At 61.1% G+C, this 55,596-nt stretch carries 59 protein-coding genes (1 of these 59 cut by a window edge); 48 read left to right on the forward strand and 11 right to left on the reverse strand.

The window, feature by feature from the left end; all coding sequences use genetic code 11:
• Window positions 1–112 precede the first annotated feature (112 nt).
• The 7 genes from R2E40_RS03175 to R2E40_RS03205 all read left to right on the forward strand — a co-directional run bounded on the left by R2E40_RS03175 (window position 113) and on the right by R2E40_RS03205 (window position 7,526).
• Window positions 113–1,228, forward strand: coding sequence for a sugar diacid recognition domain-containing protein (locus tag R2E40_RS03175; protein WP_011704606.1), 1,116 nt, complete (start codon window positions 113–115; stop codon window positions 1,226–1,228).
• Between the two features lie 119 nt (window positions 1,229–1,347).
• On the forward strand, window positions 1,348–2,610 hold the full coding sequence (locus tag R2E40_RS03180) for a GntP family permease (RefSeq protein ID WP_011704607.1): 1,263 nt from the start codon (window positions 1,348–1,350) through the stop codon (window positions 2,608–2,610).
• Window positions 2,611–2,619: 9 nt separating this feature from the next.
• Window positions 2,620–3,759, forward strand: a complete 1,140-nt coding sequence (locus R2E40_RS03185; RefSeq protein WP_318164753.1) for a glycerate kinase — start codon at window positions 2,620–2,622, stop codon at window positions 3,757–3,759.
• A 210-nt stretch (window positions 3,760–3,969) separates the two neighbouring features.
• On the forward strand, window positions 3,970–4,533 hold the full coding sequence (locus R2E40_RS03190) for an NnrU family protein (RefSeq protein WP_318164754.1): 564 nt from the start codon (window positions 3,970–3,972) through the stop codon (window positions 4,531–4,533).
• A gap of 62 nt (window positions 4,534–4,595) precedes the next feature.
• On the forward strand, window positions 4,596–5,129 hold the full coding sequence (locus R2E40_RS03195; protein WP_244089028.1) for a glutathione peroxidase: 534 nt from the start codon (window positions 4,596–4,598) through the stop codon (window positions 5,127–5,129).
• A gap of 82 nt (window positions 5,130–5,211) precedes the next feature.
• A complete protein-coding gene (locus R2E40_RS03200) occupies window positions 5,212–6,147 on the forward strand; it encodes a LysR family transcriptional regulator (RefSeq protein WP_016349403.1) in 936 nt (311 codons plus the stop codon).
• 182 nt (window positions 6,148–6,329) lie between these two features.
• Window positions 6,330–7,526, forward strand: coding sequence for a NupC/NupG family nucleoside CNT transporter (locus tag R2E40_RS03205; protein ID WP_011704612.1), 1,197 nt, complete (start codon window positions 6,330–6,332; stop codon window positions 7,524–7,526).
• Between the two features lie 427 nt (window positions 7,527–7,953).
• Here R2E40_RS03205 and R2E40_RS03210 read toward each other — a convergent pair whose 3' ends face one another.
• Together R2E40_RS03210 and arfB are read right to left on the reverse strand one after the other, a co-directional pair.
• The gene (locus R2E40_RS03210) at window positions 7,954–8,448 is read right to left on the reverse strand and encodes a methylated-DNA--[protein]-cysteine S-methyltransferase (protein WP_041218139.1); all 495 of its coding nucleotides are present in this window, start codon (window positions 8,446–8,448) and stop codon (window positions 7,954–7,956) included.
• Window positions 8,449–8,481: 33 nt separating this feature from the next.
• The gene (gene arfB, locus R2E40_RS03215; protein WP_318164755.1) at window positions 8,482–8,898 is read right to left on the reverse strand and encodes an alternative ribosome rescue aminoacyl-tRNA hydrolase ArfB; all 417 of its coding nucleotides are present in this window, start codon (window positions 8,896–8,898) and stop codon (window positions 8,482–8,484) included.
• A 201-nt stretch (window positions 8,899–9,099) separates the two neighbouring features.
• Between arfB and glnK the strand changes: the two genes are divergently transcribed.
• The 5 genes from glnK to R2E40_RS03240 all read left to right on the forward strand — a co-directional run bounded on the left by glnK (window position 9,100) and on the right by R2E40_RS03240 (window position 14,433).
• Window positions 9,100–9,438, forward strand: a complete 339-nt coding sequence (gene glnK / locus R2E40_RS03220) for a P-II family nitrogen regulator (protein WP_011704615.1) — start codon at window positions 9,100–9,102, stop codon at window positions 9,436–9,438.
• 208 nt (window positions 9,439–9,646) lie between these two features.
• A complete protein-coding gene (locus tag R2E40_RS03225; RefSeq protein ID WP_103827826.1) occupies window positions 9,647–10,654 on the forward strand; it encodes a Fe(3+) ABC transporter substrate-binding protein in 1,008 nt (335 codons plus the stop codon).
• Window positions 10,655–10,694: 40 nt separating this feature from the next.
• A complete protein-coding gene (locus R2E40_RS03230; protein WP_279452305.1) occupies window positions 10,695–12,320 on the forward strand; it encodes an ABC transporter permease in 1,626 nt (541 codons plus the stop codon).
• A gap of 69 nt (window positions 12,321–12,389) precedes the next feature.
• On the forward strand, window positions 12,390–13,424 hold the full coding sequence (locus R2E40_RS03235; RefSeq protein ID WP_318164756.1) for an ABC transporter ATP-binding protein: 1,035 nt from the start codon (window positions 12,390–12,392) through the stop codon (window positions 13,422–13,424).
• A gap of 103 nt (window positions 13,425–13,527) precedes the next feature.
• Window positions 13,528–14,433 (forward strand): Dyp-type peroxidase, encoded by a 906-nt coding sequence (locus R2E40_RS03240; protein WP_318164757.1) that lies wholly within the window; start codon window positions 13,528–13,530, stop codon window positions 14,431–14,433.
• 86 nt (window positions 14,434–14,519) lie between these two features.
• Here the strand turns inward: R2E40_RS03240 and argR are convergent, their stop codons facing one another.
• Window positions 14,520–14,990, reverse strand: coding sequence for a transcriptional regulator ArgR (argR, locus tag R2E40_RS03245; RefSeq protein ID WP_005308670.1), 471 nt, complete (start codon window positions 14,988–14,990; stop codon window positions 14,520–14,522).
• Between the two features lie 201 nt (window positions 14,991–15,191).
• Between argR and R2E40_RS03250 the strand changes: the two genes are divergently transcribed.
• From R2E40_RS03250 to R2E40_RS03275, 6 genes are all read left to right on the forward strand, one after another.
• Window positions 15,192–15,932, forward strand: coding sequence for an ATP-binding cassette domain-containing protein (locus R2E40_RS03250; RefSeq protein ID WP_318164758.1), 741 nt, complete (start codon window positions 15,192–15,194; stop codon window positions 15,930–15,932).
• A 25-nt stretch (window positions 15,933–15,957) separates the two neighbouring features.
• Complete coding sequence (locus R2E40_RS03255) at window positions 15,958–16,695, forward strand: transporter substrate-binding domain-containing protein (protein WP_011704620.1); 738 nt, start codon at window positions 15,958–15,960, stop codon at window positions 16,693–16,695.
• Between the two features lie 3 nt (window positions 16,696–16,698).
• Complete coding sequence (artQ, locus tag R2E40_RS03260; RefSeq protein ID WP_011704621.1) at window positions 16,699–17,349, forward strand: arginine ABC transporter permease ArtQ; 651 nt, start codon at window positions 16,699–16,701, stop codon at window positions 17,347–17,349.
• A 2-nt stretch (window positions 17,350–17,351) separates the two neighbouring features.
• Window positions 17,352–18,014, forward strand: a complete 663-nt coding sequence (artM, locus tag R2E40_RS03265; protein WP_016349411.1) for an arginine ABC transporter permease ArtM — start codon at window positions 17,352–17,354, stop codon at window positions 18,012–18,014.
• 221 nt (window positions 18,015–18,235) lie between these two features.
• The gene (mdh, locus tag R2E40_RS03270) at window positions 18,236–19,171 is read left to right on the forward strand and encodes a malate dehydrogenase (RefSeq protein ID WP_318164759.1); all 936 of its coding nucleotides are present in this window, start codon (window positions 18,236–18,238) and stop codon (window positions 19,169–19,171) included.
• Window positions 19,172–19,607: 436 nt separating this feature from the next.
• Window positions 19,608–20,207 (forward strand): flagellar protein MotX, encoded by a 600-nt coding sequence (locus tag R2E40_RS03275; RefSeq protein ID WP_318165533.1) that lies wholly within the window; start codon window positions 19,608–19,610, stop codon window positions 20,205–20,207.
• Window positions 20,208–20,309: 102 nt separating this feature from the next.
• On the opposite strand, the gene hmpA is transcribed toward R2E40_RS03275, so the two are convergent.
• Window positions 20,310–21,503, reverse strand: coding sequence for an NO-inducible flavohemoprotein (gene hmpA, locus R2E40_RS03280; RefSeq protein WP_318164760.1), 1,194 nt, complete (start codon window positions 21,501–21,503; stop codon window positions 20,310–20,312).
• Window positions 21,504–21,613: 110 nt separating this feature from the next.
• On the opposite strand from hmpA, the gene R2E40_RS03285 reads away from it, so the two are divergent.
• Window positions 21,614–22,081, forward strand: a complete 468-nt coding sequence (locus tag R2E40_RS03285; RefSeq protein WP_318164761.1) for an Rrf2 family transcriptional regulator — start codon at window positions 21,614–21,616, stop codon at window positions 22,079–22,081.
• Window positions 22,082–22,114: 33 nt separating this feature from the next.
• On the opposite strand, the gene R2E40_RS03290 is transcribed toward R2E40_RS03285, so the two are convergent.
• Both R2E40_RS03290 and R2E40_RS03295 read right to left on the reverse strand, forming a co-directional pair.
• A complete protein-coding gene (locus R2E40_RS03290) occupies window positions 22,115–23,395 on the reverse strand; it encodes an HlyC/CorC family transporter (protein WP_076361507.1) in 1,281 nt (426 codons plus the stop codon).
• Window positions 23,396–23,435: 40 nt separating this feature from the next.
• On the reverse strand, window positions 23,436–24,227 hold the full coding sequence (locus R2E40_RS03295) for an inner membrane protein YpjD (protein ID WP_011704628.1): 792 nt from the start codon (window positions 24,225–24,227) through the stop codon (window positions 23,436–23,438).
• A 285-nt stretch (window positions 24,228–24,512) separates the two neighbouring features.
• On the opposite strand from R2E40_RS03295, the gene ffh reads away from it, so the two are divergent.
• The 5 genes from ffh (at window position 24,513) to rplS (ending at window position 28,032) form a co-directional block, all read left to right on the forward strand.
• A complete protein-coding gene (gene ffh / locus R2E40_RS03300; protein ID WP_011704629.1) occupies window positions 24,513–25,889 on the forward strand; it encodes a signal recognition particle protein in 1,377 nt (458 codons plus the stop codon).
• Between the two features lie 184 nt (window positions 25,890–26,073).
• Window positions 26,074–26,322: a 30S ribosomal protein S16 gene (rpsP, locus tag R2E40_RS03305; protein WP_005341383.1), complete on the forward strand. Its 249-nt coding sequence runs from the start codon at window positions 26,074–26,076 to the stop codon at window positions 26,320–26,322.
• Between the two features lie 24 nt (window positions 26,323–26,346).
• Window positions 26,347–26,868 carry a ribosome maturation factor RimM gene (gene rimM, locus R2E40_RS03310; RefSeq protein ID WP_011704630.1) on the forward strand — a complete coding sequence of 174 codons (522 nt, stop codon included), beginning with the start codon at window positions 26,347–26,349 and terminating at the stop codon, window positions 26,866–26,868.
• Between the two features lie 34 nt (window positions 26,869–26,902).
• Complete coding sequence (gene trmD, locus R2E40_RS03315) at window positions 26,903–27,652, forward strand: tRNA (guanosine(37)-N1)-methyltransferase TrmD (protein ID WP_011704631.1); 750 nt, start codon at window positions 26,903–26,905, stop codon at window positions 27,650–27,652.
• Between the two features lie 32 nt (window positions 27,653–27,684).
• Window positions 27,685–28,032: a 50S ribosomal protein L19 gene (gene rplS / locus R2E40_RS03320; protein ID WP_005313505.1), complete on the forward strand. Its 348-nt coding sequence runs from the start codon at window positions 27,685–27,687 to the stop codon at window positions 28,030–28,032.
• 101 nt (window positions 28,033–28,133) lie between these two features.
• On the opposite strand, the gene R2E40_RS03325 is transcribed toward rplS, so the two are convergent.
• Window positions 28,134–28,463, reverse strand: a complete 330-nt coding sequence (locus tag R2E40_RS03325; RefSeq protein WP_011704632.1) for an isoamylase early set domain-containing protein — start codon at window positions 28,461–28,463, stop codon at window positions 28,134–28,136.
• An 82-nt stretch (window positions 28,464–28,545) separates the two neighbouring features.
• Window positions 28,546–29,220 (reverse strand): DNA mismatch repair endonuclease MutH, encoded by a 675-nt coding sequence (mutH, locus tag R2E40_RS03330; RefSeq protein WP_039214258.1) that lies wholly within the window; start codon window positions 29,218–29,220, stop codon window positions 28,546–28,548.
• A 733-nt stretch (window positions 29,221–29,953) separates the two neighbouring features.
• Here mutH and rppH point away from each other — a divergent pair.
• From rppH to R2E40_RS03370, 8 genes are all read left to right on the forward strand, one after another.
• On the forward strand, window positions 29,954–30,481 hold the full coding sequence (rppH, locus tag R2E40_RS03335) for an RNA pyrophosphohydrolase (protein ID WP_011704634.1): 528 nt from the start codon (window positions 29,954–29,956) through the stop codon (window positions 30,479–30,481).
• 14 nt (window positions 30,482–30,495) lie between these two features.
• Complete coding sequence (ptsP, locus tag R2E40_RS03340) at window positions 30,496–32,775, forward strand: phosphoenolpyruvate--protein phosphotransferase (protein WP_024944576.1); 2,280 nt, start codon at window positions 30,496–30,498, stop codon at window positions 32,773–32,775.
• A 67-nt stretch (window positions 32,776–32,842) separates the two neighbouring features.
• Window positions 32,843–33,667, forward strand: coding sequence for a prolipoprotein diacylglyceryl transferase (gene lgt, locus R2E40_RS03345; protein WP_103827817.1), 825 nt, complete (start codon window positions 32,843–32,845; stop codon window positions 33,665–33,667).
• Window positions 33,668–33,761: 94 nt separating this feature from the next.
• Window positions 33,762–34,556: a thymidylate synthase gene (gene thyA, locus R2E40_RS03350; protein WP_318164762.1), complete on the forward strand. Its 795-nt coding sequence runs from the start codon at window positions 33,762–33,764 to the stop codon at window positions 34,554–34,556.
• Between the two features lie 226 nt (window positions 34,557–34,782).
• A complete protein-coding gene (nhaA, locus tag R2E40_RS03355) occupies window positions 34,783–35,973 on the forward strand; it encodes a Na+/H+ antiporter NhaA (RefSeq protein WP_318164763.1) in 1,191 nt (396 codons plus the stop codon).
• Window positions 35,970–36,377: a hypothetical protein gene (locus tag R2E40_RS03360; protein WP_270812846.1), complete on the forward strand. Its 408-nt coding sequence runs from the start codon at window positions 35,970–35,972 to the stop codon at window positions 36,375–36,377. The genes nhaA and R2E40_RS03360 overlap by 4 nt, the downstream gene beginning before the upstream one ends.
• Entirely contained in the window at window positions 36,364–37,296 is a 933-nt protein-coding gene (nhaR, locus tag R2E40_RS03365) for a transcriptional activator NhaR (RefSeq protein ID WP_017409027.1), read from the forward strand. Before R2E40_RS03360 ends, nhaR begins: the two co-directional genes overlap by 14 nt.
• A 49-nt stretch (window positions 37,297–37,345) precedes the next feature.
• Window positions 37,346–37,648: an ArsR/SmtB family transcription factor gene (locus R2E40_RS03370; protein WP_016349423.1), complete on the forward strand. Its 303-nt coding sequence runs from the start codon at window positions 37,346–37,348 to the stop codon at window positions 37,646–37,648.
• A 50-nt stretch (window positions 37,649–37,698) separates the two neighbouring features.
• On the opposite strand, the gene rpsT is transcribed toward R2E40_RS03370, so the two are convergent.
• Window positions 37,699–37,962 carry a 30S ribosomal protein S20 gene (gene rpsT / locus R2E40_RS03375; RefSeq protein WP_005308808.1) on the reverse strand — a complete coding sequence of 88 codons (264 nt, stop codon included), beginning with the start codon at window positions 37,960–37,962 and terminating at the stop codon, window positions 37,699–37,701.
• Window positions 37,963–38,153: 191 nt separating this feature from the next.
• On the opposite strand from rpsT, the gene murJ reads away from it, so the two are divergent.
• On the forward strand, window positions 38,154–39,719 hold the full coding sequence (murJ, locus tag R2E40_RS03380; RefSeq protein ID WP_318164764.1) for a murein biosynthesis integral membrane protein MurJ: 1,566 nt from the start codon (window positions 38,154–38,156) through the stop codon (window positions 39,717–39,719).
• Window positions 39,720–39,761: 42 nt separating this feature from the next.
• Here murJ and R2E40_RS03385 read toward each other — a convergent pair whose 3' ends face one another.
• Entirely contained in the window at window positions 39,762–39,959 is a 198-nt protein-coding gene (locus R2E40_RS03385) for a hypothetical protein (RefSeq protein ID WP_162183721.1), read from the reverse strand.
• Between R2E40_RS03385 and ribF the strand changes: the two genes are divergently transcribed.
• The 11 genes from ribF to tppA all read left to right on the forward strand — a co-directional run bounded on the left by ribF (window position 39,864) and on the right by tppA (window position 52,114).
• Window positions 39,864–40,838 (forward strand): bifunctional riboflavin kinase/FAD synthetase, encoded by a 975-nt coding sequence (ribF, locus tag R2E40_RS03390; RefSeq protein WP_017409028.1) that lies wholly within the window; start codon window positions 39,864–39,866, stop codon window positions 40,836–40,838. The two genes, R2E40_RS03385 and ribF, sit on opposite strands and share 96 nt — an antisense overlap.
• Window positions 40,838–43,699, forward strand: coding sequence for an isoleucine--tRNA ligase (gene ileS, locus R2E40_RS03395; RefSeq protein WP_318164765.1), 2,862 nt, complete (start codon window positions 40,838–40,840; stop codon window positions 43,697–43,699). The genes ribF and ileS overlap by 1 nt, the downstream gene beginning before the upstream one ends.
• A complete protein-coding gene (gene lspA, locus R2E40_RS03400) occupies window positions 43,699–44,202 on the forward strand; it encodes a signal peptidase II (protein WP_318164766.1) in 504 nt (167 codons plus the stop codon). The genes ileS and lspA overlap by 1 nt, the downstream gene beginning before the upstream one ends.
• Window positions 44,199–44,651 (forward strand): FKBP-type peptidyl-prolyl cis-trans isomerase, encoded by a 453-nt coding sequence (fkpB, locus tag R2E40_RS03405; protein ID WP_318164767.1) that lies wholly within the window; start codon window positions 44,199–44,201, stop codon window positions 44,649–44,651. Before lspA ends, fkpB begins: the two co-directional genes overlap by 4 nt.
• On the forward strand, window positions 44,651–45,586 hold the full coding sequence (gene ispH / locus R2E40_RS03410; RefSeq protein ID WP_318164768.1) for a 4-hydroxy-3-methylbut-2-enyl diphosphate reductase: 936 nt from the start codon (window positions 44,651–44,653) through the stop codon (window positions 45,584–45,586). Before fkpB ends, ispH begins: the two co-directional genes overlap by 1 nt.
• A gap of 261 nt (window positions 45,587–45,847) precedes the next feature.
• A complete protein-coding gene (gene tppE, locus R2E40_RS03415; RefSeq protein WP_011704647.1) occupies window positions 45,848–46,351 on the forward strand; it encodes a type IVa pilus pseudopilin TppE in 504 nt (167 codons plus the stop codon).
• Complete coding sequence (tppB, locus tag R2E40_RS03420) at window positions 46,348–46,761, forward strand: type IV pilus modification protein PilV (RefSeq protein WP_219312829.1); 414 nt, start codon at window positions 46,348–46,350, stop codon at window positions 46,759–46,761. The genes tppE and tppB overlap by 4 nt, the downstream gene beginning before the upstream one ends.
• Window positions 46,758–47,852: a PilW family protein gene (locus R2E40_RS03425; protein ID WP_318164769.1), complete on the forward strand. Its 1,095-nt coding sequence runs from the start codon at window positions 46,758–46,760 to the stop codon at window positions 47,850–47,852. Before tppB ends, R2E40_RS03425 begins: the two co-directional genes overlap by 4 nt.
• 10 nt (window positions 47,853–47,862) lie before the next feature.
• Window positions 47,863–48,339, forward strand: a complete 477-nt coding sequence (locus R2E40_RS03430; RefSeq protein ID WP_080688822.1) for a PilX N-terminal domain-containing pilus assembly protein — start codon at window positions 47,863–47,865, stop codon at window positions 48,337–48,339.
• Between the two features lie 11 nt (window positions 48,340–48,350).
• Complete coding sequence (locus R2E40_RS03435) at window positions 48,351–51,704, forward strand: pilus assembly protein (RefSeq protein ID WP_318164770.1); 3,354 nt, start codon at window positions 48,351–48,353, stop codon at window positions 51,702–51,704.
• An 8-nt stretch (window positions 51,705–51,712) separates the two neighbouring features.
• A complete protein-coding gene (tppA, locus tag R2E40_RS03440) occupies window positions 51,713–52,114 on the forward strand; it encodes a type IVa pilus pseudopilin TppA (RefSeq protein WP_024944566.1) in 402 nt (133 codons plus the stop codon).
• Between the two features lie 4 nt (window positions 52,115–52,118).
• Here the strand turns inward: tppA and R2E40_RS03445 are convergent, their stop codons facing one another.
• The gene (locus R2E40_RS03445; protein WP_016349434.1) at window positions 52,119–52,505 is read right to left on the reverse strand and encodes a type IV pilin protein; all 387 of its coding nucleotides are present in this window, start codon (window positions 52,503–52,505) and stop codon (window positions 52,119–52,121) included.
• A gap of 94 nt (window positions 52,506–52,599) precedes the next feature.
• Here R2E40_RS03445 and R2E40_RS03450 point away from each other — a divergent pair, with 94 nt between their 5' ends.
• The 4 genes in view from R2E40_RS03450 to R2E40_RS03465 are tightly spaced (at most 12 nt apart) and all read left to right on the forward strand, a layout consistent with a single transcriptional unit that may run on beyond the window.
• Window positions 52,600–53,136: a GspH/FimT family pseudopilin gene (locus tag R2E40_RS03450; RefSeq protein ID WP_045529158.1), complete on the forward strand. Its 537-nt coding sequence runs from the start codon at window positions 52,600–52,602 to the stop codon at window positions 53,134–53,136.
• Window positions 53,127–53,750, forward strand: coding sequence for a prepilin-type N-terminal cleavage/methylation domain-containing protein (locus tag R2E40_RS03455; RefSeq protein WP_318164771.1), 624 nt, complete (start codon window positions 53,127–53,129; stop codon window positions 53,748–53,750). The genes R2E40_RS03450 and R2E40_RS03455 overlap by 10 nt, the downstream gene beginning before the upstream one ends.
• A 1-nt stretch (window position 53,751) precedes the next feature.
• Window positions 53,752–54,849 carry a PilX N-terminal domain-containing pilus assembly protein gene (locus R2E40_RS03460; RefSeq protein WP_318164772.1) on the forward strand — a complete coding sequence of 366 codons (1,098 nt, stop codon included), beginning with the start codon at window positions 53,752–53,754 and terminating at the stop codon, window positions 54,847–54,849.
• 12 nt (window positions 54,850–54,861) lie between these two features.
• On the forward strand, window positions 54,862–55,596 hold the start of the coding sequence (locus tag R2E40_RS03465) for a prepilin-type N-terminal cleavage/methylation domain-containing protein (RefSeq protein ID WP_318164773.1). It continues 1,365 nt past the right edge of the window; only the first 735 of its 2,100 coding nucleotides appear in the window; its start codon is at window positions 54,862–54,864; its stop codon lies beyond the right edge, outside the window.

The raw sequence follows: 55,596 nt of genomic DNA on the forward strand, positions 1-55,596 counted from the left end.
CAGAGAGTCAGTCGGGCGATGAAGATCCTCTCTTCTTCGGCCAACGTGATGGACGAGCCACAGCGACTCGTCATCGCTTCAGGCTATTCCCGGTTCATTCAGCGGAGTACCTATGCAGCTCAATGACACGCTTGCACGGCAGATAGTCAGCCGGGCGATGAAGATCCTCTCTTTTTCGGTCAACGTGATGGACGAGCACGGCCTGATCATCGCGTCCGGCAACCCGGAGCGGCTCCATCAGCGTCACGAGGGGGCCGTGCTGGCGCTGACCGAGAACCGGGTGGTGGAGATCAGCGACGCCACCGCCCGCGAGCTGAAGGGGGTGCGCCCCGGCATCAACCTGCCCATCGCCTATCAGGGGGAGCTGCTCGGGGTCATCGGCATCTCGGGCGATCCGGACGAAGTGCGTGCTTACGCCGAACTGGTGCGGATGACCGCCGAGCTCATTCTGGAGCAGGCGGCGCTCACCGAGCAGCTGCAGTGGGACAAGCGCCACAAGGAGGAACTGGTACTGCAGCTCATCCGTGGTGAAGGGCGGGACGATCAGCTGCAGCAGGCGGCCCGTTTCCTCGGGCTGGATCTGGCCCAGCCGCGGGTGGTGGCGGTGCTGGCGCTGGAGGAGGCCGACCCGGCCCGGCTGCGAGAGCTGGTGCATCTGCTGGAAAACCCGGAGCGGGACAACCTGGTGGCCATCAACGGCCTGGACGAGATAGTGGTGCTCAAGCCGGCCCAGCTCAGCGACGGTATCTGGCAGTCGGCGCAGGAGCGCAGCCGCATCAAGCAACTGCTGGCCCGTATCCCCCACTTTCGGGTGCGCATCGGGGTGGGTGATTACTTCGCCGGCACCGGCGGGCTGGCGCGTTCCTACCAGACGGCGCGGGACACCTTGCGCCGTGGCATGCGACAGGCGCCGCGCAAGCAGGTCTATTTCTTCGAGGATTACCGGCTGCCGGTGCTGCTCGGCAGTCTGGCGGACTCCTGGCAGGCGGATCAGCTGCGGGCCCCGCTGCACAAGCTGGCACAGGAGGACACAAAGGGAACGCTGCAGAAGACGCTGCGCCAATATTTCTTGCAGGATTGTGATCTGCATCCCTGCGCCGAAGCCTTGTTCATCCACCCCAATACCCTGCGCTATCGGCTGACCCGGATTGAGCAGATAACCGGGTTGAATTTCAACAAGTTAGATGACAAGTTCCTGCTTTATCTCGGGCTCAACCTCGATAGCTGATTTGTTCATTCATACAGAAAGTTCCGTTTTAAAAAGCTGATATTTGGTTTTTTGACCAAAGTATTCCGATCCCGGATCACCATAATGGCCACCACTCACTCATTTGAAAGGTGCCCGTCATGATCCCTGTATCCGCGCTCGGCGCTCTCGCCGCGCTCTCCATCGCCATCTTCCTGATCCTGAAGAAGGTACCGCCCGCTTACGGCATGATCGTCGGCGCCCTGGCCGGCGGCCTGATCGGCGGCGCCGATCTGACCCAGACCGTCGCCCTGATGATCGGCGGTGCCCAGGGGATCACTACGGCGGTGATGCGGATCCTGGCGGCGGGCGTGCTGGCCGGCGTGCTGATCGAATCGGGCGCCGCCACCACCATCGCCGAGACCATCGTCAAGAAGCTGGGCGAGACCCGCGCCCTGCTGGCACTGGCACTGGCCACCTTGATCCTGACCGCGGTCGGCGTGTTCGTGGACGTGGCCGTCATCACGGTCGCCCCCATCGCGCTGGCCATCGCCCGCCGTGCCGACCTCTCCAAGGCGGCCATCCTGCTGGCGATGATCGGTGGCGGCAAGGCGGGCAACGTCATGTCTCCCAACCCCAACGCCATCGCGGCAGCCGATGCCTTCCACCTGCCGCTCACCTCGGTGATGGCGGCCGGCATCATCCCGGGCCTGTTCGGGCTGGTGATGGCCTACTGGCTGGCCAAGCGCCTCAACAACAAGGGCAGCAAGGTCGCCGCCGACGAGGTGGTGAGCTTCAATGGCAGCAAGCTGCCGGGCTTTGCCGCCGCCATCAGTGCACCGCTGGTGGCCATCCTGCTGCTGGCCCTGCGCCCCATCGCCGGCATCGTGGTGGACCCGCTCATCGCTCTGCCCCTCGGCGGCCTGGTAGGCGCCCTGATGATGGGCAAGTTCAGCAAGGTGAACCAGTTTGCGGTCTCGGGTCTTGCCCGCATGGCGCCGGTGGCCATCATGCTGCTGGGTACCGGTACCCTGGCGGGCATCATCGCCAACTCCGGTCTCAAGGATGTGCTGATCAGCGGCCTGACCGCCTCCGGCCTGCCTTCCTACCTGCTGGCCCCCATCTCGGGTGCCCTGATGTCGCTGGCGACCGCCTCGACCACCGCCGGTACCGTGGTGGCCTCCAACGTGTTCAGCTCCACCCTGATAGAGCTTGGCATCAGCAGCCTGGCGGGGGCCGCCATGATCCACGCCGGTGCCACCGTGTTCGACCACATGCCCCACGGCTCCTTCTTCCATGCCACCGGCGGCAGCGTCCACATGGGCGTGGGTGAGCGGCTCAAGCTCATCCCCTACGAAACCGCGGTCGGTCTGACCATTGCCGCCGTCTCCACCCTGATGTTCGGCGTGTTTGGCCTCGCCTAAGGAATTGATATGAAAATTGTTATCGCCCCCGATTCATTCAAGGAGAGCCTCAGCGCCATGGCGGTGGCCGATGCCATCGAGGCCGGATTCAAGCAGGTGTTGCCGGATGCCACCTACGTCAAATTGCCGATGGCCGATGGCGGCGAGGGGACGGTGCAGTCCCTGGTGGACGCCACCGGTGGCCGCATTCTGCCCTTCTACGTGACCGCACCCCTTGGCAACAAGGTACAGGGCTTCGTCGGTTTGCTGGGGGATGGCGAGCGCGCCGTCATCGAGATGGCGGCGGCCTCCGGCCTGCATCTGGTGGCGCCTGAGCTGCGCAATCCGCTGCACACCTCGAGCAGCGGCACCGGCGAGCTGATCCTGGCAGCCCTCGACATGGGGGTGAAGCATCTGATCCTCGGTATCGGCGGCAGCGCCACCAATGACGGTGGTGCCGGCATGATCCAGGCGCTTGGCGGCAAGCTGCTCAAGTGCGACGGCACTCCCATCGCACCGGGCGGCGCCGGTCTGGCCGAGCTGGCCACCATCGATCTGAGCGGGCTCGATTCGCGCCTCGCCAAGATCACCATCGAAGTGGCCTGTGACGTGGACAACCCGCTGTGCGGGCCGAAAGGGGCCTCCGCCGTGTTTGGTCCGCAGAAGGGGGCGACCCCCGCGATGGTGGCGCAGCTGGATGCCAACCTGGCTCACTACGCCGACTGCATCGAGCAGGCGCTTGGCAAGCAGGTGAAGGAGATTGCGGGGGCGGGCGCCGCCGGTGGCATGGGGGCGGCCCTGGTGGGTCTGCTCGGCGCCGAGCTGAAACCCGGCATCCAGATCGTCATCGAGGCGCTGAAACTGGCCGAGGCGGTGGCCGACGCGGATCTGGTCATCACCGGCGAGGGACGCATCGACAGCCAGACCATCCACGGCAAGACGCCAATCGGTGTCGCACGCTGTGCCAAGCAGTTCGGCAAGCCGGTGATCGGCATTGCGGGCTGCCTGACCGACGACTACGGCGTGGTGCACGAACACGGGCTGGATGCGGTGTTCGCCGTGGTCAACCGCGCCATGTCGCTGCCGGAGGCGCTGGCCACCGCCACCGCCACCACCAACCTGCAGCTCACGGCCCGCAACGTGGCGGCGCTCTATCTGCTGCGACCCTGACTCTCTTCTGGCCGGTGCCTGACGCCGGCCAACCTAGCCCCGTGTCGCGGTGACGACCTGCCCCGCTGCCGGTCTGCCCGAAACACCTTGCCGATCAGATGATCGGCTTTTTTCATTATCCTGCTGTATAGCCTGTGCTTTTCTGCGGTTTCTGTATTCTGGCCGCCGACTTTGCGGCATAGTGATCCCCCATAGTACAAGGAGCAACCCATGATCTTGCTGACCCTGGGGGTACTGCTGTTTACCCTGATCCACCTCTATCCCTGCTTCGCAGGCGCCCATCGGGCCCGCTTGCGCGAGCGGCTGGGGGAGAATCGCTACAAGGGACTCTTCTCGTTGCTGGTGTTCATCGCCATCGCCTGCATCATCGCCGGCTGGCGCAGCGCCAGCCCCCTGCCGCTCTATTTTCTGCCCGCCTGGGGACCGACCCTGATGATGGCGGTCATGCCCATCGCCCTGATCCTGTTCTGTTCCGGCCAGGGGCCCAACCACCTGCGGCGCTGGCTGGTGCATCCCCAGCTGCTCGGCACCCTGCTCTGGGTCGGCGCCCACCTGGCGGTCAACAGCGAGGCCCGCTCCCTGGTGCTGTTTGGCGGCATCGGCCTGTGGGCGCTGGTGAGCATCGTCTGGATTTCAGTGCGGGACTGGCAGCGCCATCCCCGTCCGGCGGCCAACTGGTATGGCACCGGGCTCAGCGTGGGGGCCGGGCTGGCGCTCACCGCCCTGCTGATCTTCTGGGGGCACGGCATGCTCACCGGCATCCCCCTCTATTGAGCGGGTGAACCGGCTGGCGTGCCCACGCGTATGTCACTCATCTGCCTGACAGGAGTCGCTCGATGAAATGGATCATGTTGTTGCTGACACTCGGGGCCGGGGCGGCCGTCGCCGCCTGCCCGGACTACTTCAACGTGGAGATGCGGGAGCTCAACAGCACCCAGCGCCACAACCTCTGCCAGCTGACCGAGGGCAAGGTGGTACTGGTAGTCAATACCGCCTCCTACTGCGGCTATCGCGGCCAGTTTCGGGATCTGGAGACGCTCTACCAGACCTACAAGGAGAAGGGGTTGGTGGTGCTCGGCTTCCCCTCCAACGACTTCTGGCAGGAGGCGGGGGAGGAGGGCAAGACTGCCTCGGTCTGCCGACGTGATTACGGGGTGACCTTCCCCATGTTCAACCGGATCGCCGTGCGCGGGGCTGATGCCAGTCCGCTTTACCAGGGGTTAGCCGCGGCGGCGGGCGAGGCGCCGGGCTGGAACTTTCACAAATACCTGATCGGCCGTGACGGCAAGCTGGTCGCGAGTTATGGGGCGAACCAGAATCCGGCGGACGATCCCCTGCAAAAAGAGGTCAAACGGGCGCTCGGCCTTTAGCGCTACCCCGCGGCGGGCGGCTCTGGAATAATGGGGGTCCGCTCTTCTCTCTGGTAATCCCGTGCTGCAACGTCTGCCCCAAATGGTGATCTTCGATGCCCTGGTTCGTGAACAGGGCATCTCGGCGGCCGCCCGGCGGCTCGGGGTCTCCAAATCCCACATCAGCAAGCAGCTGGCCCAGCTGGAGACCGAACTCGGTGCCCAGCTGGTGCAGCGCACCACCCGCCGCTTCTCCCTCACCGAGCTTGGCCAGGAGTATGCCCGCCACTGCCGCGCCCTGGTGGCGGTGGCACTGGAGGCCGACTCCATGGTGGCGGAGCGGCGCGGCAAGGTGAGCGGCATCCTGCATCTGGGGGTTGGCCAGTCTTTCGGCCGGCTGCACGTGATCCCACGCCTCAAGGCGTTTCAGGATCGCTACCCCGAGCTGGAGCTGGAGGTATCGCTGTTCGATCACCGCACCAACCTGGTGGATGAGGGGCTGGATCTCTGGATCACCACCTACGAGGACAAACCCGAGGCCCTGGTGGGGCAGCGGCTGGCGGATATCCACTTCGTGCTGGTGGCCTCGCCGGACTATCTGTTGAGCCACGGCACCCCGCTGCATCCCAGAGATCTGGCCCAGCACAACTGCATCACCTATCAGAGCCGGGAGCGACGCTACCACGAGTGGTCGTTTCGTCAGGGCAAGGAGCGCCAGACGGTGCAGGTGGCCGGCAACTACCGGGTGGATCTGGCGGAGGCGGTGCGCGACGCGGCCCTGGCCGGGCTCGGCATCGCCTACGTGGCCAACTACCTGCTGGACAAGGAGTTGCAGTCCGGCCAGCTGATCCCGCTGCTGCCCCAGTGGCGGCCGAACCAGAAGATGGCGGTGCACGCCGTCTATGCCAGACGCGAGCACCTGGATCCCAAGATCCGGCTGTTCATCGACTTCCTCAAGGAGAGCTTCGGTCCGAATCCCTACTGGGAGCAGCGGCTGGCTCCCTGGCTCGGTGGCAAATTGTCCGGCACAGAGGAATAATCGTTTCCATATAAGAACACTGGCTTTCGCTTGAAACCAAAATCGAGTCAAATCAGCCAGTTGCCGCAACCGGTATCGTGCAAACGTTTTTGCTAACAGGGTTGTAACCAAGTGGACTTGCAGTGGCGAGGCCGGGAGCGCAGAATCCGCGCCCATCTTTCGCCCCACCTGATGGAGTCCCTATGATTGCCCTGCTCGGCATCCTGAGCATTCTGGCCGTGGCCACGCTCTGCTCTGATAATCGTCGTCGTATCCCGTTGCGAACAGTGGGTCTCGCCCTCTGCCTGCAGATCCTCTTCGCCGGCCTGGTGCTCTGGCTGCCCGCCGGTCAGCATGTGCTGAACGGGGTGAGCGAAAGCGTCAGCAGCGTGATCGGTTACGGTCAGGAGGGGATCGCCTTCCTGTTTGGCGATCTGGCCAAGTTCAAGCTGGGCTTCATCTTTGCCTTCAACGTGCTGCCGGTCATCATCTTCTTCTCCGCGGTGATCGCCATCCTCTATCACATCGGCCTGATGCCGAAAGTGATTGCCTTGCTTGGCGGCGGCCTGCAGAAGCTGCTGGGCACAGGCCGCGCCGAAAGCCTCTCCGCCACCGCCAACATCTTCGTCGGCATGGTGGAGGCGCCGCTGGTGGTCAAACCCTATCTCTCCAAGATGTCCGACTCCCAGTTCTTCGCGGTGATGAGCTGCGGCCTCGCCTCCGTGGCCGGCGGTACCCTGGTGGGTTACGCCAGCATCGGGGTCGAGCTGAAATACCTGATCGCGGCGGCCTTCATGTCGGCGCCGGCCGGTCTGGCCATGGCCAAGATCCTGGTGCCGCCTGCCGCCGAAGAGCAGGATCACCATCAGGACGTGGTGATCCCGCGCGCCACCAACGTGATTGAAGCGGCCGCCGATGGCGCCATGTCCGGCCTCAACATTGCGGTTGCCGTGGGGGCCACCCTGCTGGCGTTCGTCGGGGTGATCGCCATGCTCAACGGCCTGCTGGGCTGGGCCGGCGACCTGGTGGGGCTGGAGTTGAGCTTCCAGATCATCCTGGGCTGGCTGTTTGCTCCCGTCTCCTGGTTGATCGGCATCCCCTGGGAGCAGGCTCAGGCCGCCGGCGCCCTGATCGGGACCAAGATAGTGGTGAACGAGTTCGTCGCCTTCATCGCCCTGGTGCAGGACCAGACCCTGAGCGAGTCGAGCAAGGCCATCGTCACCTTCGCCTTGTGTGGTTTCGCCAACATCTCTTCCATGGCGATCCTGATCGGCGGCTTGGGCGCCATGGTGCCGGAGCGTAAATCCTTCATCGCCCGCTACGGCATGCGCGCCATCCTGGCGGGGGTGCTGGCGAACCTGATGAGCGCCTCGCTGGCCGGCCTGTTCCTCGCCCTTTGATTGACCCCAGAAGTTAGCACCTTCCGGTCAGAGCCCGCTTCGGCGGGCTTTTTTGTGGCCGCTTGCCGGCAAAAAAAAGCGCCTCAGGGAGGCGCGGGGAAAAAGACAGATTGGAAGCGTCACATGGGTGCCACTTGAATGAGGGATGAGCCATGCCATCCAAGTGTGAAGCCATGATGCCTGATGCTGTCTGAAGCCCTTCTGAGGCGATTCTTCATACTCTGTTCATTTTGCTAAACGCAATGGGACTGACTGGTTAGAGGCTCAGGGGGTCAGCGTAAAGTTGTCGGTGGTCTGCTGTTCCAGCGCTGGCAGCCAGCGTTGTGAACGGGATGCCGCTGTCTGGTCAGGGGTCAGCACGACGTCGTCAGTGGGGGCTGCGGCGCCGGTGTCTGCCCCGTGTTGTGAACAGGGTGTCTCTGGTTGGTTAGGGGGTCAGCACAAAGTGATCGGCAGTCTGCTGTTCCAGCGCCAGCAACCAGCGTTTGATGGGGATGCCGCCGGCATAACCGGTCAGCTCGCCGCTGCGGCCGATCACCCGGTGACAGGGCACTATGATGCTGAGCGGATTGCGCCCGTTGGCCGCCCCCACCGCGCGAACCGCCTTGGGATTGCCGATGGCCTGGGCAATCTCGAGGTAGCTGACGGTCTCGCCGTAGGGAATGTCGCCCAGGGCGCGCCACACCGACTGCTGAAAAGGGGTGCCCCGGGCGGCGAGCGGCAGATCGAAGCGGCGCAGGCGACCGGCGAAGTAGGCCGCGAACTGTTCGATGAAGGGGGCCAGCGCCTGATCGTCGCGCTGCCACTCGTCAGTCGGGGTCACCGGCTGCTCGCCTAGTACGAACTCCACATAGCGCAGCCCGTCCCGGTCGATGGCGATGAGCAGGGGGCCGTGGGCGCTGTCGCAAAAACTGAATTTCATTCTGTCATCCTCGGGCGTTGGGCAAGGGCCCGGCTAGTCCACTACCGGCTTGCCGCGGGTCGATTTTATCTCCCCCTTGCGCTTCTTGGCATCGACCCGCTTGCGCTGGGAGCTGCGGGTCGGCTTGGTGGCATGGCGGGCCTTGGGGCGCCAGGCCGCTTTCTTCAGCAGCTCCACCAGACGGTTCATCGCCTCCTTGCGGTTCATGTCCTGGCTGCGGTGGGTTTCGACCCGGATCATGATGAAACCGTCGTGAACCCGGTTGTCGCTCAGCTTGTCGAGCCCCTCCTTGTAGAGCGGGGTGAGGCTGGGAGAGTTGCGGTAATCGAAGCGCAACCAGACGGCGGAGTCGGTCTTGTTGACGTGCTGGCCACCGTTGCCCTGCGCCCGCATGGTCTGGAATTGCAGTTCATGCCAGGGCAGGGTAACGCTGTTGGAGATGACTAACATAGTGCGGTGCTCTTGTTTGGTGCATCGGCTGTGGCTGGCTCAGCTTGGTGCCTCATAATGGGGCGAGATGCGCCCCCTTGGTGATGCCGGGAGAGTCCTGTTCCAGGCCTAAATGCTATCTTTTTGAAATTAAACAATAAAAAGACTTGGCACAAGAATTGATTCCCCATTCATGACATACCATGGATTGGGAGCAACCAGATGAAGCTGATTACTGCGATTATCAAACCCTTCAAGTTGGACGACGTGCGCGAGGCCATCGCCAACCTGGGGGTCGAGGGTCTGACCGTGTCCGAGGTCAAAGGGTTTGGCCGCCAGAAGGGGCACACCGAATTATACCGGGGAGCCGAGTATCAGGTCGACTTCCTGCCCAAGGTAAAGCTGGAGATAGCGACTGCCGACGACAACGTCGAAGGGGTGATCGAGGCGATCTGCAAGGCCGCCTATACCGGCAAGATCGGTGACGGCAAGATCTTCGTCTACGACCTGCTGCAGGCCGTGCGCATTCGGACCGGTGAGAGTGACGACGAGGCGCTCTGATAGCGCTGGATGGGGCGAATGATCGGTACGCTGTCGCTGATTGACTCCATGGTGGGGCCGGATAGGATTCTATCCGGCCCCCTTTGTTTGAACGGCGTTTAAATATGTGATCCCGCCACATCAGGATTTCTTGATCCGGCTGTCGAGCTCAATGCAAAATGCAAACAGCAATGGTTCTCACTCGATATAGCAACTCAAGGAATGGATGATGAAAATGAAGATGTTGGCACTGGCTTTCTCTGCGTTGGCGGCTCAGTCGGCATTGGCGGCAGGGGAGGTGAATGTCTACTCCAACCGGCAGGATGAGCTGATCAAGCCCATCATCCAGCAGTTCGAGAAGGAATCGGGCATCAAGGTCAACGTGGTGTTCGCCAAAGAGGGGCTGAACGAGCGTCTGGAGCGGGAAGGCAAGCTCTCCCCGGCGGATCTGATGCTGACCGTCGACATCAGCCGGCTGACCGATCTGGTGGACAAGGGGCTGGTGCAGCCAGTGGACAGCAAGATCCTGCAGGAGAACATCCCCGCCATCTATCGCGATCCGGACAACCGCTGGTTCGCGCTGACCACCCGGGTGCGCGCCATCTATTCCAGCAAGGATCGTCTCGGCAAGCTCGATACCATCAGCTACGAAGATCTGGCCAAGCCTGAATTCAAAGGAAAAATCTGCACCCGCAGCGGCAAGCATGAGTACAATGTGGCGCTGGTCTCCTCCATGATCGCTCATCACGGCATGGCCGAGACCAAGAGCTGGCTGGAAGGGGTCAAGGCCAACCTGGCGCGCAAGCCGCAGGGCAACGACCGGGATCAGGTCAAGGCGATCAAGGATGGTATCTGTGACCTGTCGCTCGGCAACAGCTACTATCTGGGCGCCATGTTGAAGGACCCGGCGCAGAAAGCTTGGGCCGATGCGGTCTACATCAACTTCCCGAACCAGGCTGACCGCGGCGCCCACGTCAACGTGAGCGGCGTGGCCATGACCAAGTACGCCAAGAACAAGGCCGAGGCCCAGAAGCTGATGGAGTTCCTGGCCGGCGACACCGCCCAGCACATGTATGCGGACGTGAACGCCGAGTATCCGGTCAAGGCCGGGGTGGAGCCTTCCGCCATGGTCAAGTCCTGGGGCAGCTTCAAGTCTGATGCGCTACCGGTCAGCGATTACGCCAAGCACCGCAAGGACGCCTTGCAGTTACTGGATGAAGTGAAATTCGACTTGTAATTCAGATGGGGCCAAGGGCCCCATCAACCTCTGTGGTCTCATGAAAAATTTTGGATGGATTACCGGCAGCTGGGCCAGCGCCCTGCTGCTGGCTTTGCCGGTGCTTGCTCTGGTCTTCTCCGCCTTGTCGGCCGACGGAGATCTGTTTGGCCACCTCGCCGATACCGTGCTGTTCGACTATCTGGCCAATACCCTGGGGCTGGTGGTCGGCGTGGTGCTGCTCAGTCTGCTGTTCGGTGTGCCGACCGCCTGGCTGGTGGCCATGTGCCAGGTGCCGGGGCGGCGCGCCCTGCAGTGGGCGCTGATGCTGCCGATGGCCATGCCCTCCTATATCGTCGCCTACGTCTATACCGACCTGCTCGACTACTCGGGCCCGCTGCAAGCGGGACTGCGGCAGCTGTTTGGCTGGGGCGGGCCGGCCGACTACTGGTTCCCGGCCATCCGCTCCCTCGGCGGCGCCGCCTGGGTGCTGGCGCTGGTGCTGTTCCCCTACGTCTATCTGCTGACCCGCGCCTCTTTTCTGGAGCAGTCGGTCAGCCTCATTCACTCCAGCCGCCTGCTCGGTTGCTCCCCCTGGCAGAGCTTTCGCCGCCTCAGTCTGCCGCTGGCGCGCCCCGCCATCATGGTGGCGGTATCGCTGGTGGCGATGGAGACGTTGGCCGATTTTGCCACCGTCCACTTCTTTGCCATCAATACCCTGACCACGGCGGTCTACGACACCTGGCTCGGTTACGGCAGCCTGGCCACCGCCGCCAAGCTCTCCTGCCTGATGCTGCTGGCGGTAGTGCTGCTGATTGCGCTGGAGCGCCGCTCGCGCAGCCGGCAGCAGGTGTTCCAGAAGTCCATGGGTCACGAACAGCCGCTGCGCTACCCGCTCAAGGGGATGAGCCGGGCTCTGGCCGGGCTCTGGTGCTGGGGACTGGTGCTGGCCGGCTTCGGTCTGCCGTTCGTCATCCTGCTGGACTACGGCGTGCGCTACTTCGAATTATCGTGGACGCCGGAGTTCGTCCGCTTTGCCGGCAACAGCTTGGCTATCTCGGCGCTGACCGCCCTGCTGGCCATGGGCATCGCTCTGCTGCTCGGCTTCTGTCGTCGTCTCGATGGCGGAGTCAAGAGCCTGTTGCCGCTGCGCATCGCCGCCATGGGTTACGCCATGCCGGGTACCGTGCTCGCCATCGGCGTGCTGGTACCGCTCACCGCCCTCGATTTTGCCATCAACGATCTGGCCGAGTGGCTGGGGCGTCAGGGGCCGGGGCTGCTGCTGACCGGCACCATCACCGCCATCGTGTTCGGCTATCTGGTGCGCTTCGTGGCCATCGCCATCGGCTCGGTGGAGAGCAGCATGGGCAAGATCTCCCCCAGCCTCGATATGGCGGCCCGCTCCCTGGGGCAGGGGGATGGCGCCATGCTGCGGCGGGTGCACCTGCCGCTGGTGCGGCGCGGCCTGTTTGCCGGCGCCATGCTGGTGTTCATCGAATCCATGAAGGAGCTGCCCGCCGCCCTGCTGCTGCGGCCGTTCAACTTCGATACCCTGGCGACCCACGTCTACCAGTTCGTGTCAGACGAGATGCTGGAGCGCGGCGCGCTCGGCGCCATCGTCATCGTACTGGTGGGGCTGTTGCCGCTGATCTGGGTCAACCGCAACCTGGATGGGGCGGGGCACTGAGTTATCCCACCCTGGAATGTTGTCCGGCCGCCGGTCGGTCTGGTTCAAAAGAATATGAGGAAGTCAGCCTTGTCCTGTTTGCAGGTTGAAAATGTCAGTTGCCGTTACAACGGCCGCAATGTGCTGGAGCAGCTCTCCCTGACGGTGGCCGACAACGAGATTGTCTGCCTGCTGGGGGCGAGCGGCTGCGGCAAGACCACGCTGCTCAAGGCCATCGCCGGCCTGCTGCCGCTGGCGGAGAGCACGATTCGCCTCGGCGATACCCTGCTCGACGGGCCGGGTGCCAGCGTGCCGCCCGAGGCACGCAACATCGGCATGATCTTTCAGGATTACGCCCTCTTTCCTCACCTGACGGTGGCCGACAACGTCGGCTTCGGCCTGACCAAACTCGATCGCCGTGCTCGTCAGCAACAGGTTGAAGAGGCGCTGGCGCTGGTCAATCTGCAGGGGCTGGGGGATCGCTATCCGCACCAGCTCTCTGGCGGCCAGCAGCAGCGGGTGGCGATTGCCCGGGCGTTGGTGTGCAAGCCGCGGCTGATGCTGCTGGACGAGCCCTTCTCCAACATCGATACCCAGGTACGGATGAAGTTGATCTTGGAGATCCGCGCCCTGCTCAAGCAGCAGGGGATCGGCGCCATCTTCGTCAGTCACAGCAAGGAAGAGGCCTTTGCCTTCGCCGATCGGCTGGCGCTGTTTCGCGCAGGTCACATCGAACAGGTGGGCCAGCCGGAGCAGCTCTATCGCCGCCCGCAGAACCGCTTTGTGGCGGAGTTTCTGGGCGGGGTCAACTACCTGGCGGCCGAGGTGGTGGACAGCCACTGTGTGCGCACTGCGCTCGGGGTCATCTGCGGCAGCGAGCCCCATGGCCGAGCCGTGGGTGAGCTGCTGCAACTGATGCTCAGGCCACAGCAACTGTTGCTGGAGAGCGCCGCGGATGGCGAGCTCAAGGTGGTGGAGCAGCAGTTCCTCGGCCATCACTGCCGGGTGTTGTTCGAGAGCGGCGAGCTGCGGCTGGAGGCGAGCATCGGCGAGCCGCTGGAGGGAGTACGGGCGCGGGTCAGGGTGACGCCCCACGCGCTGGTGTTGTTTGACCCTTTACCCTGAACGCGTGATATCGTCGTGAAATCAATGAACTGGAACCGCGCTGGTTTATAATCGCGCAACGCTAACCGCCCATATCGCCAATGTCTGTTCAGGGGAGAGATATATGAAAGCCCAAGCCGGGATCTGTGCCGAGCCCAATCTGCACGCCCTCTATCTGATGTTCAACCGCACCGGTGACGCCGCCGAGCTGGTGGCCCGTCTGGCCAGGTTGCCGGCCCTGTGGGAGGCGGTGGCCGCCGATTTCCCCGCTGCCGGCTTCAGCGGTCTAGTGGCCGTCGGTGCCGATGCCTGGGATGGCCTCTATCCTGCCGCCCGTCCGCCCCAGTTCCGCGGCTTCATGGCGCAATCCGCCAACGGCCAGGAGGCCCCCAACACCCCGTTCGATCTGTTCGTGCAACTGCGCGCCGATCGGGTGGATGTGCTGCATCACGCCGGTCAGCGCGTCATGGCCCTGCTGGCCGGGCTGGTGGAGCTGGCGGAAGAGGTGTGCGGTTTTCGCAACCTCGACTGCCGCGACCTGACCGGTTTCGTCGATGGTACCGAGAATCCGCAGGATGAGCACCGCGCCGAAGTGGCGCTGCTGGACGGCGGCGAGTTTGCCGGCGGCTCCTACATCCACGTGCAGCGCTGGGTCCACGCCATGAGCGACTGGGAGAAGCTGGCGTTGAAGGAGCAGGAAGACATCATAGGTCGCACCAAGGTCGACAACATCGAGTACGAGTCGGCCGACAAGCCGCTGACCGCCCACATCAAGCGGGTCAACCTCAAGACGCCGAAGGGGGAGTCCATGGAGATCCTGCGCCAGAGCATGCCCTGGGGCACCATGACCGAGCAGGGGCTCTACTTCATCTCCTGCTGCCGCACCCCGCAGCACTTCAACGCCATGCTGGCCAGCATGTACAAGGGCGAGGGCAGTCACTTCGATCACCTGCTGCGCTTCACCAAAGCGGTGACCGGCGCAGCCTTCTTCGCCCCTTCAGAAGATTTTCTGGTGGCGCAGGGCAAATAAGGCTCGCCCACCCGCAGATAACAAAAATCCCGGCCTTGGCCGGGATTTTGCGTGTTGGCGGGACCGCGATGACGCGGCAGCAACCATTACGGCGTCTGTTCGAACAGCTCGAGGGCGGAGAGGTAGAGCTCTTCGATGTCGGTGTCGCTGGTCGGGGTGATGAAGATGGTGTCGTCACCGGCGATGGTGCCGAGGATCCCTTCGGCCTTGCCGAGGGAGTCGAGCAGGCGGGCGATCAGCTGGGCCGCACCCGGGCTGGTGTGGATCACCACCAAGGCACCGTTGTGGTCGACATCCAGCACCAGATTCTTGAGCGGGCTGGAGGTGGTGGGCACGCCCAGTTCCACCGGCAGGCAGTAGACCATCTCCATCTTGGCATTGCGGGTGCGAACGGCGCCGAAGCGGCTCAGCATGCGCGATACCTTGGACTGGTTGATGTTTTCGAAGCCCATCTCTTGCAGGGCAGTCACTATCTCTGCCTGGGAGCCAAATCGTTCTTCTTTCAGCAAGGCTTTAAAGGCCTTGGCCAGTTTTTCTTGCTTGTCGTTATGCTTCATCTTGGACTCACGAATGAGGAGGTTTGGCTGCCTGTCACGCTCAGGCGGCAGATATGAACAGCGTGCCCATTTTGCATTCATATGCCTATTTTTGCAAGGAAGCGGCGCTTGTTCTGCATATTGATTCAAATATAGCTTGCATCCACCCATGCCAGCGTTAGAATCAGGGCGAAATTTTGAAAACTTATTCAATTGGGCTGTATGGGTATTGAATTAATCGGTATCGAAAAATCCTGGCACAAGGTGCCGGTACTGCAACAGGTCAGCTTTCGGACTGCTCCCGGTGAGACCTTGGTGCTGCTGGGCCCGAGCGGTGCTGGCAAGAGTTCTCTGCTGCGCATGATGAACCTGCTGGACACCCCGGATGCCGGCGTTCTGCGCATCGGTGAAAGTGAATTTTCTTTCCCGTCCAGCCTCTCCACCGCCGAGTTCAACCGCCAGACCCAGGCGCTGCGGCGCAAGGTGGGCATGGTGTTCCAGCAGTACAATCTGTGGCCCCATCTCACCGTGATGGAGAACCTCATCGAGGCGCCGGTCAAGCTGCTCGGCATGAGCAAGGCGGTGGCCATGGAGAAGGGGGGCTATCTGCTGGCCCAGCTGCAACTGGCCGACAAGCGCGACGCCTGGCCGGCGCGGCTGTCCGGCGGTCAGCAGCAGCGGGTGGCCATCGCCCGTACCCTGATGATGGACCCCCAGGTGCTGCTGTTTGACGAGCCGACGGCGGCCCTCGACCCCGAGATCACCAAGGAAGTGGCGGAGATCATCCGCAACCTGGGCCAGACCGGCATCACCCAGGTGGTGGTGACCCACGAGGTGGAGTTTGCCCGCAAGGTGGCCAGCCAGGTGATCTATCTGGAGAAGGGGCGGATCATCGAAGCCGGCTCCGCCGCCATTTTCCAAGCCCCGCAAACCAGCCGGTTTGCCGAATTCTTGATGCATTGATATTCAAATCGATAAGGAAGCTGTCATGAAAAAGAGTCTGTTGCTGGTCGCCGCCATGGGCCTGCTGAGCACCTCGGTGCTGGCCAAGGAGATCAAGTTCGCCACCGAGGCCACCTACGCGCCGTTCGAATATCTGGACGACAAGAACGAGTTCCAGGGTTTTGACATCGATCTGGCCCGCGCCATCTGTGAACAGGCCAAGCTGGAGTGCAGCTTCCACAACCAGGCTTTCGACAGCCTGATCCCCAGCCTGAAATTCCGTCGCTATGACGCCGCCATCGCCGCCATGGACGTGACCCCGGAGCGGGCCGCCCAGGTCGATTTCTCCGACATCTATTACCAGAACTCCGCCGTGTTCGTGACCAAGAAGGGCGCCTTCAAGGGGCCGGAAGAGCTGGTGGACAAGACCGTCGGCGTGCAGAACGGCACTTCCCATCAGTCCTATCTGGTGGACAACTGGGTGAGCAAGGGCCTGCTGACCGTACCTTACGCCAGCTATCAGAGCGCCTTCCTCGACATGATGAACGGCCGCACCGACGGCGTGTTTGCCGATACCGCGGTCGCCGCCGACTGGCTCAAGCAGCACAAGGAGTATGCCGTGATCGGCACGCCGGTGACTGACGCCAAGTACTTCGGTACCGGTTTTGGCATCGCGGTGGCCAAGGGCAATCAGGAGCTGCTGACTCAGCTGAACAAGGGGCTGGCCGACATCAAGGCCAACGGCACCTATCAGAAGATCTACGACAAATATTTCGCGCACTAAGCCATGTTGAGCCTGTTGTTGGATGCAGCCTGGATGACCCTCGGGCTGGCCTTGGCATCCCTGGTTGGGGGCATGGTGCTGGCGCTGGCGTTCAGCGCCGCCGAACTGAGCAAGCAGCGCGCTCTGGTGTGGCCGGTGGCCACTCTCACCACGCTTATTCGCGGCTTGCCCGAGCTGCTGGTGGTGCTGTTCATCTACTTCGGCTCGACCCAGGTGCTGTTCCTCATCACCGGCGAGTACGTGGAGTTCAGTCCGTTCGCCTGCGGCGTGCTGGCGCTCTCCCTGCTGTTCGCCAGTTACGCCACCCAGACCTTGCGGGCCGCCCTCAATGCGGTGCCCGCCGGACAGCGGCTGGCGGCGCTGGCGCTCGGCCTTGGCAAGCGTCACATCTTCTTTCGCATCGTGCTGCCCCAGGCGTGGCGGCACGCCCTGCCGGGGCTCGGCAACCAGTGGCTGGTGCTGCTCAAGGACACCGCACTGGTCTCCCTCATCGGGGTGAACGAGATGATGCGCCAGGCCCAGATGGCCTCGGCCAGTACCTATCAACCCTTCACCTGGTATGCCGCGGCGGCCCTCATCTACCTGGCCATCAGCCTGGTGAGTGAGTTTGGCTTGAAGCAGGCGTCCCGTTACACCCGTCGTTACGGAGGCTGATCATGCAGGACTACCTGATGACCCTGCTGGGTGGCCTGGCGATTACCCTGCAACTCACGGCATTCAGCCTGCTGCTCGGCGTGCTGATGGCGGCTGCCATGACCTGGGTGCTGGAGCGCCGCATTCCGGTGGCGACCCAGCTGGTGCAGCTGTGGGTGCTGATCTTCACCGGCACGCCGCTGCTGATCCAGATCTTCCTCATCTACTACGGGCCGGGCCAGTTTGCCTGGCTCAAAGAGGGGCCGCTCTGGCCGCTGCTCAAGCAGCCCTGGTTCTGCGCCGTGCTGGCACTCGGCTTCAATACCGCCGCCTACTCCACCCGGTTGTTCAAGGGGGCGCTCGATGCCATCCCGGCCGGTGAGGTAGAGGCCTGCCGCGCGCTCGGTTTCTCCGCCGGCCAGACCCTGTGGATGAAGGTACGTCACGCTGCCCGGCGACTGGTGCCCGCCTACTCCAACGAGGTGATCCTGGTGCTCAAGGGGAGTTCGCTCGCCAGTACCATCACCATCATGGATGTGATGGGGCTGGCTCAGCGCCTCAATGCCCAGACCTACGACACCCTGGCGGTGTTCACCGTGGCCGGTGCCCTCTACCTGACCATGAACGGATTGTTAACAATTGGTTTTCGTTGGTGTGAACGCCGGGCGTTGGCCTTCCAGGGCTGAAGTCGGCATATCTACCTATTAATGGTGGGGGGAAGTGCAGGAAATCTGTGCTTCCCCTCCAATTTTTTGCATTTCCCCCCATTTTTATTCGCCGCCTGTTTATTGGCTCACAGAACCTGTGATTACAACTGTTATCAGATTGTTTTTTAGGGGGGGATCCTTTAAGGTTGGGCGCACAACAAGAAACAACCTTAAACCTACGCTTAAACATGGAGTTGATCATGAAAGTTGCCGTTCTGGGTGCCGCCGGTGGCATCGGCCAAGCCCTCGCTCTGCTGTTGAAAAACCGTCTGCCTGCTGGTTCCGAATTGAGCCTGTATGATATCGCTCCGGTGACCCCGGGCGTGGCGGTCGATCTGAGCCATATCCCGACTGACGTGAAAGTAAAAGGTTTCTGCGGTGAAGATCCGAGCCCGGCTCTGGTCGGCGCCGATGTCGTGCTGATCTCCGCCGGCGTGGCTCGCAAGCCCGGCATGGATCGTTCCGACCTGTTCAACATCAACGCCGGCATCGTCAAGAATCTGGTGGAAAAGTGCGCCGCCTCCTGCCCGAAAGCGCTGATCGGCATCATCACCAACCCGGTCAACACCACTGTCGCCATCGCTGCCGAAGTGCTGAAGAAAGCCGGTGTCTATGACAAGCGTCGCCTGTTCGGCGTCACCACCCTGGACGTGATCCGTGCCGAGACCTTCGTGGCCGAGGGCAAGGGTTTGAACGTCGACAAGGTGCGCGTCAACGTGATCGGTGGCCACAGTGGCGTGACCATTCTGCCGCTGCTCTCCCAGATTGAAGGTGCCAGCTTCACCGCCGACGAAGTGGCCGCCATGACCAAGCGTATCCAGAACGCCGGTACCGAAGTGGTGGAAGCCAAGGCCGGTGGCGGTTCCGCTACCCTCTCCATGGGCCAGGCTGCCTGCCGTTTCGGACTGTCGCTCATCAAGGGTCTGCAGGGTGAAGCCAACGTCATCGAGTGCGCCTATGTGGAAGGCGACGGCAAACACGCCACCTTCTTCGCGCAGCCCATCCTGCTTGGCAAGAACGGTGTTGAAACCGTGCTGGACTACGGCAAGCTGAGCGCCTTCGAACAAGAGGCGATGGATGGCATGCTGGCCACCCTGAAAGCCGATATCCAGCTGGGTGTCGAGTTCGTCAAGTAAGGCGTCCGGATGGACAGCAAGGGGAGCTTCGGCTCCCCTTTGTCGTTATGGTGACGGGTGCAGGCGGCGCCGGCCTAAGGGGATGCCACCGGCTGCCGATAACAGGGTGCTGCAGGAGATCCTTATGATGAAACCCATTACCCTTGTCGGCCTTCTCTGTTTGCTGACGCCCCCATTGCTGACGAGCCAAGCGCAGGGGACCGAGCCTTCCGCCTCTGCCGCCGCCGCGACGAGCGGGGCCGTGGCCGCCTCCGCATCGGCCAGTACGCCGGCACAGCCGGAGGCGGCGGTCCCATCTGCTGCGGCCGCTGTGCCGGCTGCTGCGGATACCACGGCTCCACCATCGGCCAGCCCGGCGACGACCGATGCGCCGGCAGCGGCCCCCATTCCTGCACCTGCCGCCACGGATAGCGGGCGTTCACCCAATAGCCGCCCCATGACCAGTACCCCGAGCAGCAGCGACGGGCTGAATGTGGACAGCGGCACGTTGCAGGCGGTGCCGCTCTATCGCCAGGACGAGCTGCTCAGCTGGATTGAGCAGGGGCGTCACCTGCAGCAGGTAAAGCAGGACAGGTGCCAGCTTACCCAGGATATCGAGGTGCGGGCCGAGGTGATGAAGGTGCCTGCCTATCAGTTTCTGTGGGGGGACATGCTGGCCTGGGGGGTCTGCATCAAGCCCAACGCGGAGCTGGGGGTCAAATTCATGTGGGAGGCGGCCAATCAGGGATTGGCGCCGGCGCTGGAACAACTGGGCCGTTACTACTGGAAAGGCACGCTGGTGCAAAAGGATCTGCTCAAGGCCGAGACCCTGATGCGGGAAGCCGCCAGCCTGGGCTTCCAGCGGGCACAGATCGAATGGGTGGAGATGCTGTTGCAGGGAATGGGCAGCCCGCTCGACTATGAAGAGGCCTACCACTGGTTGCACAGCACGGTGATCGGCGACAAGGCGCTGCACCAGAAGGCGACCAGCCTGCTGAGCCGGCTGGGCAACCGGATGCCGGCCAACGCCATCGCCCGCGCCAAGGCGATGCACTAAGCCAAAAAAATGACCCACGGATCTGCATCCGTGGGCCGGGAGGAGCCGGCCGCCGTGCCGTGACAGGCTGGCCCCTCAGCTGGTTATAGTGATTAGCCCGCCTTACAGATCTTGGTGGGGACCAAAAACTTCGTAATGGAGCTGGCCGGCCGGAATGCCCGCCGCGATCAACTGCTGCTTGACTGCCTGCATGAAGCCGACGGGACCACAGAAGTAGTAGTGGGCCTGCGGCGTGATGCGCTCCTTCACTGCACTCAGATCCATGGTACCGGCAAAGTCGTACTCTTTGCCCTGTACGTCACTGGCCTGCGGCTCCCGATACCAGACCCGGCTCAGCAGGTTGGCGTTTTGGCGGGACTTTTGCTGAATATCCTCCCTGAAGGCATGTACGGCACCCTGTTCACAGGCGTGCAGCCAGGTGATGTCGGCCTGATGGCCGTTCGCCAGCAGCTGGTTGAGCATGCTCATCATCGGGGTGACACCCACACCGGCCGAGAGCAGCACCACCGGGGTATGGCCATCGGCTTTCAGGTAGAAATCGCCGGTGGGGGGCATCACCTCAATCTTGTCACCCGCTTGCAGATGATCGTGCAGCAGGTTGGAAACCTGGCCCTGGGGCTCGCGCTTGACGCTGATGCGGTAGTGCTGGCCGTTGGGCGCATCGGAGAGGGAGTACTGGCGGATCTCCTGATATTCCAGCTCGGGGTGGACCAGCTTGATGCTGAGGTACTGACCCGGCTTGAAGTCCAGGACCGGCTTGCCATCCACCGGCGCCAGCAGGAAGGAGGTGATGAGTTCGCTCTCGACCCGCTTCTCCTTGATCAGGAAGGGGCGGGAACCCTGCCAGCCACCTGCCTGGCTCGCCTTCTCCTGATAAATCTCGCTCTCGCGGCCGATGAAGATGCTGGCGAGCACGCCATACGCCTTGCCCCAGGCATCCAGCACCTCGTCGGTGACCGCACTTCCACCCAATTCTTTGAGCGTGGCCAAGAGATGACTACCTACAATGTGATATTGTTCTGGCTGGATCAGGAAACCCGTGTGCTTGTGGGCGATACGCTCCACGGCCCCGGCCAGTGCCCCCAGGTTGTCGATGTTCTTGGCATAGGCCGCCACCGCATTGAACAGCGCCAGCGGCTGACCGCCGCTGCGCTGGTGCGCCAGGTTGAAAATGTCCTTCAGTTCGGGGTTATGGCTGAACATGCGCTGGTAGAAGTGCTGGGTGAGCGCGGGGCCCGCCGATTCGAGCAAAGGGATGGTGCTTTTGATGACGGCGATGGTGGCTTGGTCTAACATAGGGGGTCCTTGCTAATTAAACATCTAAAATGTCACTTAATAAGCTGCATCCTAGATGTTTATTTGATCTGAATCAATAATCAATTTCCGCGCGATGCGCCACAGGCACTATGAGACTAACTAGCTATACCGATTTTGGATTGAGAGCCCTGCTCTATCTGGCGACCCTGCCGGAGGGCGAATTGTCGAGCGTGGCCAAGGTCTCCGCCTTGTATGACGTCTCCCGCAATCACATGGTGAAGGTAGTGAACCAGCTGGTGAAACTGGGCTATCTGCAGTCCCAGCGTGGCAAGAATGGCGGGATCCGCATGGCTTGTGCGCCGGAGACCGTCAACATAGGTCAGGTTATCCGGGCACTGGAAGGGAATCTGGACGGGATAGATTGCGGCTCGCCGGCCTGCCACATCGTCTCGGTCTGTCTGCTGAAGAGTGCTCTGAAGGAGGCGATGAACGCCTTTCTGGCGGTGATGGACAGCTATACCCTGCAAGATCTGCTGGCCAATCGCGACGAGCTGCAGAAGGTATTTGGCGAATTGATTCCGACTCTGGTGCTGGAGCCGGATGAAGATAGCGAGTGAGCAAGAAAAAAGGCTGCCAGTGGCAGCCTTTTTTCAATCTTCAAAGCCAGACTCGTTACGGTATAAATCAGGCATGATCCGCGCCATCTTCACCATGTTGTTCTCCACTTCCAGGATCTCGATGGGGTAGCCGGCCAGCCGCAGGCTGATGTTGGGCTGGGGGATCTCCTCCAGGTATTCCAGGATGGCGCCATTGAGCGTTCTCGGTCCGTCGATGGGCAGTTGCCAGCTCATCTCCTTGTTCAGCTCGCGGATGCTGGCCGAGCCCTCCACCAGGAAGGAGCCGTCCGGCTGGGGGTGGATCTCGTCGCTGGGAGCGGGGGTCATGGAGGTGGTGAAGTCGCCCACTATCTCTTCCAGAATATCGTCCAGAGTGATCAACCCCTGAATGTCGCCATACTCGTCAACGATCAGGCCGATCCGCTCCTTGTTGCGCTGGAACTTGGCCAGCTGGACGTTGAGCGGCGTTCCCTCCGGGATGAAGTAGATCTCGTCCACCTCCCGCAGCAGGCTCGACTTGTTGAACTGATCCCTGGCCATCAGCCGCAGTGCGTCGCGGGCGTGCAGAAAGCCCACCACGTCGTCGATGTTGTCGCGATAGAGCAGGATCTTGGTGTGGGCACAGTGGGCCAGCTGGCGCAGTATGGTTTTCCAGTCGTCGTTGATGTCGATGGCGTAGATCTCGCTGCGCGGCACCATGATGTTCTCCACCGTCATCTTGTCCAGATCCAGAATGCTGAGCAGCATCTCCTGATGGCGCTGGGGGATGAGGCTGCCGGCCTCGTTGACGATGGTGCGCAGCTCCTCGGTATTGAGGGAGTCATCCTTGCTGGGGTTGAGCCGCAGTAGCTTGAGCAGGCCGGTGGTGATGCCGTTGATCAGCCAGACCAGCGGCGAGAGCGGTACCATCAGCCCCTTGAGCACCCAGGAGGCTGGGTAGGCAATCTTCTCCGGGAACATGGCAGCCAGAGTCTTGGGGGTCACTTCACCAAACACCAGCACGATCAGGGTCAGGCCGAAGGTAGCGATGGCCACCCCCAGATCGCCGAAGATGCGGATGCAGACGATGGTGGCGATGGCCGAGGCGAGGATGTTGACCAGGTTGTTGCCGATCAGGATCAGCCCCAGCAGGCGATCCGGGCGGGATAGCAGCTTTTCTACCCGGCGGGCAGCCTTGTGTTTGGTTTGGGCCAGATGCCGCAACTTGTAACGGTTGAGGGACATCATGCCGGTTTCGGAACTGGAGAAAAAAGCAGACAAGAGGATCAAGATAACGAGAACAATCAGTAATGTACTCGTTGAGATACTGTCCAAGAAGGGCTCCTGTGGGAGTGGGTGATAAAAAGGGTGGCGGTCAGCTCAACAAGACTTCTTTGACGAAGCGGCTGCCAAAATAGGCCAGAGTCAGGATGAAGCTGCCGATCAGACTCAGGGTGATGACCTTGCGACCGCGCCAGCCACGGGTATGGTGGCCCCATAGCAGCAGCACGTAGACGCACCAGGCCAGGATCGAGAGGATGGCCTTGTGGGACTTGCCCTGGGCGAACATGTCTTCGAGGAAGAACAGGCCGGAGGCAATGGAGAGAGTCAGCAGGAACAGACCCGCCGAGATGAGCTGGAATAGCCGCTTCTCCACCGTCATCAGGGGCGGCATGGCGGGCAACTGGCTGATCTTGCGCGACTTCAGCTGCCGGTCCAGACAGGCGAGCTGCAGCGCAAACAGGCAGGCGATCATCAATACCGAGTAGGCCATCAGCGCGAGACCAATGTGCAGTAGCAGCTGGGGATGGGCCTCCAGATGGGTGATGTAGCGACCGGGAATGAGGGCACTGGCGGCCAGCAGCAGGGCCGAGAAGCTGTAGACCACCGGCAGCAGGATCCAGCCGTTGAAGCGGCGGGTGACGCAGGTCATGAAGCAGCTGATGATGAGACTGACCAGCGAGGCCACGTTGAGCATGCTCAGATTCTGGCCGGAGTGAGTCACCAGCACTTCGCCGGCCACGGCGGTGCCATGGGCGATCAGGGCCAGTCCGATACAGGCAAACAGGGGGGCTTGTCCCACTGGTTTGGCACTGAGCAGCAGGTGCAGAGAGGCGATGATGGCCAGCAGATAGAACGCCAGGGCCAGAACAGAGATCACGATCATAACCGGGTCGTTGTCGAGCAAGCGATTGGGAATAGGAAGGGCAGTATACCTTGCACAAGATGTGCTCGCCAGTTGTGCTGCCGCCGATCCGCCCATATATAGGCAGCAGTCTGCCGCCGCGGCACGCACCAGAAGGCGCGCCGGCGCCGGCCGAAATACCAGCCTGGGTTCATTGTGCCTGCCCTTTTGAGGGCAGGTCACCGTCGTGTGCGGCGAATAATCGTCCTCATTGCGCCGGCTGAGGTATAATGCCCCCATTTGTTACGCCAAGAACCGGAATGCGTCATGTTTGAGAATTTGACTGAACGACTCTCGCGCACCCTGCGCAATGTCAGCGGCCGTGGTCGTCTGACCGAAGAGAACATCAAAGAGACCTTGCGCGAAGTTCGCATGGCGCTGCTCGAGGCGGACGTCGCCCTGCCGGTGGTGCGTGACTTCGTGGCTCGCGTCAAGGAGCGGGCGGTTGGCCAGGAAGTGGCCAAGTCCCTGAGCCCGGGCCAGGCCTTCATCAAGATTGTGCATGGCGAATTGGTCTCGGTGATGGGGGAGGCCAACGAGCAGCTCAATCTGGCTGCCCAGCCGCCAGCCATCATCCTGATGGCTGGTCTGCAGGGGGCCGGTAAAACTACCACGGTCGGCAAGCTGGCCAAGCTGCTCAAAGAGCGCAGCAAGAAAAAGGTGCTGGTAGTCAGTGCCGACGTCTATCGTCCGGCGGCGATCAAACAGCTGGAAACCCTGGCCAATGACATCGGTGTGGACTTCTTCCCGAGCGATGCCAGCCAGAAGCCGGTCGACATCGCCAATGCGGCCATCGATCAGGCACGCAAGAAGTTCTATGACGTGGTGATCGTCGATACCGCCGGCCGCCTGCACGTCGACAGCGACATGATGGACGAGATCAAGCATCTCCACGCCACCATCAAGCCGGTCGAGACCCTGTTCGTGGTGGATGCCATGACCGGTCAGGACGCCGCCAACACTGCCAAGGCCTTCAACGAGGCGCTGCCGCTCACCGGCGTGATCCTCACCAAGGCGGACGGCGATGCCCGCGGTGGTGCCGCTTTGTCGGTGCGCCACATCACCGGCAAACCGGTCAAGTTCATCGGTATGGGCGAGAAGACCGATGCGCTGGAGCCGTTCCACCCGGATCGTCTGGCTTCCCGCATCCTCGGCATGGGCGACGTGCTCTCCCTCATCGAAGAGGTGGAGCGCAACGTCGATAAAGAGAAGGCGGCCAAGCTGGCCAGCAAGGTCAAGAGCGGCAAGGGCTTCGATCTGGAAGATTTCCGCGAGCAGCTGGCCCAGATGCGCAACATGGGCGGCATGATGGGCATGCTCGACAAGCTGCCGGGCATGTCCGGCCTGCCGGACAACATCAAGGATCAGATGGATGACAAGCTCACCGTGCGGATGGAGGCCATCATCAGCTCCATGACGCCCAAGGAGCGTGCCCATCCCGACCTCATCAAGGGCTCTCGCAAGCGTCGTATCGCTGCAGGCTCGGGCATGCAGGTGCAGGACGTGAACAAGCTGCTCAAGCAGTTCACCGAGATGCAGCGGATGATGAAGAAGATGTCCGGCAAGGGTGGCATGCGCAAGATGATGGGGCAGATGAAGAACATGCTGCCACCGGGATTTGGTGGTGGCCGCGGCCCCTTCTGATTGCCGGGTCGTCATGCACACGTCAGGGGCTCACCATGGGTGGGCCCTTTTCATGGGGCCGCTTGTGCAAAAAATGGCTGGCTTGGTTGCAATTATTACGAATCCAAGTAGAATTACGCGGCTTATTTTAAGCTAGGGTCCGCGTGTTTGCGGGCCTTGTTCATTAGATGTTAATGAGGACGATATGGTAACCATTCGTTTACAACGTGGTGGCGCGAAAAAGCGTCCGTTCTACCAGGTAGTAGTTGCTGACAGCCGTAACGCCCGTGACGGTCGTTTCATCGAGCGCGTTGGTTTCTTCAACCCGGTTGCTTCTGGTAACGCTGAAAAGCTGAACCTGGACCTGGCTCGCATCGAGCATTGGGTTGGTACTGGTGCCGCTGTTTCTGACCGCGTTGCCAAGCTGATCAAAGACGCTGCCAAAGCTGCTTAATCAGCCAAACGGTAAGGAGTTAAGGTGGAAAAACCTGTAGTTCTGGGCACCCTGGGTACCGTTTACGGCATCAAGGGCTGGCTTAAAGTGAACTCCTTCACCGATGTTGCCGAAGCGATTTTCGATTACAACCCCTGGCTGATCAATCAGAACGGGGTGTGGCGTGAAATTCAGGTTTCATCCTGGAAGCGTCACAACAAGGGTCTGATCTGCAAACTCGATGGTATCGACGTGCGCGAGGATGCCCTGGCATTGACCAATGTCGAGATTGGCGTAGCCGCCGATCTGTTGCCTGCGTTGCCTGAGGGTGAGTTCTACTGGCGTGACCTGATTGGTTGCTCGGTAGTGACCACCAAGGGATACGACCTGGGCAAGGTGACCGAATTGATGGAAACCGGCTCCAACGATGTGTTGGTGGTTGAGGCCAATGTAAAAGATGCCTTTGGTGCGAAGGAGCGGTTGATTCCGTTCCTGGAAGAGCAGGTGATCAAGAACATTGATCTGACTGCTCGAACAATCGAAGTTGATTGGGATCCTGGTTTCTAGTTTCCCGCGCTAACACGGGTGCCGGAGGTTTCTTATGTGGATTGGGGTGATTAGCCTCTTCCCTGAAATGTTCCGAGCCATTACCGAGCACGGGGTAACGGGTCGGGCCGTCAAGAGTGGCCTGCTGCAGATTGAGTGCTGGAACCCCCGGGACTTTACCCACGACAAACACCGTACGGTCGATGATCGTCCTTATGGTGGTGGGCCCGGCATGTTAATGATGGTTCAGCCGCTGCGTGACGCGATTCATGCAGCCAAGCAAGCGGCGGGAGACGGGGCGAAAGTCATCTATCTCTCTCCTCAGGGACGCAAGCTGACTCAAGCGGGCGTGACCGAGTTGGCGACGAATCAGAAACTGATTCTGGTCGCCGGTCGATACGAAGGTATCGATGAACGCGTGATACAAACCGAAGTCGACGAAGAGTGGTCTATCGGGGATTACGTGTTAAGTGGTGGCGAGTTGCCTGCCATGACCCTGATCGATGCGGTTTCGCGTCTGGTCCCTGGGGTTTTGGGCGATCAGGCTAGTGCCGAGCAGGACTCCTTCACGGATGGCCTGCTGGATCATCCCCACTACACTCGGCCGGAGTTGTTGGATGGATTGGCGGTGCCAGAGGCGCTGACAAGCGGCAATCACGAAGTGATCAGGCGCTGGCGGCTCAAGCAATCGCTCGGACGAACCTGGCAGAGAAGGCCGGAACTTATTAACAACCTAGCTCTGACTGACGAGCAAGAATCACTTCTTGCCGAGTATGTCCGCGAAGTGCGTGACAGCGTTAAGTAGAGTTTTCAGTTTATCCTAGGTAAGGAAAGACAATGAGCAAGATTATTCAGCAGCTTGAACAAGAGCAACTGCGTACCGACATCCCGGCTTTTGCCCAGGGCGACACCGTACGTGTTCAAGTTCGTGTTAAAGAAGGTGGTAAAGAGCGTCTGCAGGCTTTCGAAGGCATCGTTATTGCCAAGCGTAACCGCGGTCTGCACTCTGCTTTCACCGTTCGCAAGATCTCCAACGGCGAAGGTGTTGAGCGTGTATTCCAGACTCACTCTCCGCTGATCCACAGTGTAGAACTGAAGCGTCGTGGTGATGTTCGCCGCGCCAAACTGTACTACCTGCGCAACCTGTCCGGCAAAGCTGCTCGTATCAAAGAGAAGCTCAACTAATTCGATTCGAATTGGTGTCGGTATGTCGGCGAAAAGCTCGACAGGTAGTGAAAAGGCTCGCCAATGGCGAGCCTTTTTTGTATCCGCTTTCTGGTGCCGGCTCAACCTGGCTGGCTGACCCGCACCACCGAGTTGTCGCGTCCGAAGGGACCGGGCACGTAGTCATCCGCCGCCCAGTCATTGTCGTAGTGGGTCTCCCCGTTGGGTTGCACCAGCTGGTAGCAATACTCGAAATGAGCGGGACCGTCGGTCGGCAGATTGAGGGTGGTCTTGAACTCACCGCTCTTCATCCGCTTGAGCTCGATGGGTTGCCACTGGCTGAACTCCCCCAGCAACAGCACCTGCTCGGCCTCTCCTGCGGCCTCTTTTTCCACGGCAAAGGTCACCTTGACCTCGGGGCGGGACTTGAGAAATTGCTTGTTGATCGGCATGACGCCTCCTTGTCCTGATTGCGAAGAAATTGCTGCTGGCTATTTTTATATCACTTTATGACAAGAATGTTGATAACAGAGATCAAGCGGGCAGGGCAAAGTGGCGCTGCAGCAGCCCGTGGGTAAAGCCTATCTTGAGGTAAAAGCCGCGCGGCAGGGTCATGATCGGCTGGCCATTGCGGCCGATGGCCCGGGTCAGTGCCTTGTTGTTGGCCGCCTTGGGGCGCAGTTGCAGCACCTGGCCGTGGCGGGCGCTGATCTGCTCCACCTCTCCCAGCACTATCATGTCCATCAGCTCTTCCCAGTCCTGGCGCAGCAGCCGCTCCTCCTCTTCATTCGGACTCCACAACAGCGGCATACCGATCCGGCGCTCACCGATGGGGATCTCGCGGCTGCCCTCCACCGGGATCCAGAGCACGCGAGAGAGCTTGTTGCGCACATTGGACTGTTCCCACTGCTGGCCGCTGACACCGATCAGCGGTGCCACGCAGACGAAGGTCGTCTCCAGCGGTTTGCCCTGAGGATCGATGGGGATCGTCTTGAGTTCGATGCCAAGATCCGGGAAGTCCTGTTCGGGCTTGCTGCCGGCGCTGGCCCCCAGCTGCCATTCGATCAGCTGGCCAACCCAACCCTTGTCACGACGCAGATCCGCCGGCACGGCGATGTCGGCCGTGGCGGCCAGCTGGGCCAGCGTGAAGCCCGCCATGGCATAGGCGCGGGCCAGCAATTCCTGCTCTGACTGGGGGTTGGTGGGCATGGGTCACTCCTGCAAAGGGGGATTATTCTAGCAACTCTGATCCTCGCTGAGGATCGCTGTTTTTATAACCGATCCTGGCAGGGGTATGCACAGGGGGGGCTGTTTTGTGAGTAAGTACTTATCATAATGATTTTAAACGAATTTGTCTCTATGTCGTCGGTCATTGACCGGCAGGATCCAGGCTCAAAATAGTTGTCCAAGGGTTTGCTCGCGCTGTTGCACACAGTTATCCACAGAAATCTTGGATAACTGCCGGCAAGTGCTAATAGTTGGCTCATTGTTACAAAAAAATGTGAAACAGCACCGATTTCAACGGCGATTCCAGAGCAGATAGTGTGCCACTCCTGTGGATAAAATAGCCGTGGTGGATCTTTGAACAGTCGAACTTGTTCACAATCGAGAACCCGGATCGCTGGCCGTGAAAGACATGGATCTTGATCCAGCATTGATTGTTTAACCTCATGTATTTAAATGCATATTCTGTTTTTATCAACATGGTGTATGCTGTCGCCTGGTTTGGATCAGATAAATGAAACTACTGTATATACCTGCTTGCTCACAGGCTTATGCACAGTCTGGGTGGGCAACTTGGTCCAGTTGATCCTTGGATTTGTTTATAAGTCGGCTTGAAATTGAAAGTTATTCATGAGTGGGGGATCGCAGTCCCTGTTTGCTGCCACGAGGTGAATGTGGAACAATCCCCTTATAGATTCAGCCTTTATAAGGTGATCACGTGATAGATGGCGACGGGTTTCGTCCCAATGTCGGAATCGTGATCTGTAACCGTGACGGACAAGTATTGTGGGCTAAGCGCTATGGGCAGCACTCCTGGCAGTTTCCGCAGGGAGGGGTTGATGATGGTGAGACGCCGGAGCAGGCCATGTATCGTGAGCTGTATGAGGAGATAGGCCTCAAGCCCGAAGATGTGACCATCATGGCCACCAGTCGCAACTGGCTGAAGTACCGCTTGCCCAAACGCCTCGTTCGTTGGGACAGTTCACCGGTCTGTATTGGCCAAAAACAAAAATGGTTCTTGCTGCAGCTGGATCCGGGCAGGGAGTCCAGGATCCAGTTCGGCTGTCATGGTCATCCCGAGTTTGATGACTGGCGTTGGGTCAGCTTCTGGTATCCGGTCCGTCAGGTCGTCTCCTTCAAGCGGGAAGTCTATCGACGGGTAATGAAGGAGTTTGCCCCGCTGGCGATGCCGGTGCCGGCTGTTCAGGTCAACAAGAAGGATGGGCGGCGCAATCGCCCCCGTTAAGGAGCACAGATTAGTTGTTAACGGAACTCAGACGCATCGTCGAAAGCATGGCCGAGGCCAATACCCTCGAGCTGGCCTTGCAGGCACTGGTCAGCCAGACCCGGCTGGCCATGATGGTGGACTGCTGTTCCGTTTATGTCTCAGAACCCGAGATGCGCCGCTACCGGCTGGCCGCGACCGATGGTCTGGCCGAGTCGGCGGTAGGCAAGGCCACCCTGCCGTTCGAGCAGGGCATCGTCGGTCTGGTGGGTCAGCGGGAAGAGCTGATCAACCTGGCCGATGCCCCCTCCCATCCCAGCTTCAAGTTCCTGCCCGATGTGGCCGAAGAGGCGTTTCGCTCCTTCCTCGGCGCCCCCATCATGCATCAGCGTCAGGTGGTGGGCATTCTGGTGGTGCAGCAGAAGGAGAGCCGCCTCTTTGATGAGGGGGAAGAGTCCTTCATGGTGACCCTGGCGGCCCAGCTGGCGGCCCGGATTGCCCAGGCCCAAGCCAAGGGCTGGCTGCAGAAGACCGACTGGAGCAAGCCGCTGCGCGGCATTGCCGGTGCCAGCGGCATCGCCATGGCCAAGGCCTGGGTGTGGCGGCCGCGCAAGGAGCTCAACTCCATCACCCCGCGCAAGGATGAGGATCACGCCAGACAGCTGGAGCGGCTGAATGTGGCGGTGGAGGAGGTGCGCCACGATCTGGAGAGCCTGGCACTGCGGTTTCGCGAGAGCTACAGCCAGGATTCGGTCGCCATCTTCGACATCTATCTGCATCTGTTGAACGATCCGGGTTACATCAAGCCCATTCGCAACAAGGTAAGCAAGGAGCACTGGACGGCAGTATCGGCGGTCAAGCTCATCAGTGACCGGCTGATCGATCAGTTCAAGGGGATGAAGGACCCGTACCTGCAAGAGCGCTCCACCGATGTGAAGGACATCGCCCAGCGGCTCATCAGCCGGCTGGTGCAAAACGAGCCAGAGCATATCGCCATCGGCGAGCCGGTGGTGCTGGTCGCCGACGAGGTGACGGCCACCATCCTGGCCGAAGTCCCCCGCGAGTTTCTGACCGGGGTGGTGTCGCTCAAGGGGGGCACCAACTCCCACGCCGCCATTCTGGCTCGCGCCATGGGGGTGGCGGCCATCATGGGGGTGGATCTGCCGCTCGGCGACATCGGCGGTCGCATGCTGGTAGTCGATGGTTACAGCGGCGATCTCTTCATCGAGCCCAATCAGGTGATCCTGACCGAGTACCGCCAGCTGCTGAGCGAGGAGCGGGCACTCGATACCTTGGTGCGCAGCGTCGACAACCAGCCCTCCGAGACGGCCGACGGCGTGCCAGTCTCTCTGCTGCTCAACGCCGGGCTCAGTGCCGACACCGAAATATCCCTCAATCAGCTGGCAGACGGGGTCGGCCTCTATCGCACCGAAATTCCCTTCATGCTGCAGGACAGCTTCCCCTCCGAGTGGGAGCAGACCGCCCGTTATCGCGGCATTCTCGAGACCTATCGCAATCGACCGGTCTGCATGCGGACCCTGGATGTGGGCGGTGACAAGCAGCTGCCCTATTTCCCCATCGTCGAGGAAAATCCCTTCCTTGGCTGGCGGGGGATCCGGCTCACCCTGGATCACCCCGAACTGTTCCTGGTGCAGCTCAAGGCGATGCTGCGAGCCAGCGAAGGGCTGGACAATCTGGCCATCATGCTGCCGATGATCAGCAGCGTCAGTGAAATCAAGGCTTCCCGCCGCCTGCTGGATCAGGCCTGGCGGGAAGTGTCGGAAGAGGCGGCCAGCCGTGAGGCGGTGATCCGCTACCCGAGCCTGGGGGTGATGATCGAGGTGCCTTCCGCCCTCTACATCCTGCCGGAAATGGCGCCGCTCATCGATTTCTGGTCGGTGGGCAGCAACGACCTGACCCAGTACCTGCTGGCGGTGGATCGCAACAACGCCAGGGTCGCCAACATCTACGATGCCTTCCATCCGGCGGTGATCCGCGCCCTGCAACTGCTGGTCGATGCCTCCCATCGCTATCAGAAACCGGTGTCGGTGTGTGGCGAGCTGGCCGGTGATCCGGTCGGGGTGCTGCTGCTGCTGGCCATGGGCTATCGCCGCTTCAGCATGAACACCCACAACATCGCCCGCATCAAGTACGTGCTGCGTCAGTCCACCCTGAGCGAACTGACGGTGCTGCTGACGGATGGCCTCAAGCACGACAACCCGCACGTGCTGCGCGGCCTGTTTGCCCGCTATCTGGAAGAGCACGGCCTGGGCGGTTTGCTGCGCGCCGGTCACAAAACGAAACAGACTGATTGATAATCATGCCTTGTCCCTGCTGACGAATGATCGGAAAATGCGGCTTTTCTTATGACTGGGGCCGCATATGCAGCACGATGGATATTGGGTTTTCTCGCAGATTGATCCCGTAGCATTCAGTTTGGGACCACTATCGGTACGCTGGTATGGTCTCATGTACCTGTTTGGTTTCGCCTTTGCCATGTGGCTGGCGGGGCGCCGCGCGGATGCGCCGAACAGTGGCTGGACCCGCAACGAGGTCTCGGACCTGCTGTTTTACGGCTTCCTCGGGGTGATCCTGGGTGGCCGGGTCGGTTACGTGCTGTTCTACAACTTCGACATGTTCCTGGCCGATCCTCTCTACTTGTTCAAGATCTGGACCGGTGGCATGTCGTTCCACGGCGGCCTGATCGGGGTCATCACCGCCATGGTCTGGTTTGCCCACAAGACCAACCGCCACTTCTTCACCGTGGCTGACTTCGTGGCACCGCTCATTCCGTTCGGCCTCGGTGTCGGTCGCATCGGCAACTTCCTCAACGGCGAGCTGTGGGGCCGGGTCACCGATGTGCCCTGGGCCATCATCTTCCCGGAGGCAGGTCCCGAGCCGCGTCACCCGTCCCAGCTCTATCAGTTCGCGCTGGAGGGAGTGGTGCTGTTCATCATCCTCAACCTGTTCTGGCGCAAGAGCCCGCCCCGTGGCGCCATCTCCGGCATGTTCCTGCTGTTCTACGGCCTGTTCCGCTTCCTGGTGGAGTTCGTGCGCCAGCCGGACAGCCAGCTCGGTCTCTACTTCCAGGAGATCAGCATGGGCCAGATCCTCTCCACCCCGATGATCATCATCGGTGCCCTGATGATCTGGGTTGCCTACAAGCGGCCGCAGCTGTTCGGTAACAGCGTCAAGGAGGCAAAGTAATGCGAGCCTGTCTCGGTCTGGTACAGAAGATCCTGCCGCAGCCTGCCTGTGTGGCTGTGAACCCGTTTGGTGGGACCTTGAAGGAGGCAAAGCGATGAGAACCTATCTCGACCTGATGCAGAAGATCCTCGATGAAGGGACCGTCAAATCCGACCGTACCGGTACCGGCACCGTCTCCCTGTTCGGCCATCAGATGCGCTTCAATCTGGCGGAAGGCTTTCCGCTGGTCACCACCAAGAAGTGCCACCTGCGCTCCATCATTCACGAGCTGCTGTGGTTCCTCAATGGCGATACCAACACCGCTTATCTGAAAGAGCACGGCGTCAGCATCTGGGACGAGTGGGCCGACGAGAACGGCGATCTGGGGCCGGTGTATGGCGCTCAGTGGCGCTCCTGGCCGGCGGCTGACGGGTCTGTCATCGATCAGATCCAGAAGGCGGTGGACGACATCAAGCACAATCCGGATTCGCGCCGCATCATCGTCTCCGCCTGGAACGTGGGCGAGCTGGACAAGATGGCGCTGGCTCCCTGCCACGCCTTCTTCCAGTTCTATGTGGCCGACGGCAAGCTCTCCTGCCAGCTCTACCAGCGCAGCTGTGACGTGTTCCTCGGCCTGCCGTTCAACATCGCCAGCTATGCCCTGCTGACCCACATGATGGCCCAGCAGTGTGACCTGGACGTGGGCGACTTCGTCTGGACCGGTGGTGACGTGCACCTCTACTCCAACCACATGGAGCAGACCGCACTGCAGCTCTCTCGCGAGCCGCGCCCGCTGCCGACCCTGATGATCAAGCGCAAGCCGGACTCCATCTTCGATTACAGGTTCGAGGATTTCGAGATAGAGGGTTACGACCCCCATCCCGGCATCAAGGCGCCCGTCGCCATCTGATGTGAAAGGCGCCCATGAGGCGCCTTTTTTATGCATAAAAGCCACGGAATATTCACTCTGATGACTGGGCTTCGAGTGAAATCCGTGTGGGAGAAAACCTGCTTATAGCAGGCATGTTTGATTTTGCCTTCGGTTTTCTCGTTGTATTTCGCAGTAAGAAACGATTTTCCATTAATTGTTATGGGATATAGACTCAAAACAAAGTAATACTGTGGATAATTTAACCATGAGCGACGTAATCAAAAAGTTCCTCAAGCTGGAGGCCGCCTCCGGAATAATTCTGATCATGGCGGCCATGCTGGCGATGATCCTGGCCAACAGCGGCCTGGCCGACAGCTATCAGGCCTTCCTCGATACCCAGGTGCAGGTGCGCATCGCCGCCCTCGACATCAACAAGCCGCTGCTGCTCTGGATCAACGATGGCTTCATGGCCGTCTTCTTCCTGCTGGTCGGCCTCGAGGTGAAGCGCGAGATGCTGGAAGGGGCCCTCTCTTCCCGGGTGCAGGCCACCTTCCCGGCCATCGCCGCGGTGGGCGGCATGCTGGCGCCCGCGCTCATCTATGCCTTCTTCAACTACTCGGACGAAGTGGCGCGCGCCGGCTGGGCCATTCCCGCCGCCACCGACATTGCCTTCGCCCTCGGGGTGATGGCGCTGCTGGGCAAGCGGGTGCCGGTGAGCCTCAAGGTGTTCCTGCTGGCACTGGCCATCATGGATGACCTGGGCGTCATCATCATCATCGCGCTGTTCTACACCCAGCAGTTGTCGCTGACGGCGCTGGCGATCGGCATCCTGGCGACCCTGACTCTGCTGTGGATGAACCGCCGCGGCGAGGATCGGATCAGCCTCTACATGCTGGTCGGGCTGGTGCTCTGGGTGGCGGTGCTGAAATCTGGCGTCCATGCGACTCTGGCCGGGGTCATCGTGGGCTTCATGATCCCGCTCAACGGCAAGCGTTATGCCTCGCCGCTCAAGCAGCTGGAGCATGCCCTGCACCCTTGGAGTGCCTACCTGATCCTGCCGCTGTTCGCCTTTGCCAATGCCGGGGTGTCGCTGGAGGGGATTGGTCTCTCTGCCCTGCTGAGCCCGGTACCACTCGGCATCATGCTGGGGCTGTTCATCGGCAAGCCGCTCGGGGTGTTCACCATCAGCTGGCTGGCGGTGAAGCTCGGCATTGCCCAATTGCCCAACGGGGTTAATTTCAAACAGATCTTCGCGGTCAGCATCCTGTGTGGCATCGGCTTTACCATGTCGATGTTCATCGCTTCGCTGGCCTTCGAGCACGGCGGGTTGGATTACGGCAGCTATTCGCGCCTCGGGATCCTGGTGGGATCGACTCTGGCGGCGATCGTCGGTTATCTCGCCCTGCGCATGGCGCTCCCGAACCGGGAGGCCGACCAAAGCACGGAGGGGTTATGAAAAGACTAGGATGGCTGGCCTTGCTGGCGCTGAGCCAGACGGCCTGGGCCGGCAGTCTGCGGGATTGCCAGCAGGATGCGGCCTCGGCCGGCTGCTCGGCCTACCTCAACGGGGTGGTCGACAGCGCCCTGATGCTGGGGGACAAGCAGGCCAAGGCCCAGTTTGGCGAGACCTTCGCCGAGCGGGCGCTGAGCAGCCGGGCTGGCGAGCGGGTCAAACAGTCCAACAAGCGTTACTGCGGGGAGCGGATGCCGGATCCGGCCCGCCTCAAGGCCCATCTGCAGGCGCAGTTCGACGCGAACAAGGTTGACTCGATCAGCGACATGTATGACATTCTGGCGGCTGAACTCAGTTGCTACCGGAGTCCGCGCAGCGCGGGAACCCCATCGGATGTCACACCTTAACTACAATCACCTCTACTATTTTTGGATGACTCAGAAGAAGGGCTCCGTCACGCAAGCGGCAGAAGCCCTCTTCTTGACGCCGCAGACCGTGACCGGTCAGATCAAGCTGCTGGAGCAGCGCCTGGGCGGCAAGCTGTTGATGCGCAAAGGGCGTTCCCTCGAGGCGACCGAGCTGGGTCAGCTGGTGTTTCGCTATGCCGACAAGATGTTCAGCCTCTCCTACGAGATGCTGGATATCGTCAACTACCGCAAGGAGAGCCAGATCCTGTTCGACGTCGGCATCGCCGATGCGCTCTCCAAACGTCTTGCCAGCCGGGTACTGCTCTCCGTCATCCCCAACGACGGTTCTATCCACCTGCGTTGCTTCGAATCGACCCACGAGTTGCTGCTGGAACAGCTGAGCGAACACAAGCTCGACATGATCCTGTCGGACTGTCCGGTGGACTCCAGCCAGCACGCTGGCCTGCTCTCCAAGCGACTCGGTGGCTGCGGGGTCAGCTTCTTCTGCAAGGCGCCGCTGCCATCGCTCCCTTTTCCCGCCTGTCTGGAGGAGCGCAAGCTGCTGATCCCGGGCCGGCGCACCGCCATGGGGCGCCAGCTGACCCAGTGGTTCGAGCAGCAGGGGGTATCGCCCAGCATCCTCGGCGAGTTTGACGATGCGGCCCTGATGAAGGCATTCGGCTTCTTCAACCAGGGCATCTTCATGGCTCCTACCATCTATCGGGAGGAGATCCTGGAAGGGGAGGAGGTGATGCTGCTGGGGGAGACCCAGGATCTGATGGAGGAGTACTACGTCATCTTTGCCGAGCGGATGATCCAGCATCCGGCGGTAAAACGGGTATGCGAGAGCGATTTCTCCTTTCTGTTTGCCGGTCAGGAGGATTTCACCACGATTCAACCGGCAACCCTGTCATTTTAAATCGACGGGCCACAGAGTATGATTCTTGCCTCGAACGAGAGGGAATGAGATGCAACTGGAAGAGATGGAGGCAAATGCAAGCCGGGCGGTCGCTCTGCTCAAGGCGCTGGCCAACGAGCGGCGCTTGTTTATCCTGTGTCAGCTGCTGGAGCGGGAGCTGTCGGTGGGCGAGCTCAACGAGCGGCTCGGTTTGAGCCAGTCGGCATTGTCACAGCATCTGGCTGTGTTGCGGCGGGATGAACTGGTGGAGACGCGCAAGGAGGCCCAGACGGTCTACTATTCGCTGCGCAGCCACGAGGTGCGCGAGATGATAGGATTGCTGCACAAGTTGTACTGCAGCGAACAGAAATAAAAAACCGGCACGAAGGCCGGTTTTTTTAGCTTTGTTCAGCAGATGCTGAATTAAGCCATAGCTTTGATCTGGGCAGACAGGCGGCTCTTGTGACGAGCAGCTTTGTTCTTGTGGATCAGGCCTTTGGTCGCCATACGATCCATGATCGGCTGAGCAACAGCGAAAGCGGCAGTCGCGGCAGCCTTGTCGCCAGAGGCGATGGCAGCGATGACTTTCTTCAGGTAGGTACGGGTCATGGAACGACGGCTGGCGTTGTGCTGACGACGTTTCTCTGACTGAAGAGCGCGCTTCTTAGCAGATTTGATGTTAGCCAAGGTAAAACTCCTAAAACTGTCTTAGCGAGTGTATTGAAAAGGCCCGGAAATATGCCTTCTCAACCACATATTGTCAAATGATTTGTGCAAATAAACACCGCCCCCCGGTGGTGTGTCAGATGGGAGACGGTTAAACTGTCGGCCGATTCTAACAGCATTCTTTTCTTTCCGACAGTTCCAGAGGCCTCGTCTTGAGTAAGAAATTGATCAAATCCGGCATGATAGTGTCCGGAATGACGTTGGCGTCCCGCGTGATGGGCTTGGTGCGCGATGTGGTCATCGCAAATCTGCTCGGTGCCGGGGCGGCCGCAGACGTCTTCTTCTTTGCCAACCGCATTCCCAACTTTCTGCGTCGTCTGTTCGCCGAAGGTGCCTTCAACCAGGCCTTTGTTCCCGTGATGACGGAGTACAAGAAAAAGGGCGACGAGAGCGAAGTGCGCGAGTTGCTGGCCGCAGTAGCGGGCACCCTCGGGGGGATCGTCACCGTGGTCACCCTGCTCGGGGTGCTGGGCTCCGGCGTGCTGACCGCCCTGTTCGGCTGGGGCTGGTTCTGGGACTGGTTGCACGGCGGGCCTGCGGCCGAGAAGTTCGAGATGGCGAGTCTGATGCTCAAGATCACCTTCCCCTATCTCTGGTTCATCACCTTTACCGCCATGGCGGGGGCCATCCTCAATACCTTCGGCCGCTTCGGGGTTTCCTCCTTCACGCCGATCTTTCTCAACATCACCATGATCGCCGCCGCCTGGTGGATCTCGCCCTGGCTGGACAACCCCGAACTGGCGTTGGCCATCGGTGTCTTCCTCGGCGGTCTGGTGCAGTTCCTGTTCCAGTTCCCGTTCCTGCGCCAGATCAACATGCTGGTGTGGCCCAAGTGGGGTTGGCATCATCCCGGGGTGGTGAAGATCCGCACCCTGATGATCCCGGCGCTGTTCGGGGTCTCGGTCAGCCAGATCAACCTGCTGGTCAACACCATGCTCGCCTCGTTCCTGGCGACCGGCGCCATCAGCTATCTCTATTACTCTGACCGACTGCTGGAGTTCCCGCTCGGCCTGTTCGGTGTCGCCATCAGCACCGTCATCCTGCCGGCACTGGCCAAAAAACACGTGGATGCCGATCCGGCCGACTTTTCCCGCACCATGGACTGGGGGGTTCGGATGGTGATGCTGCTCGGCCTGCCCGCCATGGTCGGGATCGCCGTGCTGCGCGAACCCATTCTGCGAGTGCTGTTCATGCGCGGTGAGTTCGGCTTGCACGAGGTGAGCATGTCCAGCGCCAGCCTGCTGGCATCCACCACGGGCCTGCTGTCGCTGATGTTGATCAAGGTGCTGGCCCCCGGCTACTACGCCCGCCAGGATACCCGCACCCCGGTACGGATCGGGATGATGTCGATGGCGGCCAACATGGCCTGCAACCTCATCTTCATCTATCCGCTCGGTTACGTGGGGCTGGCGCTGTCGACTGCCTGCTCGGGCACGCTGAACGCGGCCCTGCTGTTCAAGGGGCTCCATCAGCAGAACGTCTACCGGCCCTCCCGCCACACCGGGGTATTCTGCCTCAAGCTGTTGACCGCAAGTCTGCTGATGGGAGGCGTGCTCCTCTACCTCTCGCCGGATCTGGCCCAATGGGGCGCCTGGCACATGAGCAAGGCGAGCATGCAGCTGACCATGCTGCTGGTGCTGGGGGGCGCCATCTATGCCGGTGTCCTGCTGGCGCTGGGCATTCGGCCAAAAGATCTGAGAGCAGGGCGGGACGACTGAGTCGGCGCGCCATGGCGATTGAAGTCCCGCCTGAGCCAGCAATCAGGGCGGGATGGCTGAAATCGGGTCAGCAACAGGGCTGACCCAGAGTGCCGCCTGATATATAATCCGGCGATTTTCATAGCAGCGACGCACAAGGCATTGATGGAGCTTATCCGCGGTATTCACAATATCAAGCCCCGTCACCGGGGGTGTGTATTGACCATTGGCAACTTTGATGGGGTTCATCAGGGTCATCATGCCGTGCTGTCTCGTCTGCAGGAAAAAGCAGCCCAACTGGGCCTGCCGGCCTGCGTCATGCTGTTTGAACCGCAGCCGTTGGAGCTGTTTGCCGGGGCTGCGGCGCCGGCCCGCCTCAGCCGCCTGCGGGAGAAGTATGAAGCGCTCAAGGGGATGCAGATCGATCGCATGCTCTGTGTGCGCTTCAATCATCGCTTCGCCGAGCAGTCCGCCACCACCTTCATCGAGCAACTGCTGGTGGAGAAACTCGGCGTGCACTATCTGGTGGTGGGCGACGATTTTCGTTTCGGCAAGGGGCGGGAAGGGGACTTCCACCTGCTGGAAGAGGCCGGTCGGCGCTTCGGTTTCGAGGTGATCAGCACCCAGAGCTTCCAGTTGTCCCGTCAGCGGGTCAGCAGCACGCTAGTGCGCGAGGCCCTCGCGGCCGGCCGCATGGCGGAGGTGGAGCTGATGCTCGGCCGCCCCTATACCATCAGCGGCCGGGTGGCCCACGGTGACAAGCTGGGCCGCACCATAGGTTTTCCCACCGCCAATCTGGCCCTCAAGCGCCAGGTGATCCCGGTCGGTGGCGTGTTCGCGGTGGAAGTGTTATGTTCCGGCAAGACCTTCCCCGGTGTCGCCAATGTGGGTGTACGGCCGACCTTGAGCGGTACACAAGCCAGATTGGAAGTACATCTATTTGATTTTTCTGGCGACCTATATGGTCAACAGGTCAAGGTGCTGCTTCGCCACAAGCTGCGCGAAGAGCAGAAGTTTGCCTCTTTCACCGCCTTGAAAGAGCAGATCGAACGAGATGCCCTGGCGGCCCGAGCCTGGTTCGGGCTGCCACTACTCCATTTACCCAGCACTCTTTTAGAAAAGAAGGGAACCCAGGACTGATGAGCGACTATAAACACACCCTGAATCTTCCGGAAACCGAGTTTCCGATGCGTGGCGATCTGGCCAAGCGCGAACCCAACATGCTGAAACGTTGGTACGATCAGGATCTTTACGGCGCCATTCGCCGCGCCAAAGCGGGCAAGCCTTCGTTCATTCTGCACGATGGCCCCCCCTATGCGAACGGCAGCATTCACATCGGTCACTCGGTCAACAAGATCCTCAAAGACATCATCATCAAGTCCAAGGGCCTCTCCGGTTTCGACTCCCCCTATGTGCCGGGCTGGGATTGCCACGGTCTGCCCATCGAACTGAAAGTGGAAGGCATGGTCGGCAAGCCGGGCGAGAAGGTCTCCGCAGCCGAGTTCCGCGCCGAGTGCCGCAAATACGCCAAGACCCAGATCGAAGCGCAGAAGGCCGACTTCATCCGGCTGGGCGTGCTGGGTGACTGGGAACACCCCTACCTGACCATGGATTTTGGCACCGAAGCCAACATCATCCGCTCCATGGCCAAGATCGTTGAAAACGGTCACCTGCACAAAGGCTCCAAGCCGGTGCACTGGTGTACCGATTGCGGCTCCGCCCTGGCGGAAGCCGAAGTGGAGTACTACGACAAGAACTCCCCCTCCATCGACGTGCGCTTCAAGGCCGTCGACGAGGCGGGCGTTGCCGCCAAGTTTGACTGCGCCGAAGGCCACACCGGCAAGGGCCCGATCTCTGCCGTGATCTGGACCACCACCCCCTGGACCCTGCCCGCCAACCGCGGCATCGCCATGCACGCCGATCTGGACTATGCGCTGGTACAGGTGGAAGGGGAGCATCCTGAGCGCCTGATCCTGGCCGCCGAGCTGGTCAAGGACGTGATGGACCGCGCCGGTATCGAGCAGTTCCACAACCTGGGCTACGCCAAGGGCGCCGCACTCGAGCTGCTGCGCTTCAACCACCCCTTCTACAGCTTCGACGTGCCTGTGGTGCTGGGTGACCACGTCACCCTGGATGCCGGTACCGGTGCCGTGCACACCGCCCCTGGTCACGGTCAGGAAGACTTCGTGGTCGGTCAGAAGTACGGTCTGGAAGTGGCCAACCCGGTTGGCAGCAACGGAGTGTACCTGCCGGATACCGAACTGTTTGCCGGCCAGCACGTGTTCAAGGCCAACGCCTCCGTGGTCGAGGTGCTGACCGAGCGCGGCGCCCTGCTGCACCACAAGGTGTTCAACCACTCCTACCCGCACTGCTGGCGTCACAAGACCCCGATCATCTTCCGTGCCACCCCGCAGTGGTTCATCAGCATGGAGCAGAAGGGTCTGCGGCAGCGTGCGCTGGAAGAGATCGAGCGCATCGAGCAAGACGGCATCAAACAGCACGGCCAGAGCGGCTGGGTGCCGGCCTGGGGTAAAAACCGCATTCAGGCGATGGTCGAGAACCGTCCTGACTGGTGTATCTCCCGCCAGCGTACCTGGGGTGTGCCCATCTCCCTGTTTGTTCACAAGGAGACCCAGGAACTGCACCCGGAATCCGTGCGCCTGATGCACGAAGTCGCCAAGCGGGTCGAACAGTCCGGCATTCAGGCCTGGTGGGATCTGGACAAGGCCGAGCTGCTGGGCAGCGACGCCGACCTGTACGACAAGGTGCCCGACACCCTGGACGTCTGGTTTGACTCTGGTTCGACCCACTCCTCCGTGGTCGATGCCCGTCCCGAGTTCAACGGCAACCCGGCCGACATGTATCTGGAAGGCTCTGACCAGCACCGCGGCTGGTTCATGTCCTCCCTTATGATCGGCGTGGCGATGAAAGACAAGGCTCCCTACAACCAGGTGCTGACTCACGGCTTCACCGTGGATGGCCAGGGTCGCAAGATGTCCAAGTCCATCGGCAACGTGGTGAGCCCGCAGGACGTGATGAACAAGCTGGGTGCCGACATCCTGCGTCTGTGGGTCGCCAGCACCGACTACACCGGCGAGATGACCGTCTCCGACGAGATCCTCAAGCGCTCTGCCGACGCCTATCGCCGCATCCGCAACACTGCCCGCTTCCTGCTGGCCAACCTGAACGGCTTCAATCCGGCGACCGACATGGTGGCGCCTGCCGACATGGTGGTGGTGGATCGCTGGGCCGTGGGGCGTGCCAAAGCGGTACAGGCCGAGATCATGGCGGCGTTCGACGAGTACAACTTCCACGGTGTGACCCAGAAGCTGATGCAGTTCTGCTCCATCGAGATGGGCTCCTTCTACCTGGACGTCATCAAGGACCGTCAGTACACCGCCAAGGCCGACAGCCTGGCCCGTCGCTCCTGCCAGACCGCCCTCTATCACATCGCCGAAGCCATGGTGCGCTGGATGGCGCCGATCATGAGCTTCACCGCCGACGAGATCTGGGCGCTGCTGCCGGGTGAGCGCGGTGAGTTCGTGTTCACCGAGGAGTGGTACGACGGCCTGTTCGGGCTGGAAGCGGGTGAAACCCTCAACGACGATTTCTGGGCCGAGATCCTCACCGTGCGCGGTGAAGTGAACAAGGCGCTGGAAGTGGCTCGTGGCGAGAAACGCATCGGTGGCTCCCTGCAGGCCGAGCTGACCCTGTTCGCCAAGCCGGCACTGGCTGCGCGTCTGAACGCCCTGGCCGATGAGCTGCGCTTCGTGTTGCTCACCTCCAAGGCCAAGGTTGTCAGCGTCGATGCCGCCCCGGCAGACGCCGTGGCGACCGAGCGCGACGACCTGTGGCTGAGTGTGGCCCAGTCTGCCGCCGCCAAGTGTGACCGCTGCTGGCACCATGTGGAAGACGTGGGCACCATCGCGGGTCACGAAGAGATCTGTGGCCGCTGCGTCACCAACGTCGAGGGTGACGGCGAAACTCGTCAATTTGCCTGATGAACATGACTCACCATAAAAGCGGCCTGCGTTGGCTGTGGCTGGCAGTGCTGGCCTTTGTACTGGACCAGGCGAGCAAGCTCGCCGTGGTCAAGCTGCTGCCATTTGGCTACCCGGGGGTGGAGATCACCCCCTTCTTCAACCTGGTCCATGTCTACAACAAGGGGGCGGCGTTCAGCTTCCTGGCCGATCAGGGCGGCTGGCAGCGCTGGTTCTTCGCGGTGCTGGCGTTTGCCATCTGCGGCTTGCTGATCCACTGGCTGCGCAAGCAGTCCGTCGCTCAGCGCTGGAGCGGCATCGCCTACTCGCTGATCATCGGTGGGGCGCTCGGCAACGTGTTTGACCGGCTGGTGCTGGGCCACGTGGTCGACTTCCTCGATTTCTACTGGCAGCGCGCCCACTGGCCGGCGTTCAACCTGGCGGACAGCTTCATCTTCATCGGCGCAGCCATGATAGTGCTGGACGGTTTTCGCAGTGAGAAGAAGAAGGATGTGATGCCATGAGCCAGCCGATTGCGGCAGACAGCAGCGTGCTGTTCCACTTCGCCATCAAGCTGGAAGATGGCTCGGTGGCCGACAGCACTGCGCTGCAAGGCAAGCCTGCCCGCCTGCGGATGGGCGATGGCAGTCTGACCTCCAGTTTCGAGCGGTGCCTGCTGGGGCTGCGCGAAGGGGAGAGCAAGAGCTTCACGCTGGCACCGGAAGAGGCCTTCGGCCTCTCCAATCCCGACAACATCTACCATCTGGACCGCGCCAAGTTCGGTGCCGATGTAGAGCCCAAGGTCGGCACCATCATCCTGTTCGACCAGCCCAACGGCAGCGAGCTGCCGGGTATCATCCGGGCGGTGGCAGGGATGTCGGTGACGGTCGATTTCAACCATCCCCTGGCCGGTCACACCGTCACGTTCGAGGTGGAGATCCTGGGGGTTGATGACGAGGAAGCGGTTCACTGATGAATATTCTTCTGGCCAATCCCCGTGGTTTCTGTGCCGGTGTCGACCGGGCGATCAGCATCGTCGAGAGCGCGCTGGAGAAGTTCGGCGCCCCCATCTATGTCCGTCACGAGGTGGTGCACAACCGCTACGTGGTGAACAAGCTCAAGGAGGCGGGCGCCATCTTCGTCGAAGAGCTGGATGAGGTGCCGGACGACAGCATCGTCATCTTCTCCGCCCACGGCGTCTCCAAGGCGGTGCGCGAGATGGCCAAGTCCCGTGCCCTCAAGGTGTTCGATGCGACTTGCCCGCTGGTGACCAAGGTGCACATGGAGGTCCATCGCGCCAGTCGCAAGGGCTCCGAGGCCGTGCTCATCGGCCATGCCGGTCACCCCGAGGTGATCGGCACCATGGGGCAGTACGAGAATCGCGAGGGGGGCATGTATCTGGTGGAGACGCCGGAAGATGTGGCCAAGCTCAAGGTGAAGAACCCGGATGACCTCTGCTTCGTCACCCAGACTACCCTCAGCGTGGACGAGACCTCGGACGTCATCGATGCCTTGCGTCTCCACTTTCCCAAGATCCAGGGGCCGCGCAAGGACGACATCTGCTACGCCACCCAGAACCGCCAGGACGCGGTGCGGGAGATGGCGGGGCTGGTGGACGCCATGCTGGTGGTGGGGTCGCGCAACTCTTCCAACTCCAACCGCTTGCGGGAGCTGGCCGAGAAGGTGGGCGCCAAAGCCTATCTCATCGACGACGCCTCCATGATCGAGGCCGACTGGCTGGCGGGAGTAGAGGCGATCGGTGTCACCGCCGGTGCTTCCGCCCCCGAGGTGCTGGTGCAGTCGGTCATCACGCGCCTGCGCGAGCTGGGCGGCAAGGTGGTGGCCGAGCATCCCGGTCGTGAAGAAAACGTGGTGTTTGAGGTGCCGCCGGAGCTGCGCATCCTTTGAGTCAGCCGTCCCGTGCGGGATAGTGCCATGAGTGCCTGAGCCACCTCCTGTGAGGTGGCTTTTTCATGGGCGATTCTTATGACTCTTGTTGCCCGCTTTGTGGCGAGATTGCAGCGAAATTTGATGATGTATGTCCAAGATCTGAGTAGATTGAATTGCAAGCGAAGGTCTGCGGTCTAGACTGCTGATGATCTTCTCATCTGGCTTGATGGCACATGGATATGCGAACGAGCCTCCCCGACAAAATCAGAGCGAAACAGGATGTTTTTGCGTTCAGGTTTTAGCCTCATCGAGCTGATGGTCACCGTTGCGCTCATCTCTATCCTGCTGACGTTGGGAGTTCCCTCCTTTAGCGCGATATTGCGCAACATGACGCTGACCAGCCAGGCCAACAACTTCGTGGCCGCCATCAACCTCGCCCGCTCCGAAGCCATTCGCCGCAATACCGCGGTCACGCTTTCCGCAACCGCCAGCAACCTGACCCAGAACCACTGGGAATCGGGCTGGCAGATCTGGGTCGATCGCAACGGCAACGGCACCCTCGACAACGGCGAACTGCTGCGGCTCTTTCCCGACATGGGTGCCGGCACTCTGGTCAGCAATACGTCGCTGGTCCGCTTCAGTGGCAATGGCTTTCTCGACGGGCGTCAGCAGGTGGCGCTGGTGTTCTCTCTGCAGCCGCCGGAGTGTGCCCAAGAGGCATCGCGCGACATCACTATCACCCCGGCCGGGCGCCCATCCATCGTGGAGACCAGCTGCATATGAAACGACATCAGGGGGTATCTCTGCTTGAGATCATGATTGCCGTGCTGGTGCTGTCGATCGGCATTCTCGGCATGGCGACCCTGCAGTTGCAGGCGCTCAAGAGCAATCAATCGGCGCTCACCCGCACTGAAGCGACCCAGTTCGGCTACATGATCACCGACATGATGCGGGCCAATCGCAGCGCGGCCCTGCTCGGCCAATACAATGTCGGGCTGGGGCAGGCCGTCTCCGGCAGCTCGATGGCGATACAGGATGTGCAGTACTGGAAGCAGGCGCTGACCGGCCTGCCGGGCGGTGACGGGGCCATTGCCGTCAGTGCCGGGCAGGCGACCATCACCATCCAGTGGAATGCCAGCCGGCTGGCTACCGAGCCTGCGCTGCGCAGCATGACCCTGAGGACGGATCTGTGAGCGGGCGGCGCACCTTGTTGCGTCAGGCCGGTGTCGGTCTGGTAGAGGTGATGATCGCCCTGCTGCTGTCACTGCTGACGGTCGGGGTCATCATTCAGGTGCTGCTTGGCAACCACAAAACCTATCTGACCGGCGAGGCCATCGCCCGGGTTCAGGAGGACAGACGGTTTGCCGTCAACCTGCTGCAGCAGGAGCTGCGGATGGTGGGCTACCAGGGCTGCCTCAGCAAGCAGGGGGTCAATATCACCAACACCCTTAACGGTGGTACGGCGCTGCCCTACAACTTCACCGTCTATCTGCGCGGCTATGACAATGTCACTGCGACGCTGCCCACGGCGTTGTCGGCCCTGTTTACCGCTGCCGAGCCCAAACCCAAAGCGGGAACCGACGTGCTGCTGGTGCAGGGGCCGACCGGCGCCGGGGTGCCGGTCACTCGCAACAACAGCGCCGCCCAGCTGTTCGTGCAGCAACTCTCCAGCAAGGCCAACTACTGCGGTACCGGCAAGCAAGGCTACAGCGACTTGTGCGAGGGGGACATCGTCATGGTGTCCGACTGTCAGAAGGCTCGGATCTTCCAGATCACCCAGACCCAGGTGGTGGGGGGCGGCAGCGAGGTCAATATCGGCCACTCCAACGACAACAAATACACCCCGGGCAATGCCGTCAGCTCCTGGGGCGGCGCCAGCAGCCCGGTCGAGGAGCGCTTCGGTGCCGGCTCGGTATTGAGCCGGATGGAGACCCGGATCTATTACATTGCCCGCCCCTCTGCCAACGCGCCCTATGCCCTGTATCGCAAGAGCGGTCTGGCTGCGGGCATGCTGCTGGTGGACGGGGTCACCGATGTTCAGCTGACCTTCGGCGAGGATCAGAACCGGGATCGGGCGGCGGATCGCTATGTGAGCGCCGCCAGCAACCCGAACTGGGACAACGTGCTGGGGATCGGCGTTCAGCTCTTGATGCGCAGCGGTCAGGGCAATGTGGTATCGGATCCGCAGGCCATCAGCTTTGCCGGCGCCACCTTCCAGGCTGTCGACAATCACTGGTACTGGGTGGCCGAAACCACGGTCGCCCTGCGCAACCGGCTGCCATGAGGAGGGAGGCATGATGGCTCGACAAGGGGGAATGGCGTTGGTTATCAGCCTGATTTTTCTTGCTGTGGTGAGCCTGCTGGCGATGGCCAGCATGCAGAGCGCCCTGCTGCAGGAGAAGATGGCGGGCAACCAGAAGGAGTCACAGCAGGCGCTGCAGGCGGCGGAGGCGGCGCTGCGTGCTGCCGAGCGCTATCTGGAGGCGGGCAGCTCAGGCCCCTACGACAACAGTGCCGGCCTCTATGAGTTCGTCAGCGTGGCGGTGGACCCCGCCTCTCCCTCCACGGCCTGGCGTACCTATGCCAATAGCGGCCTGACCGGACGGGCCCCCGAATATTTCATCGAGCGGTTGCCCTATACCCAGGGCAGCAACGAGAGTCTGGCGGTTGACGAGCCCATCAGCGAGCGCCGCCTCTATCGCATCACGGCAAGGGGATTCGGACTCTCGGACGAGAGCCGGGTGCTGTTGCAATCGACCTACAGCCGCTAGGAGAACAACCCATGCGTGCATCTGGCTACGGACTCTCGGCCCTGCTGCTCTGCTCCCAGGTGCAGGCGGCCCTCGACATCGCCCAGGTTCCCCTCTATCTGGGTACCCGGGCCGAACCCAACATCATGTTCAGCCTCGATGACTCAGGTTCGATGCACTTCGAGTTGATGCCGGAGGGGTTGATCGAGAACAGCGCCCGTTACGTCTATCCCAGAGCCGACAATGTCTATGGCAGCGAGGATTATGACAACCGGACCGTGACCTTCACCAGCAGCAACGACCGCAACGCCTATACCCGCTCGAGCAACAACAACAAACTCTACTACAACCCGCAGCAGAGCTATCGGCCCTGGGCCAAGGCGGACGGTACCCTGATGGCGAATGCCAGCATCAGCTGTGCACCGCACAACCCCTTCAACACCGCCGCCGGCTGTCGTGATCTGACCAAGAACAACCGCTCCAAGTCCCTGCGTTACTACACCGGGTTCTCTTCCACCGATTACAACGACGATGAAACCTTCTGGCCTGCCGTCTACTTTGCCTACAAGGGCAGTGGCGACGTGAAGAAGGTGGGCAGTTATACCCGGGTGGAGATAAAGTCCGGCAGTACCTATGGCGGGCGCCCGAATCGCAGCGATTGCAAGAGCGCCCCCGTTTGTACCTATGACGAGGAGATCCAGAACTTCGCCAACTGGTACACCTACTACCGCTCCCGGATCCTGGCGGCTCGTGCCGGGGTCGGCCGTGCTTTTGCAAGCCAGGGGCAGGCCCTGCGGGTGGGGTTTGCCACCATCAACGCCAGCGGCAGCGTGATCCGTGGGGTAGCGCCTTTTTCCGGCACCGATCGCAGCGCTTTTTTCAGCGATCTCTACAGCCGCGATATTCCGGCCGCCGGCACGCCGCTGCGCACCAGCCTGAAGGATGTGGGGGAGTACTTCTCCCGCACCGACAACAACGGTCCCTGGGCGGCCAGTGCCGGCAGCACCTTGCCCCACCTCACCTGCCGGCAGAGCTACAACATCCTGATGACCGATGGCTATTGGAACGGGGATACCCCCTCGGTAGGGGATCTGGACAAGGATGGCTACAGCAATACCCTGGCCGACGTGGCCTACAAATACTGGAAAACCGACCTGCGTGCCGATCTGGCCGACAAGGTGCCGACCAGCACGGCGGATCCCGCCAACTGGCAGCATCTGGTCAACTTTACCGTTGGACTCGGGGTCAACGGGTCACTCAATCCGGCCAACGGCATCCCGAACAGCTGGCCCAATCCCCATGATCCGGATGACAAGGAGTACAAGAACGCGACCTACATTCCGGAGTACAAGATCGATGATCTGTGGCACGCGGCACTCAACAGCAAGGGCAGCTTTTTCAGCGCGGGCGACCCCGACATCTTTGCCGCAGCCCTGAGCAGCACCCTGGCCCAGATCGCGGCCCGCAACAGCTCCGCCAGCTCGGTGACCGCCAACGCCACCCGGCTGGACAGCAATACCCACATCTACCAGGCCCGCTACAACAGCGGCGACTGGTCGGGGCAACTTATCTCCATCCCCCTCAACAGCGATGGGTCGCTGGGCAACATGGCCTGGGATGCCGCAACCCTGATCCCGGCACACACCTCCCGCAGCATCTTTACTCGACAAAACGGGGTCGGCATTCCCTTCACCTGGGCCGATCTCAATGCCACCAACCGTGCCCTGTTCAACCTTGCCGGCGACAGCCAGGGGGAAAGCCGGGTTGCCTACTTGCGCGGCGATCGCAGTCGCGAGCAGAGCAATGGTGGTCTGTTTCGCAGCCGCAGCGATTTGCTGGGGGACATCATCAACTCGGATCCCGTCTATGTCGGCAGCCGGGATTACGGCTACGGCAGCGCCACCGGCCTGACCCAGGCGGAGCGGGACGGTTATCTGAGTTTCCTCGGTTCGACGGCTATTCGCAGCCGTACACCCATGCTCTACGTGGGGGCCAATGACGGCATGCTGCACGGTTTCAGGGTCGCCAACGGGGTGGAGACCCTGGCCTACATCCCTGCCAGCCTGTTGGGAGATCTGAGCTTGCTGACCAAGCCGGATTACAGCCATCGTTACTATGTCGATGGCACAGCCAAGGTGGGCGATGCCTATCTTGGCAGCAGCTGGAAAACCGTGCTGCTGGGATCGACCGGTGCCGGTGGCAAGGCCGTGTTTGCCATCGACGTGACGGCGCCGGACAACTTCACCGCCGACAAGATGTTGTGGGAGTTTACCAATACCGAGATGGGGGTGGCGCTGGCCGCGCCGACCCTGGTTCGGGTCAAATCCGGCAACAAATGGGTGGCGCTGGTGGCCAACGGCTACAACAGCACCAGCCAAACGGCGCGCCTGTTCGTGCTGGATCTGGCGACCGGCGCGGTGATCAAGGAGATAGATACCCAGGTGGGCTCGGCCAGCGAGCCCAATGGTCTCTCATCCCCCTTGCCGGTAGACGAGGATGGCGACCGGGTGGCGGACTATGTCTACGCCGGCGATCTGCAGGGCAATCTGTGGAAATTCGATTTGACCGACAACAACAGCGCCCAGTGGGGGAGTGCCTTCAAGACCGGCAACAAGCCAAAACCGCTGTTTCAGGCGTGCAACGGGACCTGCTCCGCCAGTACGCGTCAACCCGTCACCATGCGCCCGCTGGCCATCCGTCATCCCAAGGGGGGCATCATGGTGCTGATGGGAACGGGCAGCTATTTCACCAATGACGACAAGTTGCTGCCGGCAACTCCCAGGCTGGAGGCCGTCTACGGCATCTGGGATACGGGGGCTAGCGTGCTCAGCAACCAGCTGTTGCAGCAGAGCATTACCCACGAGTATTCCGCCAATGGCACCACCATCAAGTTCAATGTCAGGGTGGTGTCCAACACGGCAGTCAACTACACCAGCCAGAAAGGGTGGTATCTGGTGCTCAAATCCCCTGCGTTGAGCAAGGGGGTGGGGGAGCGAGCCGTTTCAGAGATGCTTTATCGCAATAAGCGGCTGATCTTCAACACCCTGATCCCCTCGGCGGACGCCTGTGACTTCGGTGGACGCTCCTGGTTGATGGAGCTGGATCCTGTCTCGGGGGCGCGTTTGACCTACTCGGTGTTCGACGTCAATGGCGATGGAGCCGTGAACGATGACGACTATGTGGGGATCAAGGACAGTGGCGGCAACGACATCAAGGTGCCGGTCAGCGGCAAGCAGTTTGACGAGCTCACCACGACGCCGAGCGTGGTGGAAGATGCCGACATGGAGCGCAAGTACATCAGTGGCTCCAGCGGCAACATTTCGGTCACGCTGGAAGAGGGGGCGGGTGATCTGGGTGGTCGCCAGTCCTGGTTGCAACTGGAGTAGAGGTGGAGATGGAACGCGGATTTTCCCTGATGGAGCTGATGATTGCGGTAGCCGTGATGGCCATTCTGACCGTGATCGCCTATCCCAGTTACAACAGCTACATGGCCTCTGCCAAGCGGGCAGAGGCCAAGGCCGCCCTGCTGGAGGCGGCGCAATACATGGAGCGACAGTTTACCGCCGACGGCAACTATGATGGTGGCAACCTGGCCTCCGCCGGGCTGGCTACCTTGCCCAGGGATGGCGGGACTGCCTATTACAATCTGGCGCTCAATGCCAGCGGCGCCAGCTATACCCTGACGGCGATCCCGACCGGAGTGATGAACGGCGATCCTTGCGGCCTGCTGACCCTTGACCAGGGTGGACAGCAGGGGGTGTCGATGGCCAGCATGACGGCAGCCGAGTGCTGGTAGTCTGTCACCAGCAGGCGGCAGGAGTCTTGGTATCTGCCTTGTTGAGGGTCAGTGTATCGCAGGCGGTGCTGCCGCTCTTGTCGCCTACCTGTGCCCCCTTGCTGGTGGCAATCAGGGTATAGCCGGTGGCGGTAGCACCTGAAATGGAAAAGTCGTAGTAGCTGCTGGTGGGGTTGCCCACCTGGGATGGGGTGGCGCTGTAACTGGTATTGGAAACCCGGAACTCTTCCTGTTTCAGCTGCATGCTGAGCAAGCCCTTGAGCGCTTCGGCCCGGCGGGATTTGCGCAAGCCATCGGTGAAGCTGGGATAGGCAACAGACGCTATGATGGCGACGATGGCGACCACGACGATCAGTTCAAGCAAGGTGATTCCGGACTGTTTGATTCTCATGGGGCGGCATGCTTCGTGAAACAGGTTGATACTATAGGATAGTACTGACAGTCGACCCTACTGGCACGTGCAAAAAGAAAGGAGTCTTGAGCTGATGGAAGGCAGAAAGGGCAGATCCGCCGGTTTTACCCTGATAGAGCTGATGGTTGCCCTGTCCTTGGTCGCCCTGCTGCTGACTGTGGCCATCCCCAGTTATCAATCCCTGCGCCAGGATCAGATGGTCAAGGCGGCCACCCAGGCGGTCTACACCGACATGATGCTGCTCAAGTCCGAAGCGCTCAAACGCAACAGCAATTTGCAAATGATCCTGTTCAACAGCGGTACCGACAGCTGGTGCTATCGCATCAGCATCGATGGCAGTTGCGCCAGTTGCAGCGACACCTGTTCCAGCATCGAGGGACGCAAAGGCGCTGATGCCAGTGAATTTCCCGGGATCATTCTGACGGGCACCTACACGGAGTCCTCAAGCCAGATACGTCCCATCAGCTTCTCCCCCCGGCGCGGTACCTTGCCAAGCGGCAGCATCACGGTGAGCTCCTCGGCCGCCAGTATGAAGGTTGTCACCAACAACCTTGGGCGGGTACGTACCTGTGCCGTCAGCAACCTGGCGGGGGAGGTGGCATGCAACTGAAAGTGCGGGGTTTCAACCTGGTCGAGCTGATGGTGGCCATGGTGGCGGGCTTGCTGCTGGTGGCCGCAGTCATTTCGCTGTTTGCCACCATTCTCAAGGCCAATTACACCGCCATGCAGACCAGCCGCCTGAACCAGGAAGTTCAGTTACTGACGGACATGATGGCACGAGACATCCAGCGGGCGGGGTATGACGCCAACGCCACCCAGTTTCTTGCCGCCCCTTCTGGCAGCCGATCCAGTTTCTATTTTGATGCGGCAGCGGATCTGATGAGTGAAACCGCGACGGGTTCCGGCCTGTATACCTGTATCAGGGTGCGCTATGACAACGATGAAAACGGAGTGCTGAGCAGTGATGACACCCTGATTTACAGCTACAGCAGTGCTGACAAGGGGATCAAACAGGGGACCGGTACCACGACCTGTGGCAATGGCAGTCTGATCTCCAGCGACGATACCGTAGAAATCACCGCCATGACGTTCAGGCTCCTGCCAAGCAGTCAGGTCAGTGGGGCGAGGGCGCTGCAATTGATGGTGAGCGGGCGGTTCAAGACCACGCCGGCACTGACGCTGAATCTGCAGCGGGATATCAAACTGCGCAATGATGGGTACTGACATGAGCCGACAAGCCGGTTTTACCACCTTCACCATCACTTTGTTGCTGGTGCTGATCCTGCTGGGCATTTCACTGTTGGTGGGCAAGATGCTGGTGGCAGATCGGCGAGTGACCCTCAACGAGGTGCTCTATCGTCAGGCTATGGCAATGGCGGAAGTGGGTCTGGCCGATGGACTGGGGAGGTTGACGCTGGACCCGAGCTGGAGGACCAGCGGGGCCACGACTACCTTGACCACGGGAAGCTATACCCTGTCATCTTCTGACGATACAGCTATCACGGTGGGGTCGGTGGTCGTGACGCCGATAAGGGTTCGTTCCCAGGCGACTCTCAGCAACAGTCAGGCCCAGGTGGCAGTCGAAACCAAGGTCGTACGTTTCAGCGTACTGGCCGGCTCTCCTGCCGCGCCTCTGACCGTGGCCGGTGGCATGGCGGTTGGCGGCAACTTCACCATAGTGGCCAATCCCAATGGTGGCGGGCTGGGAGTACCACTGTCGGTCTGGACCAGCGGCAATGTCGACCTGATAACGGGGACCGGGCAGACCTGTCATCAGGGGGACTACGACGGCGGCTGTTCGGCCAACATCAGTCAGAAGGGGGACAAGCAGCCGGATATCAAGGACAACGATACTGCCTTCCCGACCGACCTGGTCTGGTATCTGTTCAATGAAAAGGATGATGCCAATGGCTGGGCCAATCTGGAGGCAAGGGCGACCCAGAAGCTGACAGACTGCAGCTCGCTTGGTCCTGCCTCAACTGGACTCATCATTGTGGATGGGGATTGCAAGCCCTCCTCCAATGTCGGCTCCGCAACGGCGCCTGTGATTCTCATCGTGCGCAATGGCAATCTGGCGGTCAACGGCAATACGGTGCTGTATGGCTTGGTATTTGCCTACTCATCCAACCCCGCAGCCGCCGGGACGGACGTGAAGCTGACCGGTGGGGCCATCGTGCATGGCGCCATGGTCTCCAACTATCAACTGGGCAACGCCAACGGTACCTACGATGCCAAGTATGATGCCGATGTCCTGAGCAACATCTCGAATGGAGCCGCATTCCAGATCGTCAATCAGGTGCCCGGCAGCTGGCGAGACTGGTAAGGGGATATGGAGATGAAAGGGCAAAAAGGATTTGGCCTGCTGGAGATCCTGATCACGCTGGTGGTGTTGGGAGTGGGTATTGTTGGCCTGGTCGCCATGTCCAAGTCGGCGCTGACGGTTTCGCAGGATGGCCGGCGTTATGAGACGGCGATGCGACTGGCGGAGTCCAAGCTGGATGAGTTTCGCAATTTCAATGGGGTGGTGAGTGCAACCGCGCCGCTGACGGCCTACAACCAGATAGCCTCGGCCAGTGCGGCCGTGACTCTGTCGGGTGAGGCTTACTCGGTGGGATGGACGGTGACCAATCAGTATCTGAATGGCTCAACCTGGCAGAACGTGGCACCGGCGGGCTATCGCCTGAGTTACCCGGGCCGCAAGGCGATCACGGTCAACGTCGGGTGGACGGACAGTGAAGGGCAGGCTCAGGCGCTGCAACTGGCCGGCAATGTTTCACCCATCGAATCCTTGAGCTCCGATCAGCTGGATGGCGGTTTGAATACGGCGAGGCAAGGCCCCAAGGTCAACTACACACCCGGGGTGGCACCTGACGTCATCTCGGTGGAACTGGGGGATGGCAACAAACAGGAGACCAGCAAGCCACTGCCGACCGTGACATCCAAAGATGGTCTGGTGGGCAAGCTGGTCCAGTTCGAGACGGTGACTTACAAACCCGCAGCGGGTGGCAACACCCAGCAGGTGCTGCAGGACATGGCATCCGTCTCCTGTTCTTGCAGTTATGGCTCCAGC

It is taken from the genome of Aeromonas sp. CD (genome assembly GCF_033349375.1).
Lineage (GTDB): Bacteria > Pseudomonadota > Gammaproteobacteria > Enterobacterales > Aeromonadaceae > Aeromonas > Aeromonas hydrophila.

Bases quoted from the DNA above. Each gene is read 5' to 3' on its own strand.
- R2E40_RS03175 (WP_011704606.1), top strand. From the start codon at position 113: ATGCAGCTCAATGACACGCTTGCACGGCAGATAGTCAGCCGGGCGATG.
- R2E40_RS03180 (WP_011704607.1), top strand. From the start codon at position 1,348: ATGATCCCTGTATCCGCGCTCGGCGCTCTCGCCGCGCTCTCCATCGCC.
- R2E40_RS03185 (WP_318164753.1), top strand. From the start codon at position 2,620: ATGAAAATTGTTATCGCCCCCGATTCATTCAAGGAGAGCCTCAGCGCC.
- R2E40_RS03190 (WP_318164754.1), top strand. From the start codon at position 3,970: ATGATCTTGCTGACCCTGGGGGTACTGCTGTTTACCCTGATCCACCTC.
- R2E40_RS03195 (WP_244089028.1), top strand. From the start codon at position 4,596: ATGAAATGGATCATGTTGTTGCTGACACTCGGGGCCGGGGCGGCCGTC.
- R2E40_RS03200 (WP_016349403.1), top strand. From the start codon at position 5,212: ATGGTGATCTTCGATGCCCTGGTTCGTGAACAGGGCATCTCGGCGGCC.
- R2E40_RS03205 (WP_011704612.1), top strand. From the start codon at position 6,330: ATGATTGCCCTGCTCGGCATCCTGAGCATTCTGGCCGTGGCCACGCTC.
- R2E40_RS03210 (WP_041218139.1), bottom strand. From the start codon at position 8,448: ATGAAATTCAGTTTTTGCGACAGCGCCCACGGCCCCCTGCTCATCGCC.
- arfB (WP_318164755.1), bottom strand. From the start codon at position 8,898: ATGTTAGTCATCTCCAACAGCGTTACCCTGCCCTGGCATGAACTGCAA.
- glnK (WP_011704615.1), top strand. From the start codon at position 9,100: ATGAAGCTGATTACTGCGATTATCAAACCCTTCAAGTTGGACGACGTG.
- R2E40_RS03225 (WP_103827826.1), top strand. From the start codon at position 9,647: ATGAAAATGAAGATGTTGGCACTGGCTTTCTCTGCGTTGGCGGCTCAG.
- R2E40_RS03230 (WP_279452305.1), top strand. From the start codon at position 10,695: ATGAAAAATTTTGGATGGATTACCGGCAGCTGGGCCAGCGCCCTGCTG.
- R2E40_RS03240 (WP_318164757.1), top strand. From the start codon at position 13,528: ATGAAAGCCCAAGCCGGGATCTGTGCCGAGCCCAATCTGCACGCCCTC.
- argR (WP_005308670.1), bottom strand. From the start codon at position 14,990: ATGAAGCATAACGACAAGCAAGAAAAACTGGCCAAGGCCTTTAAAGCC.
- R2E40_RS03250 (WP_318164758.1), top strand. From the start codon at position 15,192: ATGGGTATTGAATTAATCGGTATCGAAAAATCCTGGCACAAGGTGCCG.
- R2E40_RS03255 (WP_011704620.1), top strand. From the start codon at position 15,958: ATGAAAAAGAGTCTGTTGCTGGTCGCCGCCATGGGCCTGCTGAGCACC.
- artQ (WP_011704621.1), top strand. From the start codon at position 16,699: ATGTTGAGCCTGTTGTTGGATGCAGCCTGGATGACCCTCGGGCTGGCC.
- artM (WP_016349411.1), top strand. From the start codon at position 17,352: ATGCAGGACTACCTGATGACCCTGCTGGGTGGCCTGGCGATTACCCTG.
- mdh (WP_318164759.1), top strand. From the start codon at position 18,236: ATGAAAGTTGCCGTTCTGGGTGCCGCCGGTGGCATCGGCCAAGCCCTC.
- R2E40_RS03275 (WP_318165533.1), top strand. From the start codon at position 19,608: ATGACCAGTACCCCGAGCAGCAGCGACGGGCTGAATGTGGACAGCGGC.
- hmpA (WP_318164760.1), bottom strand. From the start codon at position 21,503: ATGTTAGACCAAGCCACCATCGCCGTCATCAAAAGCACCATCCCTTTG.
- R2E40_RS03285 (WP_318164761.1), top strand. From the start codon at position 21,614: ATGAGACTAACTAGCTATACCGATTTTGGATTGAGAGCCCTGCTCTAT.
- R2E40_RS03295 (WP_011704628.1), bottom strand. From the start codon at position 24,227: ATGATCGTGATCTCTGTTCTGGCCCTGGCGTTCTATCTGCTGGCCATC.
- ffh (WP_011704629.1), top strand. From the start codon at position 24,513: ATGTTTGAGAATTTGACTGAACGACTCTCGCGCACCCTGCGCAATGTC.
- rpsP (WP_005341383.1), top strand. From the start codon at position 26,074: ATGGTAACCATTCGTTTACAACGTGGTGGCGCGAAAAAGCGTCCGTTC.
- trmD (WP_011704631.1), top strand. From the start codon at position 26,903: ATGTGGATTGGGGTGATTAGCCTCTTCCCTGAAATGTTCCGAGCCATT.
- rplS (WP_005313505.1), top strand. From the start codon at position 27,685: ATGAGCAAGATTATTCAGCAGCTTGAACAAGAGCAACTGCGTACCGAC.
- R2E40_RS03325 (WP_011704632.1), bottom strand. From the start codon at position 28,463: ATGCCGATCAACAAGCAATTTCTCAAGTCCCGCCCCGAGGTCAAGGTG.
- mutH (WP_039214258.1), bottom strand. From the start codon at position 29,220: ATGCCCACCAACCCCCAGTCAGAGCAGGAATTGCTGGCCCGCGCCTAT.
- lgt (WP_103827817.1), top strand. From the start codon at position 32,843: ATGCAGCACGATGGATATTGGGTTTTCTCGCAGATTGATCCCGTAGCA.
- thyA (WP_318164762.1), top strand. From the start codon at position 33,762: ATGAGAACCTATCTCGACCTGATGCAGAAGATCCTCGATGAAGGGACC.
- nhaA (WP_318164763.1), top strand. From the start codon at position 34,783: ATGAGCGACGTAATCAAAAAGTTCCTCAAGCTGGAGGCCGCCTCCGGA.
- R2E40_RS03360 (WP_270812846.1), top strand. From the start codon at position 35,970: ATGAAAAGACTAGGATGGCTGGCCTTGCTGGCGCTGAGCCAGACGGCC.
- nhaR (WP_017409027.1), top strand. From the start codon at position 36,364: ATGTCACACCTTAACTACAATCACCTCTACTATTTTTGGATGACTCAG.
- R2E40_RS03370 (WP_016349423.1), top strand. From the start codon at position 37,346: ATGCAACTGGAAGAGATGGAGGCAAATGCAAGCCGGGCGGTCGCTCTG.
- ribF (WP_017409028.1), top strand. From the start codon at position 39,864: ATGGAGCTTATCCGCGGTATTCACAATATCAAGCCCCGTCACCGGGGG.
- R2E40_RS03385 (WP_162183721.1), bottom strand. From the start codon at position 39,959: ATGATGACCCTGATGAACCCCATCAAAGTTGCCAATGGTCAATACACA.
- ileS (WP_318164765.1), top strand. From the start codon at position 40,838: ATGAGCGACTATAAACACACCCTGAATCTTCCGGAAACCGAGTTTCCG.
- lspA (WP_318164766.1), top strand. From the start codon at position 43,699: ATGAACATGACTCACCATAAAAGCGGCCTGCGTTGGCTGTGGCTGGCA.
- fkpB (WP_318164767.1), top strand. From the start codon at position 44,199: ATGAGCCAGCCGATTGCGGCAGACAGCAGCGTGCTGTTCCACTTCGCC.
- ispH (WP_318164768.1), top strand. From the start codon at position 44,651: ATGAATATTCTTCTGGCCAATCCCCGTGGTTTCTGTGCCGGTGTCGAC.
- tppE (WP_011704647.1), top strand. From the start codon at position 45,848: ATGTTTTTGCGTTCAGGTTTTAGCCTCATCGAGCTGATGGTCACCGTT.
- tppB (WP_219312829.1), top strand. From the start codon at position 46,348: ATGAAACGACATCAGGGGGTATCTCTGCTTGAGATCATGATTGCCGTG.
- R2E40_RS03430 (WP_080688822.1), top strand. From the start codon at position 47,863: ATGATGGCTCGACAAGGGGGAATGGCGTTGGTTATCAGCCTGATTTTT.
- R2E40_RS03435 (WP_318164770.1), top strand. From the start codon at position 48,351: ATGCGTGCATCTGGCTACGGACTCTCGGCCCTGCTGCTCTGCTCCCAG.
- tppA (WP_024944566.1), top strand. From the start codon at position 51,713: ATGGAACGCGGATTTTCCCTGATGGAGCTGATGATTGCGGTAGCCGTG.
- R2E40_RS03445 (WP_016349434.1), bottom strand. From the start codon at position 52,505: ATGAGAATCAAACAGTCCGGAATCACCTTGCTTGAACTGATCGTCGTG.
- R2E40_RS03450 (WP_045529158.1), top strand. From the start codon at position 52,600: ATGGAAGGCAGAAAGGGCAGATCCGCCGGTTTTACCCTGATAGAGCTG.
- R2E40_RS03455 (WP_318164771.1), top strand. From the start codon at position 53,127: ATGCAACTGAAAGTGCGGGGTTTCAACCTGGTCGAGCTGATGGTGGCC.
- R2E40_RS03460 (WP_318164772.1), top strand. From the start codon at position 53,752: ATGAGCCGACAAGCCGGTTTTACCACCTTCACCATCACTTTGTTGCTG.